This is a genomic window from Microcoleus sp. B4-D4 (genome assembly GCF_036705185.1).
Classification (GTDB): Bacteria; Cyanobacteriota; Cyanobacteriia; order Cyanobacteriales; family Microcoleaceae; genus Microcoleus.
The window spans coordinates 1-49,026 of sequence record NZ_JAUBTX010000047.1; the positions used below are offsets into that span (position 1 = coordinate 1).

The 49,026-nt window shown below is 46.2% G+C and carries 36 protein-coding genes, 1 tRNA gene and 1 pseudogene; 15 read left to right on the forward strand and 23 right to left on the reverse strand.

What is annotated here, in order from left to right:
• A pseudogene (locus QUB13_RS24890) lies at window positions 1–207 on the forward strand (hypothetical protein); the annotation flags it as partial.
• Here the strand turns inward: QUB13_RS24890 and QUB13_RS24895 are convergent.
• On the reverse strand, window positions 182–1,144 hold the full coding sequence (locus QUB13_RS24895) for a LysR family transcriptional regulator (RefSeq protein WP_333386213.1): 963 nt from the start codon (window positions 1,142–1,144) through the stop codon (window positions 182–184). The pseudogene QUB13_RS24890 and the gene QUB13_RS24895 sit on opposite strands and share 26 nt — an antisense overlap.
• A gap of 582 nt (window positions 1,145–1,726) precedes the next feature.
• On the opposite strand from QUB13_RS24895, the gene QUB13_RS24900 reads away from it, so the two are divergent.
• Window positions 1,727–5,146, forward strand: a complete 3,420-nt coding sequence (locus tag QUB13_RS24900) for a PAS domain S-box protein (RefSeq protein ID WP_333386215.1) — start codon at window positions 1,727–1,729, stop codon at window positions 5,144–5,146.
• A gap of 127 nt (window positions 5,147–5,273) precedes the next feature.
• On the opposite strand, the gene QUB13_RS24905 is transcribed toward QUB13_RS24900, so the two are convergent.
• A complete protein-coding gene (locus QUB13_RS24905) occupies window positions 5,274–6,635 on the reverse strand; it encodes a HEAT repeat domain-containing protein (protein ID WP_333386218.1) in 1,362 nt (453 codons plus the stop codon).
• A 333-nt stretch (window positions 6,636–6,968) separates the two neighbouring features.
• On the opposite strand from QUB13_RS24905, the gene QUB13_RS24910 reads away from it, so the two are divergent.
• Window positions 6,969–7,838, forward strand: coding sequence for a lipid kinase (locus tag QUB13_RS24910; protein WP_333386221.1), 870 nt, complete (start codon window positions 6,969–6,971; stop codon window positions 7,836–7,838).
• A gap of 210 nt (window positions 7,839–8,048) precedes the next feature.
• On the opposite strand, the gene QUB13_RS24915 is transcribed toward QUB13_RS24910, so the two are convergent.
• The 4 genes from QUB13_RS24915 to hemW all read right to left on the reverse strand — a co-directional run bounded on the left by QUB13_RS24915 (window position 8,049) and on the right by hemW (window position 12,142).
• On the reverse strand, window positions 8,049–9,614 hold the full coding sequence (locus tag QUB13_RS24915; protein WP_333386224.1) for an FAD-binding oxidoreductase: 1,566 nt from the start codon (window positions 9,612–9,614) through the stop codon (window positions 8,049–8,051).
• A 305-nt stretch (window positions 9,615–9,919) separates the two neighbouring features.
• Window positions 9,920–10,192: a DUF1830 domain-containing protein gene (locus QUB13_RS24920; protein ID WP_333386227.1), complete on the reverse strand. Its 273-nt coding sequence runs from the start codon at window positions 10,190–10,192 to the stop codon at window positions 9,920–9,922.
• A gap of 97 nt (window positions 10,193–10,289) precedes the next feature.
• Window positions 10,290–10,547, reverse strand: a complete 258-nt coding sequence (locus QUB13_RS24925; protein ID WP_333386230.1) for a hypothetical protein — start codon at window positions 10,545–10,547, stop codon at window positions 10,290–10,292.
• 227 nt (window positions 10,548–10,774) lie between these two features.
• A complete protein-coding gene (gene hemW, locus QUB13_RS24930) occupies window positions 10,775–12,142 on the reverse strand; it encodes a radical SAM family heme chaperone HemW (protein ID WP_333386233.1) in 1,368 nt (455 codons plus the stop codon).
• A gap of 375 nt (window positions 12,143–12,517) precedes the next feature.
• Between hemW and QUB13_RS24935 the strand changes: the two genes are divergently transcribed.
• Together QUB13_RS24935 and QUB13_RS24940 are read left to right on the forward strand one after the other, a co-directional pair.
• On the forward strand, window positions 12,518–13,597 hold the full coding sequence (locus tag QUB13_RS24935; RefSeq protein ID WP_333386236.1) for a PIN/TRAM domain-containing protein: 1,080 nt from the start codon (window positions 12,518–12,520) through the stop codon (window positions 13,595–13,597).
• Between the two features lie 377 nt (window positions 13,598–13,974).
• Window positions 13,975–15,021 carry an NAD(P)-dependent alcohol dehydrogenase gene (locus QUB13_RS24940; protein WP_333386238.1) on the forward strand — a complete coding sequence of 349 codons (1,047 nt, stop codon included), beginning with the start codon at window positions 13,975–13,977 and terminating at the stop codon, window positions 15,019–15,021.
• Here the strand turns inward: QUB13_RS24940 and QUB13_RS24945 are convergent.
• From QUB13_RS24945 to QUB13_RS24970, 6 genes are all read right to left on the reverse strand, one after another.
• Window positions 14,982–15,326 (reverse strand): Uma2 family endonuclease, encoded by a 345-nt coding sequence (locus QUB13_RS24945; RefSeq protein ID WP_333386241.1) that lies wholly within the window; start codon window positions 15,324–15,326, stop codon window positions 14,982–14,984. The two genes, QUB13_RS24940 and QUB13_RS24945, sit on opposite strands and share 40 nt — an antisense overlap.
• A 90-nt stretch (window positions 15,327–15,416) precedes the next feature.
• Complete coding sequence (locus QUB13_RS24950; protein WP_333386244.1) at window positions 15,417–17,627, reverse strand: Tex family protein; 2,211 nt, start codon at window positions 17,625–17,627, stop codon at window positions 15,417–15,419.
• Window positions 17,628–18,052: 425 nt separating this feature from the next.
• Entirely contained in the window at window positions 18,053–18,952 is a 900-nt protein-coding gene (locus tag QUB13_RS24955; protein ID WP_333386247.1) for a class II fructose-bisphosphate aldolase, read from the reverse strand.
• A gap of 366 nt (window positions 18,953–19,318) precedes the next feature.
• Window positions 19,319–20,053 carry a phosphoadenylyl-sulfate reductase gene (locus tag QUB13_RS24960; RefSeq protein WP_333386250.1) on the reverse strand — a complete coding sequence of 245 codons (735 nt, stop codon included), beginning with the start codon at window positions 20,051–20,053 and terminating at the stop codon, window positions 19,319–19,321.
• Complete coding sequence (locus QUB13_RS24965) at window positions 19,963–20,313, reverse strand: hypothetical protein (RefSeq protein ID WP_194068658.1); 351 nt, start codon at window positions 20,311–20,313, stop codon at window positions 19,963–19,965. Before QUB13_RS24965 ends, QUB13_RS24960 begins: the two co-directional genes overlap by 91 nt.
• Before the next feature lie 30 nt (window positions 20,314–20,343).
• A complete protein-coding gene (locus QUB13_RS24970; RefSeq protein ID WP_333386253.1) occupies window positions 20,344–21,795 on the reverse strand; it encodes an EH signature domain-containing protein in 1,452 nt (483 codons plus the stop codon).
• A 72-nt stretch (window positions 21,796–21,867) separates the two neighbouring features.
• Here QUB13_RS24970 and QUB13_RS24975 point away from each other — a divergent pair, with 72 nt between their 5' ends.
• From QUB13_RS24975 to QUB13_RS25020, 10 genes are all read left to right on the forward strand, one after another.
• Window positions 21,868–22,044, forward strand: a complete 177-nt coding sequence (locus QUB13_RS24975) for a hypothetical protein (protein ID WP_333386256.1) — start codon at window positions 21,868–21,870, stop codon at window positions 22,042–22,044.
• A 155-nt stretch (window positions 22,045–22,199) separates the two neighbouring features.
• A complete protein-coding gene (locus tag QUB13_RS24980) occupies window positions 22,200–22,535 on the forward strand; it encodes a hypothetical protein (protein WP_333386259.1) in 336 nt (111 codons plus the stop codon).
• A 248-nt stretch (window positions 22,536–22,783) separates the two neighbouring features.
• Window positions 22,784–23,149: a response regulator transcription factor gene (locus tag QUB13_RS24985; RefSeq protein ID WP_194068655.1), complete on the forward strand. Its 366-nt coding sequence runs from the start codon at window positions 22,784–22,786 to the stop codon at window positions 23,147–23,149.
• A 330-nt stretch (window positions 23,150–23,479) separates the two neighbouring features.
• A complete protein-coding gene (locus QUB13_RS24990; protein WP_333386262.1) occupies window positions 23,480–23,662 on the forward strand; it encodes a hypothetical protein in 183 nt (60 codons plus the stop codon).
• Window positions 23,663–23,695: 33 nt separating this feature from the next.
• Complete coding sequence (locus QUB13_RS24995) at window positions 23,696–24,196, forward strand: chemotaxis protein CheW (protein WP_333386265.1); 501 nt, start codon at window positions 23,696–23,698, stop codon at window positions 24,194–24,196.
• 247 nt (window positions 24,197–24,443) lie between these two features.
• A complete protein-coding gene (locus QUB13_RS25000; protein ID WP_333386268.1) occupies window positions 24,444–30,233 on the forward strand; it encodes a PAS domain S-box protein in 5,790 nt (1,929 codons plus the stop codon).
• Between the two features lie 400 nt (window positions 30,234–30,633).
• Entirely contained in the window at window positions 30,634–30,951 is a 318-nt protein-coding gene (locus tag QUB13_RS25005; RefSeq protein ID WP_333386271.1) for a hypothetical protein, read from the forward strand.
• Window positions 30,952–31,017: 66 nt separating this feature from the next.
• Window positions 31,018–33,840, forward strand: a complete 2,823-nt coding sequence (locus tag QUB13_RS25010; RefSeq protein ID WP_333386274.1) for a hybrid sensor histidine kinase/response regulator — start codon at window positions 31,018–31,020, stop codon at window positions 33,838–33,840.
• Window positions 33,841–34,002: 162 nt separating this feature from the next.
• Window positions 34,003–34,479, forward strand: a complete 477-nt coding sequence (locus QUB13_RS25015; protein WP_333386277.1) for a chemotaxis protein CheW — start codon at window positions 34,003–34,005, stop codon at window positions 34,477–34,479.
• 195 nt (window positions 34,480–34,674) lie between these two features.
• Complete coding sequence (locus QUB13_RS25020; RefSeq protein WP_333386280.1) at window positions 34,675–35,382, forward strand: pentapeptide repeat-containing protein; 708 nt, start codon at window positions 34,675–34,677, stop codon at window positions 35,380–35,382.
• A 331-nt stretch (window positions 35,383–35,713) separates the two neighbouring features.
• On the opposite strand, the gene urtE is transcribed toward QUB13_RS25020, so the two are convergent.
• The 11 genes from urtE to QUB13_RS25075 form a co-directional block, all read right to left on the reverse strand.
• A complete protein-coding gene (gene urtE, locus QUB13_RS25025) occupies window positions 35,714–36,412 on the reverse strand; it encodes an urea ABC transporter ATP-binding subunit UrtE (protein WP_333386282.1) in 699 nt (232 codons plus the stop codon).
• Window positions 36,413–36,567: 155 nt separating this feature from the next.
• A complete protein-coding gene (urtD, locus tag QUB13_RS25030) occupies window positions 36,568–37,314 on the reverse strand; it encodes an urea ABC transporter ATP-binding protein UrtD (RefSeq protein ID WP_333386284.1) in 747 nt (248 codons plus the stop codon).
• Window positions 37,315–37,460: 146 nt separating this feature from the next.
• On the reverse strand, window positions 37,461–38,189 hold the full coding sequence (locus QUB13_RS25035; RefSeq protein ID WP_333386287.1) for a TIGR00266 family protein: 729 nt from the start codon (window positions 38,187–38,189) through the stop codon (window positions 37,461–37,463).
• 91 nt (window positions 38,190–38,280) lie between these two features.
• Window positions 38,281–39,414 (reverse strand): urea ABC transporter permease subunit UrtC, encoded by a 1,134-nt coding sequence (urtC, locus tag QUB13_RS25040; protein ID WP_333386291.1) that lies wholly within the window; start codon window positions 39,412–39,414, stop codon window positions 38,281–38,283.
• A gap of 26 nt (window positions 39,415–39,440) precedes the next feature.
• Entirely contained in the window at window positions 39,441–40,601 is a 1,161-nt protein-coding gene (locus QUB13_RS25045) for an ABC transporter permease subunit (RefSeq protein WP_442922203.1), read from the reverse strand.
• 408 nt (window positions 40,602–41,009) lie between these two features.
• Window positions 41,010–42,332: an urea ABC transporter substrate-binding protein gene (gene urtA, locus QUB13_RS25050; RefSeq protein ID WP_333386295.1), complete on the reverse strand. Its 1,323-nt coding sequence runs from the start codon at window positions 42,330–42,332 to the stop codon at window positions 41,010–41,012.
• A 592-nt stretch (window positions 42,333–42,924) separates the two neighbouring features.
• Window positions 42,925–42,997, reverse strand: a tRNA-Ala gene (locus tag QUB13_RS25055).
• Window positions 42,998–43,117: 120 nt separating this feature from the next.
• Window positions 43,118–43,846, reverse strand: a complete 729-nt coding sequence (locus QUB13_RS25060) for an HAD family hydrolase (protein ID WP_333386300.1) — start codon at window positions 43,844–43,846, stop codon at window positions 43,118–43,120.
• Between the two features lie 478 nt (window positions 43,847–44,324).
• Window positions 44,325–45,224, reverse strand: a complete 900-nt coding sequence (locus tag QUB13_RS25065; protein ID WP_333386303.1) for a class I SAM-dependent methyltransferase — start codon at window positions 45,222–45,224, stop codon at window positions 44,325–44,327.
• Window positions 45,225–45,325: 101 nt separating this feature from the next.
• Window positions 45,326–47,794: an ATP-binding protein gene (locus tag QUB13_RS25070; RefSeq protein ID WP_333386306.1), complete on the reverse strand. Its 2,469-nt coding sequence runs from the start codon at window positions 47,792–47,794 to the stop codon at window positions 45,326–45,328.
• 362 nt (window positions 47,795–48,156) lie between these two features.
• A complete protein-coding gene (locus QUB13_RS25075; RefSeq protein ID WP_333386309.1) occupies window positions 48,157–48,885 on the reverse strand; it encodes a TVP38/TMEM64 family protein in 729 nt (242 codons plus the stop codon).
• Window positions 48,886–49,026 lie beyond the last annotated feature (141 nt).

A 49,026-nucleotide genomic window follows, 5' to 3' on the forward strand; every position in this document is an offset into this window, starting at 1 on the left:
GGTTATTGGTTATTGGTTATTGGTTATTGGTTATTGGTTATTGGTTATTGGTTATTGGTTATTGGTTATTTGTTATTTGTTATTGGTTATTTGTTATTAGAAAGAGAAGAGACAACAGTCAACAGTCAACAGTCAACAGACAACAGTCAACAGTCAACAAAAAAACCTGATAACTCGCGAATTAATTCCCTAATTTTCCGAGCTTGATGACATCTAATGGGGGCACAAATTCGCGTACTAGATTCCAGAAATGGGCGATCGGCGGAATTTGCATTCGATCGTGAGTTGTCACCAATACCACTTCGCGAGTCCAAGCCGGATCGATCGCCAAAACCTTGGAATTTGAGTTTTCTTTGGCGACGATGGGCCGAATTGCTAAAGTGCGATCGCCCTGGGCCTCAATCAAAGCTGAATGCGGTAGCAAAGCAATCAATTCTCCCTGTCGCACCACACCCCGAAAAGCATCGAGAGTGTTGAGTTCCAAAACAGCATGAAGCTTAGCGCCGATGCGTCCAAATTGTTCTTGCACCATCCGCTGCATTCCGTACCCGTCCTTAAACACCACTTGCGGGTAACGAATCAATTCCGGCCAAGGTACTCGATCGTACACGGCCAGGGGATGATTTGCCGCCATCAATACCTCGATCGGCTCATTGTAGAGTACCTCAACCAACATTTCCGGGGCTTGAGTAAAATAACGGTTGTTCATCACCACCGCGATGTCCACCAAACCGTCTTTGAGAACTTTCAGAGCTCGATCGCTCCCCAGCGCAGTCACCCGCAACTGCACTTCAGGATAATCGCGACAAAACCTTTGCAGCACAGGCGGCAAATAAGCAGCACAAACCGAATGAATCGCAGCCACGCACAGTTCCGGCTGCTTTCCCGCCAGCAAATCCCCCAATTCGACCGCAGCATTTCGCCAAGTCTGACAGATTTTGCGAGCGTGAGGTAACAGGCGTTCCCCTCCCACAGTCAGCTTCGCGCTTCCCGCGCGGTGAAACAGCGACAAACCCACTTCCGCTTCGAGTCCCTGCACTTGACGGCTAATAGTCGATTGAGTCACGCCGCACTTCCGGGCCGCTTGCTGAAAGCTCCCGGTTTCAGCAACCGAAAGAAATGCTTGAAGCTGCTCTAAGCGCATGGATGTTTAATTCTAGATGGTTTCAGACATTTTCCTCGAACGATCGTAAGTAACGTTAACCGATTTAGTTGAAGAATTTAGTAGAATTTGATACAGTACAGATTAGTTTTGATGCTGACAGACGCGGAGATGCTCGTTTTTACGAACCAACTTGCTGGGGCAGGATTTCGGAGCGTCCGAGTAAATGTCGCTTCTCGAATGTTGAAGGGATTTCTGAATCTGCCAACTTATCAACAAACCGATTAAATTTCGATAAATTTAGAGAATTTTGCCAGTTGATAGCTCAAGATTTTTAATAAAATTAGCAGTCGCCATCGCTCGCTTGCGTTATGCTGCGGGATTTTTTGTTGAATTTTGATCTCAAAAGATAGCATTTAATTTGATAATTAATGGAGCATTATAGTACCTGAGTTTCCCTATAATTGTCAATAAATGTCCGAAGATTGGGCACGGTTAAAACCTGCAATGAACTTTTATCCCGGCTGAAAGTGACTGTTATTTTCTGTTTCTTTGTGTATAAACTAGGAATTAGCGGGTCAGCAACACAAGTGCAAGTACGATCGCACGCACGGGAAAGCCGAAATGCTGCAATTTCTTCTTAAAATTATGTCATTTAACCACAATTTTATTTCCCAAGGTGGATTAGAAGAGTGGCCACCGCAGTTAATGGGACTGCACGCGGTCAGCGATTTGTTAATTTCCTTGGCTGATTACTCAATTCCAGCGATTCTGACATACTTTGCCTGGAAGCAGCGCAAGTTGCCTTTGAGCAGGGGGTTTCTGTTATTGGGAGCCTGGTTTTTCTGCCGGGGCACAACTCATCTGATGCAAGTTTGGATGCTGGTGCATCCCAGCTACTGGCCCTCAAGTTTCCTCGCCGCCATTACGGCTGTGATTTCTTTGTGGGCTGTGGCGGAACTGATGCCATCGCTTTCTCAACAATTCTTGGCTTTGGACGGTTTGGCTTTTTTCTCGGCAAATACAGCGCCGGAAACTCAAAAGCTCGATCGAGCTCCTGCTGTCACGGCCATTAAAAATTCCGCCGCCTCCCCCCCAAACGAACTCCAGCAAATTAACCAGCAATTGCTCGCAGAAATAGCGCAGCGCGAGCGAGTCGAGCAAATTCTGCTCGATACTGTCAGCAAGCTGCAAGAAAGTGAAGAACGCTTCCGCGTTTTTCAGGAATTATCTATAGATGGATTTAACGTGTTCCGCAGCCGTCGCGACGAATCTAAAATTGTGGATTTTGAATGGGAATACGTCAATCCCGCAGCGGCAAAAATTCAGCACATGACTCCTGAAGAATTAATCGGAAAGCGATTGCTGGAAGTGCTGCCCGGTCATAAAGAGCGCAATTTGTTCGACCGTTACGTGGAAGTTGTAGAAACAGGAACTCCCCTCGATACCGAGATTTATTACAACAGCGAAGGCATTGTCGGCTGGTTTCGGATTGTGACGGTTAAATTGGGCGACGGTATAGCGATTTCTTTTAGCGATATTACTGAGCGCAAGCAAGTAGAAGCATCTTTGGGCGACGCGATGCAAAAACTAACTTCTCATTTTGAAAATACACCCCTAGCTGTGATTGAGTGGGATGAAAATTGTCGCATCAGCGGGTGGTCGCCGGCGGCCGAAAAGATTTTTGGGTGGAAGAGAACAGAAGTTTTAGGCAAGCATTTTAGCGAATGGAATTTTATTGGGTATGGCGATTTTGAAGATGTACAATCGGCAATTGATAGTTTAAAAAACCCACAGACTCGCTGCAATGTAGTTCGCAACAGCAATTATAATAAGGGCGGTTCGTTGCTCCACTGCGAGTGGTACAATTCGGCTTTTTACAGCGATTCGGGACAGTTAATATCGGTGCTGTCTCTGGTTTTGGACGTGACAGAACGCTTTAATTTTGTGGAAGTGCTGCGACAGTCTGAAGAACGGTTTCGGATTGCGGCAAAAAGTGCTAGCGATTTGATTTACGAATGGGATATCGATACGGGTATCGTGCTGTGGTTCGGTGAGATAGACGAACATTTGGAGTACGAAAAAGGCGGATTTCCGAGGACGAGAGCAGCTTGGAACAGTATCTTGCATTCGGAAGACCGAGATCGAGTCCTGGCTGCGCTCGATCGATATTTGAGCGCGCCAGACTGTTCTGCTGCCCCATTTTCATTTTTTGAGGAATACCGCGTTCAGAACCAAGGTGGCGGCTGGCTCCACTGGATCGATCGCGGCATGGCAGTGCTTGACAAACAAGGTAATCCCTACAAATTGATCGGGGCGATCGGCGACATCAGCGATCGCAAACAAGCCGAAGCACAGCGGAATCTCGCCTTGGCGCGGGAACAAGTAGCCCGCCGCCAAACAGAAGCCAGCGAACGGTTGTACCGCGCCCTCGCTGAAGCCATCCCGCAAATAGTTTGGACTGCTTTACCCGACGGTTCCCTCGATTATTGCAACCAGGGCTGGTTTGAATATAGCGGCATGACGCTGGAGGAAACTAAAGGCTGGGGGTGGCAGCCAATTTTGCATCCAGATGACTTGGAACACACCCTAGAACGCTGGAATAACTCGGTACAGACTGGGCAGACTTATGAGGTGGAATACCGCTTTAAACGGGCATCTGACGGGGCTTACCGCTGGCATCTGTGTCGGGCATTGCCCGTGCGGGATGCTGAGGGCAAAATCATCAAGTGGTTCGGGACTTGTACGGATATTGACGATCGCCACCGATGGACCCAAACAGCCGATTTCCGCGCCCGAGCCTTGGCTTTGCTGTCCTCGGCTTCCCTAGATTACCAGCAGGCGCTGCAAGGTCTGGCAGATTTAGCAGTACCTGAGTTGGGGGATTGGTGCTGCGTGCATTTAATCGAACCCGACGGCTCGCTCCGCTTGCAAGCAGTTGCTAACTCCGATCCGAACAAAGTCGCCCTGCTGTGGCAAATCGACCAGCGCTTGCCGGTAGACCCCCAGGGAAGGCACGGAGTGGCAAAGGTGCTGCGGACTGGGGAGGCGAAACTTTACCCCGAAATACCGAATTGGGCGCTCGAAGCGGTGGTACCGGACAGGGAATTGCTGTTGGTGCTGTGTTCCCATAGCCCGCTATCGGCAATCTGCGTGCCGCTGATGGCTCGCGGGCGGACGCTGGGAGCGATTTCGCTGCTGTGCGGGGAGTCTGGCCGCCGCTGCGGGCCGGGCGATTTGGTTTTGCTGTCGGATTTGGCGCGGGATGCGGCGGTGGCGATCGACAATGCGCGGCTTTACCGGGAAGCTTCCGAGACCAACCGGATTAAAGACGAGTTTTTGGCAACGCTTTCCCACGAGTTGCGGACTCCTCTCAACGCGGTGGTGGGCTGGTCTCAGATGCTGCGACAGCGCAAGTTGAGTCCCGAAAAAACGGCTGTGGCTTTGGAGACGATCGAGCGAAACGGGCGGTTGCAGACTCAGATGATTGAGGATTTGCTGGACGTTTCCCGGATTGTCAGCGGTAAAGTGTGTTTGAAGCTGTCCCCGGTGAATTTGGTTGGGACTGTAGAAACGGCCGTCAAGGCCCTGATTCCTGATGCTGAAGTTCGCGGAGTTGAATTGGTGAGTTATTACGGCGAAGGAGTGAGTACCTTGAGGGGCGATGCTGCTCGTTTGCAGCAGGTGGTGTGGAATTTGCTCTCGAATGCGATTAAGTTTACGCCGCGGGGAGGTCGCATAGAAATCAGGGTCTGGGATGACGGGGAATCGCGATCGGCTGGTGATGCCATTTTGTCTGTGTCTCCGGTTCACTCTGTGACGATCGCCATCACCGATACAGGAATTGGCATCAGCAAGGAGTTTTTGCCGTTTGTGTTCGATCGCTTCCGCCAAGCTGACAGCAGTTCTACGCGCAATTACGGCGGGCTGGGACTGGGATTGGCGATCGTCCGCCATCTGGTGGAACTCCACGGCGGCACTATCTGGGTCGAAAGTCCAGGGGAAGGACTCGGCTCGACTTTTGGGGTGCGATTGCCAATTTAGTCAGTTGTTAGTTGTTGGTTGTTAGTTGTTAGTTGTTAGTTGTTAGTTGTTAGTTGTTAGTTGTTGGTTGTTATTTGTCAGTCAACAGTCAACAGTCAACAGTCAACAGTCAACAAGACTAATTCTCCTACCATTCTTGCAGGGCGATCGCAATTCCCTCTCTCAATCCCGGTTCCAGACTCTCTTGTTTAACTAAACTTTCTAATTGCTGCCGAACCTCCGCCGCACCAAGCCGTTTGAGTGCTGCGGCGCCGTGCAGCCTGACGCTATTGTCGCCGTCGGCTAACAATTGAATCAGCGCGTTTAGCGCTCTGATATCACCTAATTGTCCTAACGCTAAAGCTAAAGATTGTTTGATTTGGGCAGGCTGCACCGCCGGATAATTCCCCTCCAGCAAACCGATCGCAATTTCAGCAGCTTTAACTTTTAACTCCGGCTTTGACCCTCGCCCTAAAACAGCGGCAATTTCTTGACAAACAGCAGGATTAATGTTATCAATTTGCCAGGATTCGCTGGCATTTAGCACTCGATCGCTATTTGTGAATTCGCTCGGTTGTGCGTTAAAAAGCGATCGCCCAATCAGCGCAGTTTGCAAATATTCTAAAGCAACTGCAGTTTCGCTCCAGCCTAGGGCGCGCACAGTTTCGATTTGCAATTCCAGGGGAGTTGCGGGGTTTCGCAGGAATTCAAATAAAGCAGCAGCAGCAGCATCGGTTTTCAGTCGCCCGATCGCGATCGCCGCTTGTTGGGACACTTCAAATCGGATGTCCCAAAGCAAAGGTTTGAGCAAATTAACTAAATCTAATTCTGCATCTAAATAAGCGCGAACTCCCAGAGCTCTCACGGCTTCTTTTCTAACTGATGTCGCCGCATCTTTGAGCGCTTCTACCAGTACCGGCGGGATGCGGGAGTCGTGAAAACTACTCAAAGCCTCGATCGCAGCCAGCCGCACTGCAATTCTAGAGTCTTTGACTACACTCAACAGCGGGGCGATCGCTTCGGGGCGGCGAATTTGGGCGAGGGCTGCTGTTGCAAACTGTCGCGAGTCTTCCTGCTGCAATAGAGTTGCTAGGGATTCTATAGCTGTTGGGCCGAAATTGGCGAGGGTTTGGGCCGCGATTTGGCTCAATTCTTCGTCGGAATTTTTGACTAATTGTACTAAAGCTGCAATCACTTCCGGGCGCTCGAACTTTCCGAGAATGCGGGCCGCAAACCACCTGGGTTCGGTGTCTGCGTCTTCGTCTTCGATCGCGGCAATTAAAGGTGCGATCGCGCCATTTCCCAGATTTGGCAATACCTTAGCAATTTCCCAGCGGTCTTGAAAATCCCCCCATTCCAAGGTTTGTATTGCTAAACTTACAGCTTGTTCTAAAAATAGTTTTTCCTGTGGCTGGCTGCGGTTGGCTGTCACTTGCTGCAAGCATTCGACTACAATAGGCCAGTTTTGGCGATCGGCAGCGGCTTGCGCTTGTTCCAAAATATGAGACATAAATTTAATTTAGCTTCAAGAAGGTAGATGACAGCTAGCCCAGAAGCGCGATCGTCTCCCGCAATCTGTTGCTACAATTATCAATTATTTTAGATTGATGTCAATCCCTCACCAATGGTAAAATATAATGAAAACATTAAATCAATCCATTTAAATCATCAATTCGTCATATTTTTTCAACAAAATAATCAATTCCTACTTAAATAAAAATAGAGCTAATAAATCCCAATTAAATAAAGCCATTTCTTCCTTCGGTTCCCAGTGCGGACTCAACTCCGCACTACGAACCGTGACATAATTAATTTTTTTACCCAACTCTTAGCCCATTTTTCAATGAAAAAAGCTCTCCTTTTAGTAAACCAGCACTCCCGAAGAGGGAAAGAACTATTATCTCAAGCCACTGCCAAATTAGAAGCACTTGATTTTGAATTAATAGTAAAATCAACCGACAGCGCCAGCGAAATTTCCGACACAATTCGGAAGCACAAAAATCAAGTCGAATTAGTCATCATCGGTGGTGGCGACGGCACACTTAACTGCGCCATCGAAGGTTTGATGGACACTAAATTACCCTTGGGTATTTTGCCGATGGGAACAGCTAACGATTTAGCCCGCACTCTCGGAATTCCTACCAATTTATCCGCAGCTATTCAAGTAATTGCCAGCGGTAAAATCCGGCTTATAGACATAGGCTGGGTAAACCAACAGCATTTTTTTAATGTAGCGAGTTTGGGATTGAGCGTCGAAATTACCCAGAAACTGACTAAAAATGTGAAGCAGCGATGGGGAATTTTAGCTTATGCTTTTGCTGCTTTGCAGACAATTTTTAAATCGCGACCATTCAGAGCAGAAATCAAGGTCAATAACCAATGTTTTAATGTAAAAACAATTCAAATTGCCATAGGCAACGGCCGCTACTACGGCGGCGGCATGACAGTTGCCGAAGATGCCACCATCGACGACAAGCGACTAGACTTGTACAGTTTAGAGACACAACATTGGTGGGAAATCCTTGCTTTGCTGCCGGCAATGAGGCAAGGAAATCATACCACTTGGCCGAAGGTTCGCGCCTTGCACGCTCAAGAATTTGAGATTAATACTAGCAAACGCCGTTCGATTAATACCGACGGTGAAATCACCACTCACACGCCTGCAAAATTCCGAGTGATTCCCCAAGCTTTAGCAGTTATAGCTCCTGTATAAGTTTGTAGTGATATCAATTCCGGTTGCACTCATATATAACTGTTGACTGTTGACTGTTGACTGTTGACTGTTGACTCGAAAAACTGAATGGTTGATTGTTAACTGTTGACTCGATTTTATGATTCCGATGCAACCAGAAACGATATGAGGATTTTATTCCTCTGATTTTGACACAGACTCAAGTCCTCACTACAAACCGAATTACCATAATTAATAATCGCCTCCCGCGCCGTATTGCCACGCTTCAACTAATCGGTTAAAATAATATTGCTGTTCTGCCGATAAATTTTTAACCTGCGGTTCTACCGCTTTCCCCAATGGCTGCAATCCCGTATAAATTCCTAAATTTACATAATGAACCATCCAATCAAGCAAATTAGCTATTCCCACCTGCGGAAGGATTTTCATCACTAATCCGGGATGACTAATTGCTGTTTTAAACAGGGTTTTTGACAAAGCCGGAAATAACACAATATCCTGCAGAAACGGTTTGAGTACCGGTTCTCCCAACTCTTCCATTACCTGAAATACAGCAGCCAAAAGTTGATTGATTTGATTGGGCTCAATTTTTTGATTCATCGCAGCACTCATCGAACGCTGAAACAACCAGGTAACAGATAGATTGGGCTGGTACGGTTGCAAAAGTGCGAGGGATTTTTTGTCTAAACTCTCGCTTGTCAAAGCTTCGTCAATTCCGAGAGTCAATCGTTTGAGGTGGCGCACCATTGCCCCAAAACCGCCGAAGCTGAGGGGCGATTGGCTACCGCTGCTGTCTCCGACTGGAAGTATGCGATTCCAAGGCATTTTTAGAGGACTTTGGCGATAGCAGGGAAAAAATCCGTAGAGTGCTCTTTGGAATTTTAACTGTTCGAGTTTGACGTTTTGATATTGTGGCAGCAAGCGCAAATATTCTTCAAATAATGTTTCTAAACTGAATCTTTCTGTGTCAGCGTCTATGTAGGTAAATAAGTAAGTAGTGCGCCCGTCTCTGGCTGGAAATGCTTCCCAAAAGTATTGGCACTGATTTTGCATTGGGGTGAAGGATGCAAATATGTCGCCGGTTTCGTTTTTGGGATATCCTTGGGCGCAAGTGCCGACTACTAAACATACTGCGTCGGGTTTTTTGCCTTGTCTGGCTTGGCGGACAATGGGGGAAAAATGTCCCATTGCATCTAAGAATAATCTGGTTTTAAATAAAGTTTCGGCTATAGGTGAATCTGTAATTGCCGATTCTACCGCGACTCCGTTCGGGTGAATTGTTGCTGTTTTAAATGGTGTGTTTTCAAATAGTTTGCCTCCGGCTTGGAGAAATTTTTGTTTGAGGGTTTCGAGGAGGTAAACTGGGTCTATTCCGATGTTTAGTACGTCGCGCACCCAAATGTCGGGGGTGTTGGCAAAGCTGATGCGGGCTGGGTTGTATTCGGTGGCTATTGCTTTGTCTATTTCAGCAGCAGTCAGCAAATTTAGTTCTAAGAATGCGTCTAATTCTTTGCGCGAAATGTTCCATTCTTGTTCGCGCCCTCGCAGGATGCCGCGTTCGAGTAGGGCTACTCGCCAACCTCGCACGGCTAAGGCTGTTCCGATGAGTATTCCTAGGGTTCCGCCGCCGATAACTATGTCGAAGTCGAGGGTTTCGAGGGGTTGTTGGTTGTGCTTGACTGCTTGGGGTGCTGGTGCGGTGTTTTGTTTGAGGTTGTTCCAGAGTCGATCGACCTTTTGCAGGCCTTCAAGGGCATTTCCCGGCACTTGGGAGAGGATTTGTTCGGTGAGGGACATCGGGTTTTAAGATTGAAGAGCGGTGGATTTTCTATAATTTAGCTTAGATCGATATTTCCGAGAGTTTTAGGGCTGATGTGGGGCAAAAAACCCGGTTTATAGGAGTTTTGGGCTTAACGATAAATCACGCCAGAAACCAGGTTTCTGATAAGTAGGATGCGTCAGCTACGACTATTTTGGCGACAAACCAACAATCTCATGCTGACGCACGCCCGGAATTAAATCAAGGGTGCGTCAGCATGAGACTTTTTCGGAACGATTATTAAGATGTCAAAAATGACGCACCCTACGATTTTTGTTCCGGTTCAATCAGCGGTGCTTAATTCTTCTACTTGCAGTCGATCGCACAAAATTGGTTCGCACGCCACACCACCAGTCTCTGCGGCTGTCCAAATTTCTAATTTAGCTTCCGGTACCGCTTCAAACAAAAAACGTTCTCCTGGAAACACCGTTCGCTCAAAATGCCAATTAGGAATATTTGTAATTCGAGCAATTTGCACTTGGCTAGTATTGTTAAGATACCAACACAAAATGCGCGTACTCTGTTCGGAAATTACCTCATTCATTGTCAAATTCATTTGTTTTACTTGTTTGTGAAATTGTGTAATCCATCGGCTGCTAGCCCGATCTTAATATAACATATTACAATAAAAAAATAGACATACTTTGGGTATATTAATAAATACCTCTGCAGGAAAAATTGCTCTTTTCTACGTGTTCCCAAGAAGGTGCAAAAGGCGGCATTGCTAAATTGCAAGATTTCCATCCTCCCCTCACAGGTGCATTCAACAATTGACAGTGACCAACCGATCCTCTTGGATCTTTGTAGTGACCGCAAAAAGCGCATTTAGAAGCAGAAGTGCAGCGCCGATCGCTAGTTACAAGAATGGGTTCGGTGTGAATATTGTTGCGTTGTAGAGTTAGAGTTTCCATCGATATTTTTTTCAAATCTTCACTCTCAAGTATGACAGCCGGATTTCAGTCGCTGCGTCTATCTCAAGGCTTAGTTCGATTTTAAGTTTTGTTTAGGGATCGATAGAAAACATATCTTTTTTGACGGAATCAAACTAGGGAGCAATTAATTTTTCTCTAATTTTAATTTACTGCCCTGGCTCGATCGCCCTCGGTTACTGTCTGAGGAAGTACACCTCAGACGCCAGTTAGTTATCCGTGCCTAGCTGGCTGAACAAATCGGCTAAAATTGTATTAGAAAATAAAAAACCTTCAGGATCGCTCAACCTCAAATTTCCCGAAAGCGGCAGTTTCGCGCCTTCGCCTAAAGTTGCCTCAAGCGGCTCTATTCCGTAGGAAATCGCCCGATCGGCTGTCACGATTTCCACCCATCCTTGTCGCCAGTAAGGTTGCAAACAATCCCAAATTCGATCGACTGTTTGCTGCGTAAACTGTTGAGTCAGCGCCGAAAGGCTAACTCCTTCTGCTAAACGCAAGCCTAGCATCAGCGTTTCTAACAAAATGTCATTTTCTGAGACTTGAACATTTTGATCGATTGCTGGGTAAATATCCTGCGGGGTTTCCTCCCCTATTTTTGGGGTGGCTGCAGAAGCGATCGCACAGATCGATCGCACCCACTGATAATATTCTTGAGTTTTGCGAGGTCTTGTCAACCTCCGCCCTTGCACGTAACTCGCCGCCCCCATTCCCAAACCGTAATAAGGGCGATTTTCCCAATAGACGCGGTTGTGGCGGCACTGATAACCGGGCTTAGCGTAATTAGAAATTTCGTAATGTTCGTAGCCAGCCTCAGTCAAAATCGATCGCGCCAAACGGTACATTTCAGCAGCGGTTTCATCTGCCGGTAGCGGCTGCGCGCCTGCTTCAAAGTAGCGCCCGAAGGCCGTTCCAGGCTCAACAATTAAGTCGTAACTCGACAGGTGAGTCGGGCCAATTTCTACCGCCGATTTAAGGGAAGTTTCCCACTGTTCTAAAGTTTGGTGCGGCAGTCCCGAAATTAAATCTAAACTGAAATTGACAATCCCGGCCGATCGCACGATTTCTACTGCTTCAAAAATTTCTGCCACAGAGTGCGATCGTCCGCAAGCTTGCAGCAATTCATCCTGAAAAGCTTGCACTCCCAAACTAACTCGATTTACTCCCGCCGCTACATATCCCCGCAACTGTTCTAAATTAAAAGTACCAGGGTCTATTTCTATAGAAATTTCCGCCCCAGCAGCAATCCCAAATTTGCCGTCTAGAGTCTCTAAAATATGGCTCAACTGACTGACAGAAAGCAGCGAAGGCGTGCCGCCACCAAAAAAAACTGTTTTCAGAGATGCGCCTAAATTTGGAGTTGCTTGAATTTCTTCACACAGTGCGGCAACGTATTGCACGATTGTGCCGGAATTTTCGCCATTTTTGCGATCGCCCACCACAAAAACCGGAAAATCGCAGTAGTAACAGCGGCGGCGACAAAAAGGTACGTGCAGGTAAGCCGAACTCGGAATGCCGGAATTTGCTGCTTGGCCGCTTTTTTTGAATTCAAATGTTAAATAATCTGTAGTAGCGTTCATTACTCTCAAGCCACAATTGCCAGTTCAAATCTCAAGCTTTAATTAAAGCATCATTAATAATTATGTATATTATGACAGTTTCTCAGCAATAACGGCCTGGGTTCGAGCGGCTATTTTAGTTGCACCTCCTATCGGAGGCGATCGGCAGAAATTCCCGAATAGCCAGAGATTCGTGTATTGGTATCTGGTAGATGCCCTCGACAGATCTCGCTAAATCTAGCTCTTGCTCGATCGCGCATCCCCTTCACGGTAGAGGCGCGAAATATAAGTTCATTAAAATTTATGAATCAAGATAGCGATATCCGACCGCAACGTCGGAAAAAACTATCAGCACGGGAAAGATATAATGTAAACAAATTCATTAACCTAGAACTAATGCTAGACGCAATCATAATAATCTCATTCATAATCGCAGGCGGAGGCATCGGCTATTACGGAGTCGAGCTGCTACCGAACAACCTGCTGGAGCAAGTTACAAATATACAAGGTTTAAGTTCCGTACTAGGCTCGTTTGGAGCATTGATTGGCTTCGTGTTCGGATTAGTGGCTCAAACAACCTATCGGCGCGTAGAAAAAAGAGTCCGGGATATGCCGGTGGAGATGCTGCTGACACGGGCGATCGGCTTAATCATCGGACTGCTAGTAGCGAACTTAATGCTGGCTCCGCTATTCCTGCTGCCAATTCCCCGCGAGTTCGGCTTCATCAAACCTCTAGTCGCAGTCTTGGGTAGCGTCATGTTCGGCTTCACAGGCGTCAGCTTGACAGACACTCACGGCCGTGCTTTCCTGCGACTGATCAACCCCAAAAGCTTAGACACGGTGTTGGTAGCCGAAGGTACTTTCAAACCAGCCTCTGCCAAAGTTGTCGATACAAGCTGTATAATTGACGGCCGGATTGAAAACCTGCTAGAAACAGGTTTCCTCGAAGGTCAAATTATTATTCCGCAATTCGTTCTGCAAGAACTGCAACTGGTAGCCGATTCCGCCAACGATCAAAAGCGAGTGCGCGGGCGCCGCGGCTTAGATGTACTCAACCGCATCAAAGAAACATATCCAGAACGGATTCAAATTCACTCGGCTGACTACGAAGATATTGCCACAGTCGATGCAAAATTAGTCCGCTTTGCCTTGGATATCGACGGCATTTTGCTCACCAACGATTACAACTTATCTAAAGTAGCTACCGTCCAAAAACTGCCGGTTTTGAATATCAACGATTTGACTCATGCGGTGCGCCCGACTTATTTGCCGGGAGATACGATCGAACTAAAAATCCGCAAAGAAGGCAAAGAACCCTCTCAGGGAATCGGTTACTTGGATGACGGCACAATGGTAGTCGTAGAAGCAGGAAGCAGCTACGTCGGTGCCGAAGCCAGAGTCGTAGTCACCAGCGCCCTGCAAACTAGCGCCGGCCGCATGATATTCGCCCGTCCTCAAGAATCCGTTATTGTTTGAAACCCAGAAACAATGACCACGGCAATCAGAATCAAATATTGCGATCTTTCCAATCTGCCCTGACTCTCTACCGCGCCCGGTATGACGAATCGGGGCAGTGTTTTTTTGTGTGTCTTAAATGTTGGGAATCGGCAAGTATAGCAACCGCCCCGGCGGTTAGGACGTAGCGCTCTTTCATCACTCTCTGATAAATTGACGATTTTTCGAGGATACAGCCCATGAAGATTCAAGGTTTCACCCCAAAGTGACAAAAGAGGGATATAAGCCGAATGGCAGTCACAAATAGGGGAGCAAGGAGACACGCAGAAAGAAAAGCGTTTTATTGATTTTCCATAGTATTATCTTATTAAAAATTGTGTAAGAAATTTATGAGAAAGATGAAAGCCGCTGTTTTTGTAGAAAAAGGGCGAATCGAGATTCAAGAAAAACCAATTCCTGAGATTGGGCCTACTGATGCACTGATGAAAATCACCACGACGACAATCTGTGGCACAGATGTTCATATACTCAAAGGTGAAGTACCCGTCCAGCCTGGACGGACACTAGGACATGAACCAATTGGCGTCATTGCAGAACTCGGCTCAGGAGTTCACGGCTATGAAATAGGACAGCGTATTCTTGTTGGCGCTATAACTCCTTGTGGTCAGTGCAATTTCTGTCTTGACGGCTACCAAGCGCAGTGCGGCGGTAAGCCAATGGGTGGTTGGCGCTTCGGCAATACCATTGATGGTTCTCAGGCGGAATACATGCTAGTGCCGAACGCAATGGCAAATTTGACTCCCATACCTGACGAATTAACCGACGAACAGGTGCTCATGTGTCCCGATGTTATGAGTACGGGTTTCAGTGGTGCCGAAAGCGGAAATATCAAGATTGGTGATACAGTCGCCATATTTGCCCAAGGACCAATTGGTATGAGCGCAACTGTTGGTGCCAGACTCAGAGGTGCTTCCAAAATCATTGCCGTCAGCAGCAATCCAGCACGCCTGGAAATGTCCCAAATGCTTGGCTCCGACATTGTTTTAAACTATAAAGAGTGCAATCCAGTCGAAGCGATCCTGGATTTGACTGATGGTCGCGGTGTAGATGTAGCGATTGAAGCACTCGGTATTCAGGAAACCTTTGAAGCCTGTTTGCGTGTGGTTAAACCAGGCGGAATTGTATCGAGTCTAGGAGTCTATTCTGGAAAACTTGCCATTCCTGTAGATGCCTTTGCCGCCGGTATTGGAGATAAGAAAATTCTTACCACCCTCTGCCCCGGTGGAAAAGAACGTATGCGGCGGCTGATAAATGTCATACAGTCCGCTCGTGCCGACCTGAGACCTATGATCACACACAGGTTTAAGCTAGATCAAATAAAAGAAGCGTATGAATTATTCGGCAATCAACGAGATGGTGTGATAAAAGTTGCCATAAACCCATAAATCCATGATTGAACTGCAGCATTTTTGTCTCGTTCATCGCAACTCACCGCTACATCGGGATAGTAATAAAAATTTGATGTATCGAGCATAACTTTCATGTCTGCCATGTAAGGCATACAACCACTTCCCCGAAGATGGTTCCTCAAAAGTACAGATACGTTCCCCGTGATAATGGCATGAGGTTTGCTTGCCCCTGCCATTGCATAGATTTCACCTTGCCTGTACTCGTGTTTGATGGGGCTGACTTTCTCGCCTGCTAAATAATCTTCGGGGGAGATAGAGGTGCAGCTTTTACTTGCAGTCATCTAAATTTGAGGTTGGTGAGGATTACATAATTATAGCCGTAGCTTGCGGGGCGGAACGCCATCGCCCTTTTTCACCTTTCCCCCAAATTTTTAACGGCGGCGCGGGGCCGGAAGCCTCGCGCTATTGCCATTTTGCGGTTGCGGTTTTTCTTGCAGCTTCATCGTCAAACTTACCCGCTTTAACTTCTCATTCACCTCCAAAACCCGCACTTTCACAACTTGTCCGACTTTGACAATCTGTTTCGGATCGTCTACAAAGCGATCGGCTAATTGAGAAATATGAACCAAACCATCTTGGTGCACTCCCACATCAACAAACGCTCCAAAGTTAGCTACATTCGTGATGATGCCTTCTAATTCCATCCCCACCTGCAAATCGGAGATTTCTTTAATTCCGGCTTGGAAAGTGGCATATTTAAACTCGGCGCGCGGGTCTCTTCCCGGTTTTTCTAGTTCGGAAATAATGTCTCGGAGCGTCGGTTCTCCGACTTTCTCTGTGACATATTTTTTAATATTTACAGTCTTGATTTTTTCCGATATTTGTGTTGTTTCACTCAGCGGCAAACTTAAATCTTTGGCGATCGCCTGCACGACAGCATAACTTTCGGGATGAACTGCTGTATTGTCCAGCGGGTTTTCGCCGCCGCGAATGCGAAGAAAGCCGGCGGCTTGTTCAAAAGCTTTTGGGCCGAGTTTGGGAACTTTCAAGAGTTGGCGGCGATTTTTAAATGCGCCGTTTTCGTTACGGTAATTAACGATATTTTTGGCAACTGTTGCCGTCATTCCTGACACAAATGTCAGCAGTTCTTTCGAGGCTGTGTTTAAGTCAACTCCGACATAATTAACGCAGCTTTCGACTGTTTCGTCGAGTTTCTTTTTGAGCAGTTTTTGGTCAACGTCGTGCTGGTATTGACCAACTCCTATTGATTTCGGGTCGATTTTCACGAGTTCGGCGAGGGGGTCTTGCAAGCGCCGCCCGATGCTGACTGCGCCGCGGACGGTGATGTCGAGGTCGGGAAATTCGGCGATCGCCACATCGCTGGCTGAATAAATCGATGCACCGGATTCATTCACCATGACTTTAATCGGTTTCCTGTCCATTTGGGCCAAAACTTCCGAAACAAATTCGTCTGTTTCCCGAGAAGCTGTACCGTTGCCGATCGCGATTAATTCAATCTTATATTTTTCAATTAAATGCTTGACAATTTTACCAGCTTGCTGTCGCTGAGCGGCCGCTTGGTGGGGGAAAATTGCTTGATATTCTAAAAATTGCCCGGTTTCATCGAGGGCGGAAACTTTGCACCCCGTGCGAAATCCCGGATCGATCGCCAGTGTGGGTTTCATTCCCGCCGGCGCCGACAGCAGCAACTCGCGGAGGTTGGTTTCAAAAGTGGCGATCGACTCGATATCAGCGGCGGCTTTGTTGTGCGATCGCACTTCCGTAATCAAGGAAGTCTTCATCAGTCGGTTGAAAGCATCCTTCAATGTCGATCGATAAAACTCTTTAACTTCCGGTATCCTAGTTCTAATTTCCTGAGCTTCCAAATAAGCCATCACTGCGGATTCATCAAAGGCCAATTCTAAATCTAAAACCCCTTCCGTTTCCCCGCGAAACAGCGCTAACATATTGTGCGACTGAACGCTTCTGGCTGCAACTTGGTAATTGCGGTACATTTCAAATTTAGTGCTTCCTTCCGGGAAATCATCTTTAATTTTCGAGACAAAAACTCCTGTTTTCATCAAAAAATCTCGCAAATAAGCCCGCAATTCTGCTTTTTCCGAAACCGCTTCCGCCAAAATATCTCCAGCACCTTTGAGAGCTTCTTCTGAAGTTTTTACTCCCTTTTCTTCCGAAATATATTTGCTAGCTTCCCCTTCGAGATCCGCAGGCTTAGCTGTCGGCAGGTTCAGAGACTTGATAAAATTTGCCAGGGGTTCCAAACCTTTTTCTCTAGCAATTGTCGCTCGCGTCCGCCGCTTGGGTTTGTAAGGCAGATAAAGGTCTTCGAGTTCGTTTTTTTGCAAGCACGATTCAATTTTAGCTTGCAATTCCTCCGTGAGTTTGCCCTGAGAGGCGATCGTATCTAAAATCGACTTTTTGCGGTCTTCAATTTCCGTCAAATAAGTAAAGCGATCGGAAATATCCCGCAAATGAATTTCGTTGAGGGAATCGGTACGTTCTTTGCGGTAGCGGGCAATAAACGGAATAGTTGCGCCCTCGGCGAAAAGTTCCAGAGCATTATTGACTTGGGAGAGATTGATGTCAAGTTCTTGAGCAATCAGTTGAGGAATGTTGAGCATAGTACAGAATTTTGGGTCAGTCAATTTTAGATTTTAGATTCACTTCACGGAAGAAGGTAAAAAGGTTTCCAATAAAAGTTTGAAAGGTGTTGGCGATTGTCTTGCCACTATTAAAGTTATTTTAGCATAAATCTAGTATTTTTTCAAAATTACCAGTCAAAATCAGACTAAAGTCCTGCTTCTAACTCCCAAAGAGGACTCGCCTTCCCACCGAGCAAACCGGTTCGTAGTGATGAATTCAGTCCTTCTTGTCACAAGTTTACATTCAGAAATTCAGTCCTTATTATAACTCCTAAAAATTACTTTTTCCCTACTTTTTACACAGGCTCGTAGTGATGAATTCAGTCCTTCTTGAGACTCCCATAAAAAAACAAGCTTCTCCCTACAAAAAAAATAATATTTAACAATAGTTTGATTAATTAAGCTTATTTATTGCTAACACTATTTGCAGTCAACTCATCGGCGTAAGGTGACTGATGCAAATAAGCCTTACCCGCAGAACCAAAAAGTTGCAGTTTGCCAGAAATCACCGATCGCATAGCATCGATCGCCTTTTGCATAACTTCCAACAAATCAGGAGCTGACAAAGAATTGCTAGTTTTCAACACCTCCATATAAGCATCGCGAACTTCCGTATTCACATTAAACTTAGATACGCCTAATTTAATAGATTGATTAATCATCGATTCTGGCAAACCGCTAGCGCCGTGCAACACTAACGGCACCGAAACAGAAGCCCGGATTTTTGCCAAACGCGGAAAATCGAGTTTCGGTTCGCTGAAATATTTGCCGTGAACGTTGCCAATTGTTACCGCCAGAAAATCCACCTTAGTTGCTTGAATAAACTCTACAGCTTCCACTGGATCTGTCATTTTAGCCGCTTTTTCTTCGATTGTCAAACCATCTTCTGTGCCGCTAATTCGACCGATTTCTGCTTCAACCACCGCACCGTTAGCGTGGGATAATTCAGTCATTTTGCGAGTAAATATTAAGTTTTGTTCGTAGGACAAAGGAGAACCGTCAGCCATAATTGACTTGATGCCGGCGGCTAGGGCGAGGTGAATATCTTTTTCTGAGGTGCTGTGATCTAAGTGTACTGCGATCGGGACTAAAGACTTGCGCGCGGCTTCCATGCAAAGCGCGACTAAAGGCGATTTTCCGTATTTGAGGGCGCTGGGGTGAAGTTGCAGCATCGCAGGACTTTGCAGCGCTTCGGCGGCATCGATGACGGCTTTTACTCCTTCGAGATTGTACACGTTAAAAGCGCCGATCGCATAAGCGTTTCTCCGGGCCGTGTTCAGCAATTCGCTAGTTGAGGCGAGCATAAATACCTGACTTAAAAAAATTAGAAGGAAGATGGAAGATGGAAGATGGAAGAAGTCATTAGTCATTAGTCATTAGTCATTAGTCATTTTACCCTGAGCGAAGTCGAAGGGTAGTTATTAGTCATTAGTCATTAGTCATTAGTCATTAGTCATTAGTCATTAGTGCTGTCGCCTCCGAGCTTTCCGTACAACGTCATCAGGAAGAAAGAAGCTGTAGGGTGCGGATACATCGACAATTCCTAAACAAACATCGACAATTTCACAGCGAGACACCTTATACAATAGTTATTATAGGGTGCGTCAGGGCTGAATATTTTGACAAAAAACTAATAATTTTCCACCTAACGCACCCTACGATTTTATGCACTATTTTTGTGCGTTACCAGCGTGCAAACCGCACTCTTTTAGTGTCGCTTCTTCCCACCACCAACGACCTTCGCGTTCGTGTTGGTTTGGCAATATCGGTTTCGTACAAGGTTCGCAACCAATGCTGACAAAACCGCGTTCGTGCAACTTGTTGTAAGGCACATCCAAAGCACGAATGTAATCCCAAACCTCTGCCGAAGACCAGTTTGCTAAGGGGTTAAATTTAATTATTTCATGGTCGGGAGTTGAGAATGCACTGTCAACTTCAATGACCGGAATACCATTGCGGGTACTGGGGCTTTGGTCTTTGCGCTGACCTGTAATCCAAGCATCGAGGGTATTCAATTTCCGGCGCAGCGGCTTGACTTTTCGCACGCCACAGCATTCTTTGTGACCGTCTTCATAAAAACTAAACAATCCCTTTTCATCTACTAGGGCTTGTACTTCTGCTGCATCGGGAAACATTACTTCTAACTTAATGCCGTAATGTTTTCTGACGGCATCTAAAAACTGATAGGTTTCTGAGTGCAATCGTCCGGTGTCTAAAGTGAAAACGCGGAAGTTTTTGGTGATTTTCGAGGCCATGTCGATCAGAACTACGTCCTCGGCACCGCTGAAAGAAATTGAGATATTGTCAAAATTTTCTAGGGCGAATTTGATAATTTCTCTGGGTGTTTTTTGACTGTATTCTGCTTCAAGGGCGGCAATGTTGAGATTTCTTTGGATGGCAACCATATTTTCGGGTTTTCAGTGTTCTTTTCCTCTAGCCCCTGATTATAGCCGATCGCAGTATCTATCTCACTGATTAATTTGACGGCATCTGGCGGCAGTCTTTTCGGCTGTACCCGCGAGGAGAGATCGAGGAGGACGATCGCCCGTTTGTGGCAATTTCGGTCAACCCAAAATATTCTACCGGGGAAAATATGACTGTCGCACAGTTCGCCCAGGTTTGTAGTGAGGAATGTGAGTCCTTCTTGATTTTTGCGGACTCGCATTCCTCACTACCAACTGATTAGTCGCAATCGTTATGACAAAGATTCCATTTCTTTTTGCCACTTTTTCAATAAAACTTCGCGCTCTTTTTGTTCTTGAGGTTCCGGCATTCTCAAGCCATTTGTAGCATCATATTTACCGTAATACTGCGACATTCCCTGAAAAGATTTAGTCCCCTCATTGGGCAGAATATTTTTCTGTTTTAGCCACTTTTCACAGGAACTCTGCCACATAAAAACGCGATCGTGCACTTCGCCACCTAATTTTCTGATGCGCTTAATTGAAAGTTCTTTTTTGACAAACAACAGCCGATCGCTCTCTTTACTGCGCCCAATTAACCGAATTTCCGCCCCAGTGCCCCGGAAAAACTCGATCGCACAATAATCCTCAAACTGAAAAATGCAGACCTCAGTTGGAGGAGCGCCCTCATCTGGTAAGATATCCACATCAAACTGCAACTGGTAGCCGATCGCGCTCACAGACGACTGCGGCAAAAGCAACCGCACCCGCTTCAGGCGATCGCTATAATTTGCCCAAAAATCTCGGCGCTCCTCCAACTGCTTAATTTCTGCATCAGACAGCCGCAGCATCCGCGCCACCAAATCAATTGTTTTCTGGAAATAACTATAATTTAGTGCGCCAATCCATCGAATCAGCGACTCTCGGGCGGGAGCCGAAACTAACTGCAATTTGGGATAATATTCATCTCGCACCCACTCAACCAATTTAGGCCTTTGATTTTTGAGAATATCGCTCGAAATTTTCACTAACAACTCTTCAACTGCTGCAAGTTGCGGCGCTGGTGGCATTTCCTTCAAGCACCTAAGCAGCCATTCTACGCCCGACAAATCGGAAACCTGATTTTTAGCAAAAATTCCGGCAAGATGTACTTGAGCGCGATCGACTGCGGGGATTGTGGCGGGTAACTGAGCTTTTGCTAATAGCTCTGTTGGGGTTTTGAGATATTGCCAACTGAGTTTTGCTAGCTCGTAATCAGAGTTATCGCGAGTCAGGATTTTAATAATTTGTACTGGTAAAGCATCGATACCCGCCGCCGTGCTGGCAAATTCGGCAAAGCACTCTACCAAAGAGCGATCGAGCACCGGAACATTGCTAGAAACAGGATTTTCTAACTGGTGGCTGTGGTGCAGAGCCAAGCGCCACAGCAACTGCTGTTTCAGGCGGACATTGTTTTGAGCTACCAGCCAAATAGCTTGGGATATTTCTGGGGCGCGATCGGGGTTTTTGGTGTCCCATTCAGCTTTAGCCCAGAGACAATAAGTCCATTCCAGAGGAGTAATGCTGTCACCTCGCTCGTTCTGAATATCTGCTATAATTTCAGTCATCCCTCGCCGCGATATCCCCTTCACTTCGGGCACATTGGGCTTGTTTTGATGGGCAAAATTGCCAGCGTTTTTTATTTTTTCTGGTTGTTGCTGGCTGGTAATTGAAGGGAGTTGAATCTCGCTAAACTGAACGCTCATATTTATAAATTTATCCCAATTAAATTACTGAATTAGCATTCTTTATTTGGCGGCGCATCAACCGAGATTTTTTTGATAATAATTTCAGGGAGTGCGCGCGAGCGAGTTGAAAAAGCCGGTTTTGGCGATCGCCAGCGCGTCAGCCCTTGTACTGCAGTATTTTACACAACTTTTGATATTAAGGGAAGATACTACTGGGAAAAATACCTCGATTGCGTAGGATTCTTTCTTTCGGTAGAAGTCAATTAAGCTGGTTTGCGGTTTAGTAGCCCTGTTATATCAAAATCAAAGGCAAAAAGTGCGATCGGCTGATGTGAAAATCTCCATCTTAGGTACTATGGACTAAATATTTAAAATGTTATTAAATAAACTGTGCGCGATAAGAAGTTATCAGTTAACAGAACTTGCCAGCACAACCTACCGCAGCAAATATCTATCGCACAACAAATTTTAATGTAGATCGCCCCGTGCAGTATCCTGTAGCTTGTTCGCCCCAATTTTGGAGAACTCGCAGTATTTTTCAACTCTGGAAAATGATGTTAAATTTAGTCCCCGATGCCGCCAACAACCAACTGCGAATTATCGAGTCCGCACTACCAAAATCGATTAAAAAACTGTCGCGGCACAACTTAAAAATCTGCTCAATTTTGTTGGATTGGGAATTTGAGCGATCTGGTTCATTAATAGCCTGTCTGGTTACTAAAAAGTGCGGTAATTTGCGAGTAATTATTGAAGTTTAAATTTGGTAACTGGTAGTGGGAAATTTCAAATCCCAAATCCCAATTGCCAAATTCCTCAAAATCCGTTTGCATCTTGTATATTGTTGGTTAACTAAACTTTTTTCTGCCCGCAGCGGCAGTGCGATCGGCTATATTGTATTTAGAAGTGAATTAATTTTTTCGCTGGCGGGGTGCAGCCAAACAACCATCGCGCCAGCTTCTCAATCCTGAATTGTCGGCTGTCAACAACAGCAAGGAAGTATGGAATTATGTCAAAAATTTTAGTAGTAGACGATGTTCCCAGCGAACTCGAAATCATCTGCCGCATTCTTCAAGATGCCGGAATGGACGCGATCCGGGCTAGCGACGGCGAAGAAGCGATCGCCCTGATCCGAGAAAAACCCCCGGATCTTGTGGTTTTAGACGTAGTGATGCCGCGAATGAACGGATTTGAAGTGATCAGAGAATTGCGGGGCGATCGCGCAACTGCCAACTTACCAGTAGTATTTTGTACTCATAAAAATACCGACATTGATAAAGCTTGGGGAACCGATTTAGGCGCAGACGCTTACGTCAGCAAACCCTTTGAACCTCAGCAACTCGTCAACATCGTGCAGCGCCTGCTTTCTGCCTAAACACAATATATAGCCTTCATTAACTCTCACAAAAAACATTATAGCTAGAAACCCCGTTTTATTGAAAAAACTGGGTTTCACAATTTATTAAAATTTTTACTTTTAATAATAATCGCAAGTTGATTTATTGTCAAATCCGCGATTTATTTAATATAGTGTCTGGTCGATTAACGGAGTTCGGATTGGTTCCTATACCGGACTGAAGTCCTCACTACGAACCGTTTGTGTTGCGATCGTAGACCGGAGATATAACACCTGTTTTGCATTTATATCATCTCCGATCGAATCACTATACTAAGATTAGTTTGAGTTCGGAATGCAAGTCCTCAGATGATGCGGACTCGCATTCCTAACGATCGAACCTTTTTTATTTGGATAATTGACCGGACAAGATATTACACAAAGTGCGATCGCTATAGGTATAAATCTCGGAATCTGGACGATCGCACTCCTCAAAGACGGTTTTTGCCCGATCGTGAGATGCTCCCCTTTCCTGGCAAAGCAAAATCCTAATTTGTAAGCTAGACTATAAACAAAAAATCTACAATGAAAGCAACTGCTCCCACCGTAGCGGGGAATCAGACAAGTGGAACAAAACAATTTCTTATCTTCGCTCAAGGAGGCAGTCTGTTCGCCATAGAATTAGAGGCTGTGCGAGAAGTGCTTTCCCTCAGCGAACAACCGATTTCCCCGGTTCCCAACACCCTGCCGTTTTTGCTGGGATTAACCAACTTGCGGGGCGAAATCTTAGCAACCGCAGACTTCGGAGGGTTTGCAGGTATCGAACCGGTTGACACTCACCACCCAAGCAGCCGCATTTTAGTGGTGGAAGCGCCAGATCCCCGAGACGTGAGATTGTCGAAGATGCGGATGGGATTGGCCGTCTCCCGCGTCGAAGGAGTTTTATCTCTAAATCCCGATCGCACTGTCTCGGCGATAGATGTCAGCCCTGACTTAGCTCCTTTTTTGAAAGGTTTGTACAATTCCGACGGACGCTTGCTCATGATAGTCGATGTCGAAGCCATCGCCCATTCCGATCGCTGGTAAGTAGAAGGAAGTTCGGCAACGAGCAATGTACGGGATGTAACGGATGTAACGGATGTAACGGATGTAAGTCCGTCGGAAGATGGAAGAAGGAAGATGGAAGATGGAAGATGGAAGATGTCATTAGTGCTGTCCTCCCCCCATCGAACGTCCAACGTCATCAGGAAGAAGGAAGAATATGGAGTCAATCTAAAATCTAAAATTGATCGTTCCATCGCCCGCATTTGAGTTGCCAACTATAAATTTTATCATGAAACTTCTCTATAGCTCGATCGCCACGACATTCACCCTCACATTACCTGACTTCTCTCCATCGATGCTAACTGGGATTGCCAATTGCATCATTTGTTTGTGTTATTTTGCGATCGGCTTCCTGATCAGCTTAAGTTTGTGGCGAAACCGTCAATTTGGGTTTGACATCTTCGCCACAGTCACAGCAGGCATATTTTTGAGTTGCGCTTTGGGCCACAGCGGCCACGCAGCCGAATACCTGGGACTGCCGCACTCCCCCGTGGCGCAAACTATCTCCGATTGGATAACTGTCATTCCGGCGATCGCATTTTTGAGTTTGTCCAACCGCTACCAATTCTTAGTAGGTTCCACCCAAATTCTCAATTCCAAAAAAGCAACAGAACAAGCCCTCAGCCAAACTAATCAGCGATTTCAGGCCATCTTCGACCAAGCTTTTCAAATCATCGGATTATTACAACCAGACGGTACTTTGATCGAAGCAAATCGGACAGCGCTAGAATTAGGCAACTTCCCAGAATCACAAGTGCTGGGACAGAAATTTTGGCACACACCTTGGTGGGCAGCATCCCCAACCAACCAGCAGCGAATAAAAACCAACATTCAACAAGTCTCTACCGGCCAATTTGTGCGGGAAGAATACGAAATCACCGGCTTAAATAACCAGTTGATAGTAATGGATCTATCCTTGAAACCCCTGTTAGATGAAACTGGACAAGTCTATCAAATACTTGTAGAGGGCCGCGAAATTACCAAACGCAAACAAACAGAAGTGGCCTTGCAACAGCTAACGGCAGAATTAGAGCAGCGAGTCAAGGAAAGAACCGAGCAGATTTCGCAAACTAACGCCCAATTGCAACAAGAAGTTCGCGATCGCACCGCAGTTCAAGAGCAATTAAAAGCTTCAGAACAATTTTTAAACAATATCCTCAACACCATCCCCGACGCGATTTACGTCACAGACGAACAGCACCGCTGGTTAACATTAAACGATGCCTTTTGTCAATACATCGGTTACAACCGAGAAGAACTAATTGGCAAAGCTTACCGCGACTTTTTACCGAAAGAAGAAGCAGATATATATGAAGAAAAAAATCAATTAGTCTTTTTGGCAAATACGAGCATTGAAACCCAAGAAACTATCATAAATCCAGCCGGAAATACCCAGTTCCTCTCCGTCAAAAAATCTACATTTGTAGATGCCTGCGGCAGCAAAGTTCTCGTTTGCGCGATTCGAGAAATCACCAAGCGCGTGGAAATGGAAGAACAAATGCGGCAGACACTGGCAAAAGTAGAAAATTCCCAACGTTTGCTGCGGACAGTAATTGATGCCACCCCAGACTGCATCTTCGTCAAAAATCAAGACCGCCGCTACGCCCTAGTCAATGCAGGTTTCGCCGCCGCCTTCGGCAAAACCCCAGCAGAAATTATCGGCAAAGATGATTTAGAACTTGGCATATCGGCCGATCGCATCTTCAGCAACACCCACGCCCAAACAGACTCCCAAAACCAAATCCAAAACTTCCGCGCCGACAACAAAAACGCGCCGGCCTCCAACGAATCCGCCACCTTAGCCGACGGCAAAATACACGTATTCGACACCCAGAAATTGCCGCTCAAAGATGCAGAAGGCAATACTATAGGAATGCTCGGCTTCGCCCGCGATATCACAGAAAGCCGCGAATCCGAACAGCAGCTACTGCGGCTCAAGGCCATCCTAGAAGCAACAACAGACTGGGTAGGAATGGCAGACTCCCAGCAGCGCACCATCTATCTCAACCGCGCGGCCAGAGAAATGTTAAAAGTTGGCGAGTCGGCAAATTTAGCCGAAGTCAGCATTTCCGACGTGACATCGCCCAAAAGTGTCGATACTATTATGAACGTCGGCATCCCCGCAGCTTGTCGGGATGGAGTTTGGAGCGGCGAGACAATTTGGCAGACTTTAGAAGGCGAAGAAATACCGGTTTCTCAAGTAATTATTGCTCACAAATCCGACAGCGGAGAAGTTGAATTTATGTCAACGATCGCCCGCAACATCACCAACCGCAAGCGCACGGAACAAGCCTTGCGGCAAAACTTGCAAATGCTCGACCTCGCCAGCGATGCTTTAATTATTCGAGAACTCGACGGCACGATCGATTACTGGAACCAAGGCGCTGAAAAAATCTACGGCTGGACTAAACAAGAAGCTTTAGGACAAGTTACTCACACTCTGTTCGATACGAAATTTACCCAACCTTTAGCATCAATTTTAGAACAGCTAGAACAGCAGAATTATTGGGAAGGAGAACTGATTCATACCACCAATTACCAAACCAAAATTACCGTGTTCAGCCGCTGGACTTTGCAGCGCGACGAACAGGGAAAACCCAAAGCAATTTTAGAAATTAACAACGATATTACAGAGCGCAAGCTTGCCGACTTAGAAAACCAAAAATTGATTTTGCTTGTCGAAAGCAGCTCGGATTTTATCGGCATAGCAACAATGGAGGGAGAGCCAACATACATGAATGCCGCTGGAATTAAGTTAGCGGGATTGCAAAATATTGCAGAAGTCAAAAGCAAAAGTATGTATGATTTCTTCACACCCGAAAACGCTAAGATTGTCAAAGAAGAAATATTGCCCGCCACTGTGCGAGACGGTTTTTGGCAGGGCGAATTCCAGTTTAGAAACTTTCAAACAGGCGAAAACATTCCCGTTGACTTTACCCTATTTACCGTCAAAAACTCAGACACAGGCGAGCCGGTGGGCGTAGCCACAGTGACGCGCGACATTAGCGATCGCCAGCGGGCCCAAGAAATGCTGCGCGATCGCGAAAGACTGTTCCGAGCCATTTTTGACCAATCGTTCCAATTAGTGGAGCTGCTAGAACCAGACGGCACCGTTTTGGAAGCCAACCAAACAGCCCTGACAGTCGCCGGACTCGGGCGCGAAGACTTCGTGGGCACGCAGTTTGCCGAGAATGTGTGGTGGCAGATTTCCCCAGAAGCCAAGCAAAAAGTCGAAGCTGCAGTCGTCGCCGCCGCCGCCGGCGAATTTGTCCGCTACGAAGCCGACGTGCTGGTTGCTGGAGGTGCTGTGATGACTGTGGACTTCTCCCTAAAACCCATCAAAGACGACAACGGCAAAGTCGTGCTGCTGATTCCAGAAGCTCGCGACATTAGTGATCGCAAAGCCCTAGAACGAGAATTAGTTTTGCGTCAATCCCGCTTTGACGCATTTTTCGCATCTGCCCCGGCGGCCATGTTTATTCTTGACGACCAATTGCGCTTCGTGCAAGTCAACGAGAAATTGGCCGAAACCGCCGGCCCGTCAGTTGCCGAACACCTCGGCAAAACCGTCAGGGAAGTTATGCCCGAAATGGTCGATACTCTGCAGCCGATTTTGGAGAGCGTTCTGACAAACAACCAATCATTTTTAAACATTGAGGTATCGGGAACAACCGTCAATCAACCGGGTGTAATCCGAGATTGGCTGGCTTCTTACTTTCCTTTGGCCGGAGAGGACGGCAAACCGATGGGTGTCGGCGGTGTGGCGATCGAAATTACCGATCGCAAAAAAGCCGAAGCAGAGCGCGAGCGATTTTTTACCCTGTCCCTAGACTTAGTTTGTATTATAGATTTTGAAGGCAAATTCAAGCGCCTCAATCCCGCTTGGGAAACAACTCTCGGCTACAGCCTAGAAGAAGTTAAAGACCAATCTTTTCTCCATTTCCTCCATCCAGACGATCGCGAAAAAACCACAGCAGAAGCTGCAAAAATAGCCGGTGGCACCGAAACAAAGTCTTTTGAAAATCGCTACCGCTGCAAAGACGGTTCCTACAGGTGGCTCTCGTGGAAAGTGCGACCGGAAACCGAACAAAAGCTCATGTATGCAGTGGCTCGCGACGTTACCGAAAGTAAACACGCGATGGTGCAACTGGAAAAAACAACCGCCCAATTAGCGAGTTCCGAAGACAAATTTAGAGGTCAAAGCAATCTCTTGCAACTGTTAATAGACAGCATTGGCGACGGCATAATTGCTGCCGACGAAAATGGCAATTTTGTTTTATTCAACCCCGCAGCCGAAAATATCTTTGGCTTGGGTTCCACGGATACTCTTCCCGACGAGTGGTCGGGAAAATACGGCTTATTTTTGCCAGATGGAGTCACTCCCTATCCCGCCGCCGACATACCTTTAGCGCGCGCCATTCGAGGAGAATCAGTACGCGAAGTAGAGCTTTTTACCCGCCATGCAGCCCAGCCGGAGGGCCTGTGGATAAAAATTAGTGGCAGCCCGCTCAAAGACGAAACGGGAGCGATCAAAGGCGGTGTAGTAGTTTGCCGCAACGTCACCCAGGAAAAAGCATCCCAGGGGCAGATGCAGCAGTTTGCCGAGACACAGCAACGCTTGCTGCAAGAACTCAAAACGCGACAAAATGCCCTAGACGAAGCTGCGATCGTCAGCGAAACTGACATCAAAGGCATGATTACCTACGTCAACGACAGATTCATTCAAATCTCCGGTTACAGCATGGGAGAACTCCTGCACCGCGACCACCGCATCGTCAATTCCGGCTACCATCCCAAAGCATTTTTTGCTGAAATGTGGATGACAATTTCGCGCGGCTTGGTGTGGAAAGGAGAAATCAAAAACCGCGGCAAAAATGGCTCATTTTATTGGGTAGATTCGACGATCGCCCCAATCTTCGATACCAGCGGCACAATAATCAAATATATCGCCATCCGCTTTGACATCACCGAACGCAAAGAGGCAGAAGAACGGCTAGGAAAATTGGCAGCAGAACGCAAAGCTGAAGCCGATTCTATGACTCAACAAGTCCTCAAATTGTTGGGAGAAATTAAAGGCGCGGCTCAAGGCGACTTGACAGTCAGGGCGGAAGTTACCAACGATGTTTTAGGTGCTGTTGCGGATTCTTTCAACTTCTTAATCGGTTCTCTGCGGAAGGTAGTAACGGGAATTCAAACTTTAGCCGAACAGGTAACATCTGCCACCGGCGAGTCAATCACCAATACCAGCCAACTCACCCAACAAGCGGAAGTTCAAGCAACAAAAATATCTGCCATCATGCGGGAAATTGAGCGGATTGTGAATTCGATCCGCGACGTGCGAGATGTTTCGGTGCGGGCTGAAACAGTCGCCCAGCAGTCTTCTCACACTGCTGAAGTCGGCGGTATGGCGGTCGATCGCGCTGTCGAAGGCATTAACGAGCTCCGATTGACGATCGCCTCAACCTCAAAAATGATGAAGCGTTTGGGCGAATCTTCGCAGCAAATCGGTAAAATAGTCACTTCGATTTCTCAACTTGCTTCCCAAACCAATCTGTTAGCTCTCAATGCTACTATCGAAGCGGCGCGCGCGGGCGAACAAGGTTTGGGTTTTGCGGTTGTCGCCGAAGAAGTGCGAAAACTAGCAGAAAGATCGGCCGGCGCGACTGAAGAAATATCGGAAATTGTCGGTACAATTCAAGAAGAAATCAGCCGCGTGATGAAGGCAATGGAATCGGGGACGCTGGAGGTAGTGGAAGGCACTAAGCTAGCCAGCGAAGCTAAAACTCACCTCAATGCTATCATCGAAGTTAGTCGAGAAATGAACGCTCTGGTGCAGAATATTACTCGCGCATCTGCCAAGCAAACTGTTTCCGCTGAGGAAATTTCTAACAGTATGCAGCAAGTCAACGAGATTGCTAATACAACTGCACAAAAGGGTTCGGATGTCAAAGCTTCTTTGGACGATCTGTCCGGTTCTGTTGAAAAATTGCAAAAGTCGGTGGCAAATTTCCGCTCGTAATTTTAGAACCCCGACTTCTTCAAGAAGTCGGGGTTCGAGGTATTGTGGCAGTGTGCGATGATGAATGGTAAGATGGATGAGTATTATAAATATTTTTAGGGTGCGGCTATCGTGTTTGAGATTGAGTTTACAGACCAAGCGATTGAGGATTTGCAGTGGTTTAAGAAACACGAACAGAATCTAATTGTTGACGGTATTGAAGCCAACCTTTGTTATGAACCCACTACCGAGACGCGCAACCGGAAACCCCTGCGCCCAAATAATACAGCAGAATGGGAATTGAGAGTGGGGTATATCGCGTTTTGTACAACGTTGACAAGCAAGTTAAAATTGTCAGTATAGAGCGCATAGCTGCCAAGCCGGGGAATAAATACATACTTCAATGAGAAGAGGAAGAACTATGATGAACTGGGATTATCGAGTATTTTTTGAGGATGGCGGGTACACAATTCGCACGGTGTATTATGACGATAAAGGTGCGATCGCAGCCTGCTCTGAAAAAGAAACCGCACCTTTTGGAGAATCAGTGGAAGAACTTCAAGAAGAATTAAACCAACTCCTTGCTGCTCTAAAAAAGCCAGTTATTTCTGCTGACGATGTGCCGCCTCCAAGCGATCGCCCGAAGGCAAAAAGAGGAAAATCATTGCAAGCAGTCCGGCAACAACTTGGCTTACAATCGGAAATAACGAAAGAAAGTTCGTTGAGTTCAAGCGATTAGCCAAGAACCGAGGTTATCGGTAAGAGTTCAAAACTACTGGCCGCTTGTCTTAGTCAACAAATTTATATGAATGACGATGATTTAAACCAATTAATAGATGCTTTTACCGCAGAAACCAGCGAGTTTCTCCAGTCAATGGAGACGCACCTGCTGGCGATGGAATCCTCGGATTTGGAACAGCGAAAAGCAGCAGTTAAAGAAATGTTTCGGGCGGCTCACTCGATTAAAGGTGCGGGCTCGATGTTGGGCTTTCAAAACGTGTCGGCGGCGGCTCACACCCTAGAGGACTGTTTTGTCATTTTGCGCGATCGCACGGACTTGTCGGCGCTGGAAGCGACCACTGTAAGTGTTTTACTGCAAGGGGTGGATACTCTCAAAAAGATTTCTGTCGAATCCATTCATCACTCAGATGTCAGCACTCCAGATCAAAGGTCAAATTTGGAGGATCTCGCCCAAATTCACGCCCAGTTCGAGGCAAAGTACGGCAAGCCAGAACCGCCACCAGTTCCCGCCGCCAGTCGATCGGCAGCCCCGGAAACCCTAAAACTGATTTTTGAACACGAATTGCCGCCAATCTTCAATCGCCTGGAAACCGAACTTTCCCAAGCTTCTGAGGCAGATTTAGCAAAAAGCGTTACCGCCCTCAACCAGGTTTATTATCAACTCTCCGGTTTGGCTGGAATGCTGCAATTGCCGGATTTTGGGAAAGTCGCCGCACCCCTGAGAGATTTGATCGATTTTCCAGACTTGACTTTAGAACGCCTCCAGTCCGAGGGTTGGGCGATCGCCCAAAACCTGCAAACCGCCCGCCAGCAGCTATTGGAAGGAAGGGCGATCGAACTCCCCCAAATCTCCCCCCCACCCTCCGACGAATCACCATCCGAAACCCCTCCCCCAATCTCCCCCTCTCCCCCTCTTCCCCTCTTCCCCACTCCCCCTCTCCCCACTCCCTCTCCCCCACTCCCCAACCTCCAAAGACCGACAATCCGAGTAGACTTAGAACGCTTAACAGAATTGGTGAACCTCGTCGGAGAATTAGTCATCAACCGTACAAATTTGGAACTTCAAGAATCCGAACTGCGCGGCGAAGTCAAGCGCATCCGCCGCAGTATCGTAGATTTGAACCAATTCGGCGGCCAGTTGCGAGAAGAATACGACAGACTGAGTTTTGCCGATTGGAGAGGGGGAAACAGCAATGCGGGATTGGGAAAAATTGCAGGATCTGAAATAGAATTTCCGGCGATCGCTAACAGTAAATCCTCTCTGACCCATGCTCACTTTGATATCTTAGAGATGGATCGTTATACAGAGTTCCACTCTACAGCCGCAGAAGTCATCGAAACCGCCCAAGCAATTTCACAATCCGCCACCAAATTAGACCTCCTAGCCATGAAATTCGAGCGCAGTACCGACCAACTGCGCCGCATTACCGAACAACTCCGCAGCCGCGTCATGCAGTTGCGAGTCGTGAGTTTCAGTCGCGCCGTAGACCACTTGCCCCGAGCGCTCCGGGATATGTGTCTCACTTATGATAAAGATGTCAACCTCCTGTTAGTGGGAAGAGATACCAAAATTGACGAAAGTTTGCTTGATGCTTTGCGCGACCCCTTAATACACTTAGTGAGAAACGCCTTCGACCACGGCATCGAAATGCCCGAAGTTCGGCAAGCCAGTGGCAAACCCGCCAGCGGTCAAATTGAAATAGCAGCCCGCCACCAAGGCGGCCAAACTATTATTACTGTCGCCGATGACGGAAAAGGCATTGACCCGGAAATCATCCGCCGCAAAGTTGTCAACAAGGGTTTAGCGACAGAGGAACAAGCTCAAGAATTTTCCATTGCCGAACTCTACGATTTTCTGTTTTGGCCTGGTTTTAGCACCGCAGAAGGGGTCAGCGACCTTTCGGGGCGGGGAGTCGGACTCGACGTGGTGCGAACGAATTTGCGGACTGTGCGGGGAACGGTGAAGGTGGACTCTCGCCTGGGAAAAGGTACAAACTTTATTATCAAGCTGCCGTTGTTGCTGTCGATTACTGACGCTTTGATGGTGAAGACCGATCGTAATAAAATAGCAGTACCGCTGGATGCAGTCGAGGAGATTCTCCACATCAAAGCTTCGGAAGTTCACACCGCCGGCAATCAGCCGATGCTGTGGTGGCGGGAGGAATTTATTCGTTTGGTGAGGATGCAAGATTTGCTCGAATATAGCGTCCTCGGCCCCGATGGCCCCTCTCCAGATCCTTTGACCCAAGACCACATTCCTGTCTTGGTTTTGGCTTCGAGTGAAGGAATGCTGGCTGTGGCTGTGGAACGGCTGATCGGTCAGCAGGAAATTGTGGTTAAACCTTTGCCGCCACCTCTATCCAAGCCTCGCGGGGTTTTGGGGAGTACGATTTTGGGGGACGGCAAAGTTGTAACTATTTTGGATGTGGATGATTTGGTGGGTCAACCTTCTTTAGCCAATAGTTCGATCGCCCCTGTGTCCGGTACAACACCGCATATGGCGCCGAGTTCGAGTCAGTCACCCCAGATTTTGGTAGTGGACGATTCCTATACAATTCGGCAGTTGCTGTCTCTGATGCTGACTCGTGCCCGCTACCGAGTCGTGCAGGCTAAGGACGGGCTGGATGCTTTGGAAAAGCTGCAAAATGGTCTTGATTGCAGTTTGGCGATTGTGGATATTGAAATGCCCCGGATGGATGGATTTGAATTGTTGCGATCGATGCGATCGACCCAGCGGTTTGCTAAGATTCCCGTAGCCATGCTGACCTCCCGCAGCGGCGAAAAACACCGGCAAATGGCAATGGAATTAGGCGCAAATAAATATTTCACCAAACCTTACAGCGAAGCCCAACTTTTAGAAGCCATCCCCAAATTAATCAAACATTAGTTATTAGTTATTGGTTATTAGTTATTGGTTGTGAGTTATTAGTTATTAGTTGTGAGTTGTGAGTTATTCGTAAAAATTCCCAATTCCCAATTCCCAATTCCCAATTCCCAATTCCCAATTCCCATTACAATCTAAAATCTAAAATCTAAAATCTAAAATCGCATGACTCACGCCAATTACAATCGCCGTTTTCGCAGCCAAAAACAAGGTGCTGTCAGAACCCCCCCTCGAAAACTTCTTTCCTTTGAACTCGGAAACGTTAATTATGCAGTTCCCATTGAAAAAGTCCAGCGCGTTGTCAAAGACTTTAATCCCTACGGTTTTTTAGATAGCGGTCAAAGTTTAGTGCGACATCAAGAAGAATTGATTACCCTGATTAACTTATCCAAAATATTTCCCAGCAGTCGCACTCTTACTGACTTCAACTACCTGATTGTTTGCAGTTTAAATAAAAGCGATCGCTTGGGAATTCCCATTCCTGATATGCCAAAAATTTTGGAAGTTACCGAAGAAAGTTTCTGCGAAATTCCCGAATTGTACCGCCAACAACAACTGCCTCCGGTAATAGAAAAATTAATTCGCGCACCAGACGGTTCCGAAGTTTTTTATCTGAACTTGGATCGATTTAACTCAATGTAGCGCGCCCGCTGCTAATTAATGTTAGATGTTGGCAATTAGGACTTGAGTTTTCTTTAAAATCTAAGGACTAAAATCCTCACTACCAACCAATTTTATATTTTTATGTCAAACACATACAACGCAATTATTATCATATAATACTGCAATAAAGACGCATAATATTATACAATATTAATGGTTTATTTGCAATGTTTTATGAAAAAAATCACAAGATTGTCGATCGCCCTGTTAATGTTTGCCGCTACTCTAGAATATCCGCAAGCGGGGCTGCAACAAAGGGCGATCGCCCAAACACCAACACCCCAACCAGAAACACCTCAACCACAAATCATCCAACCACAAATACCCCAACCCCCAACAAGTCAACCCCCAACAAGTCAACCACCAACACCCCAAACACCAACACCCCAACCAAAAGCAGACGATCCCAAAAACCTCGGCTACGTCTCCCCAGAATTTGCCGAAAAATTCTCCCAGCAACAAATTGACCAAATCAACGCCAACGTCGAAACCCTGTTGCTAACCCAAAGCTGCGTCCGCTGCGACCTCCGAGCCGTAAAATTAGTTAACCTGCGCTTAAAAAATGCGATCGTCACAGGAGCAGATTTATCAGACGCCAACCTCAGCGGAAGTCGCTTCGAGATTTCAGATTTTGTCAACACCAATCTAGCTCGCGCCGACTTAAGCGGAGTCGAATTAATAGGAGCAAGAATTAGCAACACCAACCTCAGAAAAGCCAACTTGACAGGAACCAATTTAGACGGCGCAGATTTGCGATTTGCCGACCTGAGAGATGCCAACCTGTCAAATGCCAACCTCCGCAATGCTAACATCGACGGAGCCAGTTTGGACAGAGCCAGCATGGGAGGTACAACAATGCCAGACGGCAGCAAAAAGCAATAACACAGTAGAAGGAAGAAGGAAGAGGGAAGAAAGAAGAGGGAAGAAAGAAGAGGGAAGAAGTAATGAAATTCCTACAGGCAAAAACCGGGTTTTTTAAATCGTTACCAGGCTCTGCCTGGTAACGAATATCTGGAGGCTCTGCCTCCTCTTTTCCAGCCGAACCCAACCTACAAAAAATCTTCCTTCCTTCTTTCTTCCTTCTTTCCTTCTTTCCTTCTTCCTTCTTCCGACTTCCATCGAACTGAAATCCGTTACATCCGTTACATCCGTTACATCCGTTACAGAATCCGTTGCCGAACTTCCTTCTTCCCTCTTCCTTCTTCCTTCGACATCAAACAGCCAAAAACCTCTGAATCACCTCATCACTCAATTCGCTAGTGCTTCCCGAAGCCACAATTCCCCCTTTTTGCATAGCATAATACCAGTCAGCTTGCCGCACAAAATGCAAATGCTGCTCCACCAACAAAACCGAAATACCCCTAGTCGCAATCACCCGACGCACCGCAGCCTCAATATCCAAAATAATAGACGGTTGAATCCCCTCCGTCGGTTCATCCAAAATTAGCAATTTCGGCTCACCCATCAAAGCCCTAGCAATCGCCAACTGCTGCTGCTGTCCCCCGCTCAAATCACCCCCCATGCGATCGAGCATAGTCTTCAAAACCGGAAACAAATCAAAAATTTCATCAGGAATTTCAGGATTTTTAACCGCAACTGGTTTCGCTTCCAAACCCAACAACAAATTTTCTTTAACACTCAACCTAGGAATAATTTCCCGCCCTTGAGGCACGTAACCAATGCCCAACTTTGCCCGCTGGTGAGTCAACTTAGAAACAATCGACTCACCGCCAAAATTAATCTTACCGCTGCGGGGTTGCAGCAACCCCATCAGCGTTTTTAGCATCGTAGTTTTGCCAACGCCGTTGCGACCGATCAAACAAACCATTTGCCCCGCATTAACGCTTAAATCGACACCGCGCAAAATGTGACTTTCGCCGTAATAAACATTCAAATCAGAAACTTTTAGCATAACTGTTGACTGTTGACTGTTGACTGTTGACTGTTGACTGTTGACTGTTGACTGTTGACTGTTAAATGTTGACTGTTGACTGTTAAATGTTGTTATTAGCTAATACCAATAATCCACAAACAACTGCCAACTGCCAACTGCCAACTGCCAACTGACTACTCTTCTGGTTTTCCCAAATATACTTCAATAACGCGCTCGTCATTTTGCACCTCATCCATCGTTCCTTCACACAAAACAGCACCCTGATGCAAAACCGTCACCTTTTGAGCAATTTGCCGCACAAACTCCATATCGTGTTCTATCACTAACACCGAATGACTTTCGGCCAGCGAAATCAGCAAATCTCCAGTCAGCGCAGTTTCCTCATCAGTCAAACCAGCCACAGGTTCATCAACCAACAACAAATCGGGAGATTGAGCCACCAACATCCCAATTTCCAACCACTGCTTTTCCCCGTGAGAAAGCAAACCAGCATGAACATCAGCTTTAGCAACTAAACCAATTGTTTCTAACAAACCTGCAACCGTGCGCTTTTCCGCCACAGGAGAACCCTTAAACAGAGTAGGAAATACATTTTTATTGCCGTTGCAAGATAGCTCTAAATTTTCCCGCGGCGTTAAATTTAAATAAACTCGCGGCGTCTGAAACTTGCGGCCAATACCGAGTCGAGCAATCTGATATTCCGACAATTTCCGTAAATTGCGACCTTTAAATATTACCCGCCCTTCCGTCGGCTGCACCTTCCCGGTAATCGAGTCGAGAAAAGTTGTTTTCCCCGCACCGTTGGGGCCAATGATAACTCGCAGTTCGCCCGCATCCATACTAAAATTCAGATTGTTAATGGCTTTGAAACCATCAAAGCTAACAGTCAAATTTTCGATTTCTAATACTTTTTGGTTCATGTATTTGTCAGAAAATTTATTGAATGTTTATTGAATATTTGTAGTAAGAGCTTTAGTCTTTTATTACTGAATATTTGGAGTAAGAACTTGAGTTACTTCTTACAGATTTAGCCTGAATGCGGACTAAAGTCCTCACTACAAACCTTTTACGCGAAGCTAGAACTGCTAGAACTGTTCGTTAAAGGAGCTGGATTTACCGCCATAATCCGCTCAGCCAATTTCGAGAGCGGCAGACTTTGCAAATACACTTTGCCAGGCCCGGTTAGCTTGACTAAAAACAAGCCTTCGCCGCCAAATAAAGCATTTCTAAAGCCGCCCACAAACTGAATGTCGTAATCTACAGTCGGCGCAAAAGCTACCAAACAGCCAGTGTCTGCCCGCAACACTTCGCCAACTCCCAAATTTTTCTCAACTATTGTTCCTCCCGCATGAACAAAAGCGAGGCCGTCACCCTGCAATTTTTGCAGAATAAAGCCTTCTCCGCCAAAGAAACCGGCACCGAGTCGCTTGGTGAAAGCTACATCAATGTCAATCCCATTTGCCGCACAGAGAAATGAGTCTTTTTGACACAGAAATTTGCCGCCAAGTTGGCCTAAATCGAGGGGAATTATTTTCCCAGGATAGGGGGCGGCAAAAGCGACGCGGGCCTTGCGATTTCCGCTGTTGACAAAGGTGCTAATAAAAAAACTTTCCCCTGTCAGCATCCGTTTGAAACCTTGAAATATGCCACCACCTGTGGCTGTTTGCATCTGGATGTCGCCTTCCATGTATGTCATGGCTCCCACTTCAGCTCTGACGCCTTCTCTGGGGTCGAGTTCAATTTCAATCAGTTGCAAATCGTCGCCGTAGATTTTGTAGTCAATAACATCTGCCATATGTTTCCCCTCATGTTAAATAATTGAGTTATTTTACTACAAAATCTTTAGTTGGAAATCCGCTAGCATACCAGATATCATTTTTGAGCATTCAATGTTCAAGTTCTTCTTTTTCTCGCTGTACTTCGGGGTCTTGTTCCAGGCTGGGGTAAGTTGATGCGTACTTTGGTTTTTTGAACAGGCGGCGGATGTGTTCAAAATCTTTATTTTGCAGCCATCCGACTATGCCGTCGGGCAGCACTGTGACTACTATTAAGAATAGCGCGCCTTGGAAAAACAGCCACACTTCTGGAAATTTTTCGCTCAATAAAGTTTTGGCAAAGTTGACTAGAAACGCTCCTAATATTGCTCCCGATAATGTGGCGCGACCTCCGACTGCTACCCAAATTACCATTTCGATGGAAAATGCAATATTCATTGCTGTCGGCGAAATAATTCCCGTTTGTACGGTATATAAAGCGCCCGAAACGCCAGCCAAACCGGCGGAAATTGCAAATACTAAAACTTTATATCCTGTGGGATTGTAGCCGGAGAAACGCAGCCGCACTTCGTCATCGCGAATTGCTACGAGCAAGCGCCCGAAACGCCCGCAGGTCAGCCAGCGACAAAGGGCATAAGTTGCTGCGAGAAATAACACCGTAAGAAGGTAGAAAATATATTCAGTATCTCGGCTATTTACTGAGGCTCCAAATAGGGTTAATTGGGTGAGTCCGTTGGTGCCGTTAATCAGTTGCTGGCTGTTGAAGAAGTTGAAAAATACAATTGTGGCTGCTTGGGTGAGAATTGAAAAGTAAACGCCTCGAATGCGATTGCGGAATACTAAGTAACCTAAAACTGCGCCCAAAATGGCGGGAATTGCTACTACTGCGAAGACTGAGAAGGGAAATGAGTGAAATGGCTGCCAAAACCACGGTAATTCGACGCGAAAACCACTCATAAATTCTGGCACTTTGATGCTGGAATTTGGGGGAATTTGCAGTTTTAGGTGCATGGCGAAGGCGTAGCCACCTAGGGCAAAAAACACGCCATGTCCCAGACTGAGCAAACCTGTATATCCCCAGATTAAGTCTATGCCGAGGGCTGCAATTGCTAGTGCTAAAAATCGGCCCAATTGGTTGAGACGAGCGTCAGGAACTATTCCTGGGACGAGCAATATGAATGTTAGGGCGATCGCCCCTACAATTGCTGCTTCTTTTAGCCGTGCCTTTTTTTGTGTATTTTTCATTTTTTTGGCGATCGAAGCTGTAGTTGTTAATTCTCAACAGTGCGTCCTTTTTGCGGAAAAATTCCTCCCGGCTTCACTTGCAAAAAAGCCATAATTAAGGCAAATACCATGACTTTTGCCATGCTGGTGGTGGCGAAAAATGTGAAGAAATCAGCTAAGGGCTTGACAGGAGCAAACATTAATGCTAATGTTCCAGAGCCGATCAGGTAATTTGCAGTGCCGATCGCCATTGCAGCAACCACACTCCCCACAATCTTGCCGACACCGCCCACAACCACAACCATAAAGGTATCGACAATATAATTTTGTCCGGTATTTGAGCCTACCGAACCGATCAGACTAATCGCGCAGCCAGCAACACCAGCCAACCCAGAACCCAAAGCAAAAGTCAGCGCATCTACTTTCTCGGTAGGTATTCCCAAACAAGCGCTCATGCTGCGATTTTGCGTCACAGCGCGAATCCGCAATCCCCACACAGATTTTTGCAAAAATAGGTAAATTCCCGCCAAACAAACTCCTGTCAGCGCAATAATAAAAAGTCTGGCGTAGGGGAGTTGAAAATTGCCCAGCGGGATGCCGCCGCGCAGCCATGCAGGCGCAGTCACATCAACGTTTTGAGCACCAAACCAAGGTTTAGTTACTGCGAGTTTGTAAGTTTCGCTTAAAACTGCGCTGACAGCCCAGGAAATACCCAAAGACAAAGGTAAAATTATGGCGATAATTCCCTTGCGAATGCGATCGAAATCCGGGCGTCGCTTCAGCACCTGCAACCCGCCAAAAAATAGCAAACAAAATACAGCAATTCCCGCTACCAAAACCCAACTAACACTGCGGACAAACTGCTGTAAAATTAAACTTACGCCCCACGTCGCCAGCAATGTTTCTAGGGGCCGCCCGTAGAGATAGCGAATCACTCCGCGTTCGAGAATTAATCCTACCAGCGCCGCTACTAAAAAAGCTAGGGGAATGGCAAATAAAATATAGATTTCAAAGGCAAATCCTCCGATACCTTTGAAGACATTCTGCACTACGAAAGTTGTATAAGCCCCCAGCATCATCAATTCGCCGTGAGCCATATTAATCACGCCCATCAACCCGAAAATAATCGCTAATCCCAGGGCTGCAATTAGTAAAACAGCGCCGATGCTAATGCCGTTGAATAAACCGTCCAATAAGCCGCTCAGCACTTTTTATCCTCCTATTTTTCGATAATATTTGATGTCGCGATTTTTTGTATAAAGGTAAGGTGCACCCCCAAGCAGCCTACAAACTTCGGATTTCACGATTGACTTCTACTTTGCTTAGGAACAAAAATTTAATAACTTAAATACCTCCTAAGCTGTTGCTCATATATATTGTGTATGGCGATTGAGGGGGAGAGGGGGAGAAGGGGAGAGGGGGAGAGGGGGAGAGGATTTGACAATTTTTGATTGTCATCAAAATATACAATGTTTATTTGCACAACAGCTTACAGTTCTTTCTCCTATAAGTGGGGAAGTAAAAGGAGGTTCTTCCTCCCAATATGTGTTACCAGGCAGAGCCTGGTAACAAGCAAAGCCGGAGATGCTGCCCTTCACGCTTGAATTCTGCTTTACTTAGCTGGTCTTGAATTTGCCGCCTTTGGCCGGATCTGACCAATCACAAGAAAAGCCTTTTGTTTCGGGGACAAACTGATTCCAAGGAATCGGTGGCACGGCTTCTGGCGTAGCATAAGCAATTTCAAACAAACCGTCTTCTCTCACCTTACCCAACCGCACAAATTTAGCAAGGTGATGGTTGTTTTCTAGGGTCACTTTGCCCTCCGGCGCGTCAAAAGTTTGACCCAAAGCTGCTGCCCGCACTTTGTCCAAATCGTCGGCTGTTCCTGCTTTTTCGACGGCTTGCTTCCACAGGTAAACCATGATGTAAGCTGCTTCCATCGGGTCGTTTGTCACTCTGTCATTGCCGTATTTTGCTTTGAATGCTGCGACAAACTTTGTATTTGCGGGAGTGTCCACAGTCATGAAGTAATTCCAGGCGGCGTAATGGTCTTTGAGATATTCTACGCCGATCGCCTTTACTTCTTCTTCTGCAATACTGACAGACATGGACGGATATTTGTCCGGGCCCAAGCCTGCACCCTGCAACTGTTTGAAAAATGCGACGTTGCTGTCGCCGTTGAGGGAATTGAAGATGACACCGCCGTCGGGCAAAGCTGCCTTAATTTTAGTAATAATTGGCGTGACTTCTGTACCCCCTAAAGGAATGTAATCTTCCCCAACTAATTCGCCGCCTTTGGCTGCTAGCTGTGCTTTAATAATGGTGTTTGCGGTGCGGGGAAAAACGTAGTCAGAGCCGACTAAGAAGAATTTTTTGCCTTTATTTTCTAGCAGCCAGTCAACTGCTGGTTCGATTTGTTGGTTGGGCGCAGCCCCGGTGTAAAAGATGTTTTTTGAGCACTCTTGACCCTCGTATTGTACGGGATACCAGAGCATATGATTTTTTTCTTCAAAGACTGGCAATACTGCTTTGCGGCTGGCGGATGTCCAGCAGCCGAAGACTGTGACAACTTTATCTTGGTCGATCAATTTTTTGGCTTTTTCGGCAAAAGTCGGCCAGTCTGAGTTGCCATCTTCTATTACTGCTTCGATTTGTTTTCCGAGGACTCCGCCAGCTTTGTTGATTTCTTCGATCGCTAATTGTTCGGCATCAACCACGCTTTTTTCGCTGATGGACATTGTGCCGCTCAAGGAATGTAAAATTCCTACTTTGATCGTGTTTCCACCGCCTGCTGCTGCTGGTGCAGTTCCTGTTGCTGTTGGAGAAGCGGCTGGGGTGGCTGTTGGAGTCGGAGTTCTACAAGCTTTGAGGAATAAACTTGTTGTGAGGGTAGCAGAACCGTATAAAAGAAATTTCCGCCGATCGAATCGCTTTGTCATTTTTCCTTGTTACTCTTAAATAGCTCAGTCAGATGATTGAGAATAACATATAGCGACTTGATATTAAGACTAGGTTGAGAATACTTTTGTATCTTTATATACAAAAGTTATTATTAATTTACAAAATGAAGGTTTGGTGAGGATTGATGGCAAATGTGGCAGAAACGGAGTTTAGACACTAAGATATGCACTTTGAGCGATCGGTCTGAAATTAACAACCGGGTTTCTTTAGAGAATTATCTTATTGATACTAGGAGTTAGACCGTAACTGAGTTTGTGGCACACTTGGATCGTGTCCGATCGATTACCATCACAAAAACGGTTCGTAGTGTGGACACCACAATGCAATAATGAGCGGACTGAAGTCCGCACTACGAAGCGAATTCATCTTGCTGCGGTTAATTGATCGCGCGTTCACAGGAAAATATCAAAGCAGATGACGATCGCCCTTTATACAAATATAGCAACAGCCACATGGGGCGCGGACATAAATAACCTAATGAATACAGCCGATACCCGTCAAGCATAAATGGTTTGATTCCCCTACTCTGCAACTGCTTTCGGAGTCAACTGTCCACTGTCAACTAATTTATGGAGAATAGCGGACTCGAACCGCTGGCCTCTGCGGTGCGATCGCAGCGCTCTACCAACTGAGCTAATTCCCCTGATTGACTTTCAATTTAGCATTTTAAATGCTCGATTGCCGAATCTCAAAGGCTTGCAAATTGCATTTGCTTTCAATTTTACAAACCGTGACCAACATTAGCACGTAAGTGCTAAAAACGTCAAGAGTTTTCCGCTGCCGGCTCGGTGGGGGCGATCGAGCAAAGTTGGGCCACTCTGTCCAACTCTAAATCAGCAAAATAGTCCACCGTCCAATTAGCTTGGCGCTGGATCATGTGAAACGGGTAAGTGTGAGTCACGCCCGCTACCTGCATCCCCGCTTTTTTCGCCGATTCTATCCCCGCAAAAGTATCTTCTAGGGCCAAACACTCGATCGGTTGCAGGTTCAAACCGGGATATTTCTGGTTGAGAAGTTCCACAGCCAACAGATAGCAGTCGGGTTCTGGTTTGCTCGCCGTCAAGTCGTCACCTGCGACAATTAACTCAAAATTTGCAGCCAAACCGGCTCGCTCTAGCACTAATTCTATATCCGATCGCATGGCCCCGCTAACTACGGCCATTTTTAGTCCAGAAACGCGAATTTTGTCAATAAATTCTGCCAAACCGGTATAAATCGGCAATGTTTCCAAACTATTTATTTTTTCTTGATAAGCTTTGGCCTTGCCTAGCAGCAAGCGATTGAGGTATGTTTCTGTGAGATATCGTCCTCGGCGCTGCAGCAGTTCGGTAATGCAAGCGCGATCGCTCTTTCCCAAACAAATTTCTCGAAACTCCCCGCGTTTGAGTTGCAGATTTTCATCTAGCATCAGGCGATCGATTAAGTTCTCGTGAATCGACTCGTCATTAATAATAACGCCATTAAAATCAAATAAAACTGCTTTTAGAGTCATTAGTTATTGGTTATTAGTTATTAATTATTAGTTATTAGTTATTTGTTATTTGTTATTTGTTATTTGTTATTTGTTATTTGTTATTGGTTGTTGGTTGTTGGTTGTTGGTTGTTAGTTATTGGTTATTAGTTATTATTTATATCGTTTCCGCTTGTATCGGACTGATTTAACCACAGAGAGCACAGAGTACACAGAGGGAGAGAATATATATCTGAATCATTCCGATGCTACCGGATTTGATATTATTGGTTATTAGTTATCAGTCATTAGTTATCAGTCATTAGTCATCTTGCCCGAAGAGCGAAGTCGAAGGGTAGTCATTAAGCTGTCGGACATTTAAATTGTATGTTCAGGGCGGGACACCCCACAAGACGGGGAATTGTTTTGTGACATATAATTTATATACCGCAACAGTTAACTGTCAACTGTTAACAGTCAACAGTCAACAGTCAACAGTCAACAGTCAACAGTCAATAAATCAAGCGGGTGCTGGAATGCCCGGTAAATCGCCATCAAAATCAGGAGTGCGATCGCCCAAATTCGACACCTGCGCCTGACGCACCGGCTCGAAATCTTCTCCCAGAAGAGGTTTCACGCCCTGCGTCACCTGATGCACCCACCAGTGTTCCTGAGTTTGCACCGCAGCAAATCCCGCCGCCCCCGCCCAAGCATCAATACTACCAGCCGCGTAAGACTTAATATAAGGCTCTTCAAAGATATCAGTCAGCCACTCTGTCTGTCGCAAAGTTTTTTGATTTCCGTCCAAAATTGCCACTTGTCCCCCAACCTTCAGCAGTCGGAAGCTTTCTCGCAAAATTGCGCGCGAGACAGCAGGCGGCGTTTCGTGAAACAGCAAGGAAGCTGCGACTAAATCGAAGCTGCTGTCAGCAAAACCCACGCTTTCAGCATTTCCGTGCAACCACTCGATATTTAAGCCGGCTTTTTGCGCCTTCATTTCGGCGACTACCAGCATATAAGGAGACAAGTCCAGGCCGACAACTTCCGCTTCGGGAAAGGCTTGTTTGAGCATCAGGGTTGTTGAACCGGTGCCGCATCCCAAATCGATAATTCGGCGCGGTTTTACCCGCACAGCGTCAATTAAACCTTGTCTGACGACTGTTTCGTGGGGAGGCAAAACGTATTGCGTGATTGGATCGTAGGAAACGGCGGCACTGGGGTTGAGGTAGCCGCCTTTGATGCCGTGAAAGTTTTGGCTGCTGTAATATTCGGGATAAACTAGGTTGGGTTGTCGGTGGCGATCGCCCGCTTTTTCCCAGTCAGTACCTTCGTAGAGTCGTTTGATTGCTTCTTCGTCGATCGCCAGTCGGATCAGCGGCGATAAAAAGCGCTCGAAAATTGTATCCTTACCAACAGCCATAAAACTCCTTTCACAAAAACTCTTTTAATTTTAGCCAACAGCAGTAAAATTAGCATTAATTAAAGTTATTTGTCTCCTCGAACCTCTATCCATTACCTCCCCTACATTGCTCGTTGCCCAACTTCCCTTTTATTGCTTGCTTCCTGTCGCTTTTCATTAATCGGAATTTTGATTAAAAACTCCGTCCCGCCGCCTGCAGGTTTAGATATTTTGATGCTGCCGCCGTGTCCATCTACAACAATTTTGTAGCTGATTGCTAACCCCAAACCAGTGCCTTGTCCCACCGGTTTGGTGGTAAAAAATGGGTTAAAAATTTGGTCTTTAACGCTGTCGGGAATGCCGGGGCCGTTGTCGGCGATCGCCACTTTCAGAAATTTTATGCTATGTTCGCGAACTACTCCTGTGGAAATAGTAATGATTTTATCCAGGCGATCGATCTCGTTCAAGGCATCGATCGCATTGCTCAGCAAGTTCATAAACACCTGATTTAGCTGAGACGGATAGCAGTCTACTAAAGGCACTTTTCCGTATCTCTTGACTATATAAATGCCATTTTTGATTTTGTTGGAAAGCAGCAGCAAGGTATTTTCCATGCCTTCGTGAATGTCCGCCTGCTTTTTGTCTGACTCATCGAGGCGAGAAAAGTTGCGTAAAGAAAGAACTATGCTGCGAATGCGTTCGGTTCCTATTTTCATAGAATTTAATATATGCGGCAAATCTTCCTCGATAAAATCTAGTTCGATTTCTTCGGTAAAATCTGCAATTTCCGGCGGTACTTCTGGGAATGTTTGTTTGTACAAACTCACCAATTCTAATAAATCTTTAGTATATTTTGTGGTGTGAGGCAAATTAGCCGAAATGAAGTTAACCGGGTTGTTGATTTCGTGCGCTATCCCCGCCACCATTTGACCGAGGGATGACATTTTTTCGCTCTGCACTAAATGGGTTTGAGTCTTTTTCAGTTCGTTTAAGGCACTATTGAGCAGTTTTACTTGGTCTTGGGTTTGAGTGTAAAGGTGAGATTGAGTAATTGCGATCGCCAATTGATCTGCTACAGCTTTTAACAGTTGAATTTCCTCCCCGCTCCAAAACCACTGAGCAGCGTGGCTGCAAACTAAATAACCCTGTCGCTGGTTTTGAGTCGGCACAGGTATCGCTAAATAGCTATTAGCTTTCAGTTCGAGCGGTTGACTTGCACCCCGAGTCCAAGTGTCGGCACTAAAAATAATTGGATCGGATTGGTCGCTCTCTACTGACAAATTTCGCACCAAGTAAGGCTCAAAGTTTATCGCTTGTCTCGGACAATCAAATTTGGAAGATTCCCACAAAATTTCTAAAGTTTTGTTTTGCGGTTCGTACCAACCAAAAGCCGCTCGTTCTAGATGCAGCAAATTTACGATTTCTTCGACGGTACTTTGCACGATTTTGTCTAATTCTAAAGAAGCGCGAATGCGTCCAGCAATCCGGTTGAGCATGGCTTCTCGCTCGGCTCTGGCGCGAGTGTTTTCCGAGTAGTAAATTAGCCAAATTGCTGCTAGCATTGCCGGGACGAGCAGTCCGACGACGACGGATGTTAGAAAATTTAATGCTTGCAGTTGGGATTCAATATTTTCGCGGGGAATTATTAAGGCCATCGACCAGTTGACTTCCTGGAGGGGAGCGTAGACGGCATACACCCATTGGTTATCTATTTTTACCAGTTCGATGTTCGTCTGGCGATCGATCATGTGCCGCGCAATTGTGGAGAGTGCGGAATCTTTTGACTGTAAAAAGCTTGGAGCAGGCCGATCGCTATTGCCAATTAAGTTATTGTTGGGATGAACAATTGGCACTCCTTCTGAATTGAGCGCAAAAGCATAACTCTCGGAACCGTAATGCAGGCTGTTAACAACATTTGCTACTCTGTCTAATTTAATGCTGCCCGATAGGACTCCAATTACTTGATTGGAAGCCTGTGGTAATGCCCAAACAGGAGCTGAAACGACTATCGTCGAAACTTGTGTACTGCGACCGATCAGCGGGTCAGAAACGTTAAGCTGCCCGGCCATTGCTTTTTTAAAGTGTTGGCGGTCTTTGAGGTTCGTGCGGTTGCCTAGAGTGTTAGTTAGTGAGCCGTCGGGTTGAATTAACGCCAGGATGAAATACTCTTTTAACCTGTATATTTCTGATTGCAACCGTGGTTCGACTAATTCCCAATTGAGAGTACGAACCATTGGAGAATAAGCGATGGTTTCAATTTCGGCTTTGCGGCTGCTGAGCCAGCGATCGATTTGATCGGTGCCTTTTTCTAGTTTTAATAGTGCTATTTCCTTTAAATTGTCGAGGATTAGTCCGCGCACAAAAAAATAGCTTACGCAAGTAGTTGTGCTAATGGTTAAAGCCGTGCTGCCGAGAATTAGCAGGGTCAGCAAATGGCGGCGCTGCCGTCTGTGCTGCCAAAGACTTTCCAGTTGCTGCCAGCGCGATTGAGCGCTAATGCTGATGTTTTGCCAAAAGTGGCGCAGTTTTGGCTTTTGGTGGGGCGGCAGCGCAGAAACGGGTCGGGCTTGATTTGCTGGTTTTTGCATCATCAAATGTTCTCGTCGAGAGTCAAATCGATCGAACTGCACGGTCATTCGGCAGAATTAATACAAGGCAAGCAGTGAGAACCTGAGTCCTCCTAGGTTTGGCCGATGGGGATGTGGATTTCTGGCTGCGAACAATTTTTATTTCGATCGCAATATCGCATTCTATTTTGACATCAATTTTGTATTTTGACTTTGAGTTTACTTTCTTGAGGTTAGTGCTTTACGATATATTTAATATCTATCTCGTTTGTATAACAAATTTTTTGTAAATAACACAGAGAAAATACGGAGTTTTTTAAATTAGCTATGTATTATAATTTATGAGCAAAACCGTATTGACAATTTCACCAATTTGTGCAGTGAGTTTAAGGAGAAATTTTTTCGTCTAAAGCTTTTTTTGCCAAGCGGGCTGCATAAACGGTGAGGGCGATCGTTGCTAGCAAACCAATGCCGTAAAGAGCCCACTCAGCAGCAGTGCGCGATCGCCCTTCGGCTCCGAGTGCCGCCAAACTCCCAGCCAGATAACCAATATAAACATACATCACAGTTCCGGGAATCATGCCGAGCCAAGATGCAAAAAAATAGTCTCTGAGAGATACCTGCGTGACTCCAAAAGCATAGTTGAGCAAATTAAATGGGAAAATTGGCGAAAGTCGCGTCAGCAGCACAATTTTCCATCCTTCAGAAGCAACTGCGGAGTCGATCGCCTGAAATTTAGGATTTCCTTCTATCTGTTTGGAAACCCAATCGCGAGTTAAATACCTTCCTATTAAAAAAGCGAAAGTTGCGCCCAAAACCGAGCCGATGGAAACGCAAACCGTGCCGCCAACGACGCCGAACAAAACCCCAGAACCGAGAGTAAGCAAAGAACCGGGAATAAATAAAACCGTAGCGACAATGTAAATTAGAATAAAAGCTGCAGGGCCCCAAGGGCCCAGACTCGCGATCGCCGAAAGCGCGTTTTTTAAAATTGCTTGAAAGTTAAAAAACTGTGCCGCCACAATCAAAGCTACAGCTAAAGCAATCCCTAAAAACAGTTTCCACCTTTGGGATGGTGGCGGATTTTTTTCATCGGGCGATCGCAAATCATTCATTGCTTAAAATCTCCATTCTCAACAATATGGGCATGGGGCATGGGGCATGGGGAATTAGGAATTAGGAATTAGGAATTGGGAATTGGGAATTGGGAATTGGGAATTGGGAATTGGGAATTGGGAATTGGGAATTGGGAATTG

Excerpts from the sequence above, each read along its gene's own strand:
- QUB13_RS24995 (WP_333386265.1), top strand. The coding sequence starts at position 23,696 with ATGAAAGCAACTGCTCCCACCGTAGCGGGGAATCAGACAAGTGGAACA.
- hemW (WP_333386233.1), bottom strand. The coding sequence starts at position 12,142 with ATGAACGCTACTACAGATTATTTAACATTTGAATTCAAAAAAAGCGGC.
- QUB13_RS24965 (WP_194068658.1), bottom strand. The coding sequence starts at position 20,313 with ATGCGAGTCCGCAAAAATCAAGAAGGACTCACATTCCTCACTACAAAC.
- QUB13_RS25000 (WP_333386268.1), top strand. The coding sequence starts at position 24,444 with ATGAAACTTCTCTATAGCTCGATCGCCACGACATTCACCCTCACATTA.
- QUB13_RS25005 (WP_333386271.1), top strand. The coding sequence starts at position 30,634 with ATGATGAACTGGGATTATCGAGTATTTTTTGAGGATGGCGGGTACACA.
- QUB13_RS25035 (WP_333386287.1), bottom strand. The coding sequence starts at position 38,189 with ATGGCAGATGTTATTGACTACAAAATCTACGGCGACGATTTGCAACTG.
- QUB13_RS24910 (WP_333386221.1), top strand. The coding sequence starts at position 6,969 with ATGAAAAAAGCTCTCCTTTTAGTAAACCAGCACTCCCGAAGAGGGAAA.
- QUB13_RS24960 (WP_333386250.1), bottom strand. The coding sequence starts at position 20,053 with ATGGTTGCCATCCAAAGAAATCTCAACATTGCCGCCCTTGAAGCAGAA.
- urtC (WP_333386291.1), bottom strand. The coding sequence starts at position 39,414 with ATGAAAAATACACAAAAAAAGGCACGGCTAAAAGAAGCAGCAATTGTA.
- QUB13_RS24955 (WP_333386247.1), bottom strand. The coding sequence starts at position 18,952 with ATGCTCGCCTCAACTAGCGAATTGCTGAACACGGCCCGGAGAAACGCT.
- QUB13_RS24920 (WP_333386227.1), bottom strand. The coding sequence starts at position 10,192 with ATGAATTTGACAATGAATGAGGTAATTTCCGAACAGAGTACGCGCATT.
- urtA (WP_333386295.1), bottom strand. The coding sequence starts at position 42,332 with ATGACAAAGCGATTCGATCGGCGGAAATTTCTTTTATACGGTTCTGCT.
- QUB13_RS25075 (WP_333386309.1), bottom strand. The coding sequence starts at position 48,885 with ATGAATGATTTGCGATCGCCCGATGAAAAAAATCCGCCACCATCCCAA.
- urtE (WP_333386282.1), bottom strand. The coding sequence starts at position 36,412 with ATGCTAAAAGTTTCTGATTTGAATGTTTATTACGGCGAAAGTCACATT.
- QUB13_RS24895 (WP_333386213.1), bottom strand. The coding sequence starts at position 1,144 with ATGCGCTTAGAGCAGCTTCAAGCATTTCTTTCGGTTGCTGAAACCGGG.
- QUB13_RS24935 (WP_333386236.1), top strand. The coding sequence starts at position 12,518 with ATGCTAGACGCAATCATAATAATCTCATTCATAATCGCAGGCGGAGGC.
- QUB13_RS25015 (WP_333386277.1), top strand. The coding sequence starts at position 34,003 with ATGACTCACGCCAATTACAATCGCCGTTTTCGCAGCCAAAAACAAGGT.
- QUB13_RS25010 (WP_333386274.1), top strand. The coding sequence starts at position 31,018 with ATGAATGACGATGATTTAAACCAATTAATAGATGCTTTTACCGCAGAA.
- QUB13_RS24915 (WP_333386224.1), bottom strand. The coding sequence starts at position 9,614 with ATGTCCCTCACCGAACAAATCCTCTCCCAAGTGCCGGGAAATGCCCTT.
- QUB13_RS24990 (WP_333386262.1), top strand. The coding sequence starts at position 23,480 with ATGATGCGGACTCGCATTCCTAACGATCGAACCTTTTTTATTTGGATA.
- QUB13_RS25020 (WP_333386280.1), top strand. The coding sequence starts at position 34,675 with ATGAAAAAAATCACAAGATTGTCGATCGCCCTGTTAATGTTTGCCGCT.
- QUB13_RS24905 (WP_333386218.1), bottom strand. The coding sequence starts at position 6,635 with ATGTCTCATATTTTGGAACAAGCGCAAGCCGCTGCCGATCGCCAAAAC.
- QUB13_RS25060 (WP_333386300.1), bottom strand. The coding sequence starts at position 43,846 with ATGACTCTAAAAGCAGTTTTATTTGATTTTAATGGCGTTATTATTAAT.
- QUB13_RS24985 (WP_194068655.1), top strand. The coding sequence starts at position 22,784 with ATGTCAAAAATTTTAGTAGTAGACGATGTTCCCAGCGAACTCGAAATC.
- QUB13_RS24925 (WP_333386230.1), bottom strand. The coding sequence starts at position 10,547 with ATGGAAACTCTAACTCTACAACGCAACAATATTCACACCGAACCCATT.
- QUB13_RS24940 (WP_333386238.1), top strand. The coding sequence starts at position 13,975 with ATGAAAGCCGCTGTTTTTGTAGAAAAAGGGCGAATCGAGATTCAAGAA.
- QUB13_RS24900 (WP_333386215.1), top strand. The coding sequence starts at position 1,727 with ATGCTGCAATTTCTTCTTAAAATTATGTCATTTAACCACAATTTTATT.
- QUB13_RS24970 (WP_333386253.1), bottom strand. The coding sequence starts at position 21,795 with ATGAGCGTTCAGTTTAGCGAGATTCAACTCCCTTCAATTACCAGCCAG.
- QUB13_RS25065 (WP_333386303.1), bottom strand. The coding sequence starts at position 45,224 with ATGGCTGTTGGTAAGGATACAATTTTCGAGCGCTTTTTATCGCCGCTG.
- urtD (WP_333386284.1), bottom strand. The coding sequence starts at position 37,314 with ATGAACCAAAAAGTATTAGAAATCGAAAATTTGACTGTTAGCTTTGAT.
- QUB13_RS24945 (WP_333386241.1), bottom strand. The coding sequence starts at position 15,326 with ATGACTGCAAGTAAAAGCTGCACCTCTATCTCCCCCGAAGATTATTTA.
- QUB13_RS24950 (WP_333386244.1), bottom strand. The coding sequence starts at position 17,627 with ATGCTCAACATTCCTCAACTGATTGCTCAAGAACTTGACATCAATCTC.
- QUB13_RS25070 (WP_333386306.1), bottom strand. The coding sequence starts at position 47,794 with ATGATGCAAAAACCAGCAAATCAAGCCCGACCCGTTTCTGCGCTGCCG.